Here is a 57,671-nt window from a genome sequence, read left to right on the forward strand (position 1 = left end):
GATTAGTTACATTTCTCAGAGAAATTTAGAATAGTGAGAACACACAACAAATTCAGAGGAAAAGACAATGGCAGTGAATAAAATTTAATTTCAAGTTGGCATGTCGTTGCATGAATTTCTGCGTCAATAAGGCACTGAGGAGCAATGTGAGGCAGTATTATTTGCATCAAAGTGGCTACAACATTGGAAATGTTTGCCGCTGTGCGATGGAGTCCGTTATTCCGTCACCCATAATGGGTGCAGGTTATGGGAATGCCTGGATTGTGTCTATCATTCCTCCCCAATAGTTGGCACCGTATTTGAGAACACCAAACTTACTCTGACGATTATTTGATCACACAAGGCAAGAATGCGATAAGCCCTCTGGGACTTAAACGCCGGTTGGGGATAAGTTACAAAACGGCATCGTTGATCAAGCACAAGCTGTTACAAACTTATACTGTTACGAGAAGAGCAGCGCCGTCTGGAAGGACGAATGGAGATTGATGGTGCCTATTGGGAGGCGAAAACCAGAGGAAACGCGGTCGGGGGCCCGCAAGAAAAGCACCATTTGTGGCAGCGATACAAACAAATCGCGATGGTAAGCCACATTCCATGTATTTTTAACACTGGTGGTGGTTTTTACGCGTGAGGCGCTTAAACAGTGGACGGCTAAAAGTCTGGCTTCTAGTGCGCATGCAGTATCCGATGGTTTATGGTGTTTCGAGGCTGGGATTCACACAGTTGCGCAGCATGGATGCCATGTTGTTGGCAGCGGCAAACTCGCAGTTCAACACCCCGAATTTCGCTGGGTCAACACGCTGCTTGGCAATCGCAAAACTGCACTCAGCAGAACATACCACGCATTCAATCACGCAAAGTACGCGCACCGGTATGTTGCAGAATTTTCTTATCGCTTCAATCGCAGTTTTGATTTAATCGCTTTGATACTGCAATTGCTGCGTACCGCTGTTACTACAAATCAACTTCCGCTCAGCATACTTAAAATTTTTGAGGCAAATAACTATTAAGTTAAATCTTTTAACTGGCCTATCCAGATCTATTGAACCACTTCAATGTGGTAGTAGCACAAAAGTTCTGAACCATACTGGATCTCTTTTTATTTGCACTTGACCAATAGATTGCGGGTGACTGTCGATCCTGACTGCGTTACATATCCGATTGTTGTGGACTGCGAGTTTGGTGCAAACTCACGAACTGCTATGGAGAAGGGTACAATTTCTCCTTGTTGATTTACCAAGTGATATCCACGGGTGCCGCAGATGTCACCGGCCTTCTCCAGACAGTTGCTATAATTCAGACCAGAGCCACCGCAGTAGATGTTATATCCTCTGGCTCCGTCAGCAAGAAATACTTCTTTCCCTCTGGGTACAGCACAACCTTGCAGCATGGCGATACATATTATGACTATAAGAATAAAAAGTAAGCGAAACATGTTTGTTCCTTCTTGCCAGGACTTGACGGTATCGCTGTCAAATTTAAATGGGGTTATTTTCAGTTTCATTCTATACTACATTGCCTGTACGGTGTTAAGTTAGGAATGTTGTGTCAAATCTGGGAAAGACAAGAAAGATTGCTTTGCTTTGAATATGCCCAGTCCAGTCAAGGGAGAGAACTTGCTGGCATCATGTTTTTCCTGTCGATTCAATTGATTCATCAATGGCCCTGAAATGCGGAATTATATACTCTTTGGACATATCTGGAGAAATCCACAAAAGATGCTTTCTTGGTTCGCCGTTTTCAAACAGCACTTGGCCTAGATTGCAGTCTGAAACTATCCTTTGGCTATTTTCACCCGTGTGTTGGAGAAAAGTATGTTCCAGTCTCCATTGACTGGCATAAAATCGCCACCAATTGCCATTTCTGGCGTGATCTTCTTTCCGTTTTTCCAAGTCGTTCAATGCCTTGCTCTGTTTGTCGTTAGGTTTGTTGCGTAAAGCCGAGCTGTTCAATTGCCGACATAGCAAAGTTTTTTGCTCGCAGGAAAAAGGGCTGCTACTGTTGTAACGAGCCGTAGCGGAAAAAGAATAATGCACATCACCGGACAAGAATGTGCATTTCCTGATTTCCATCTTATGCAATAGGGTGTCCATCAAGTCGGTAAAACCGTCCAAATTTGATGTCCACGCTTCAGCATCAAGAAAATCGACGCCAGTTCCTGTCAAATAGCCTGGAACACCAAACAGTTTCTCTAGGAAACGTATGGCTGGCAAATCTTCTAGATAACCTATCCCCCACAATGCAAGCTGGACAACGTTTTCCACCGGCGAGTATCCTATCACCGGTGTAGTGGCGATGAAAAAAGGGCATGTGTCTTGAGTAATGGGAAAATTACTATCACTGCTCTGAAAATCCTTTGATGCCTTGAGTTTCGTCCATTCCACCCGCAGCCAGTCCAATGCATATCGATCCAGCAGGCGAGGTGGATAGAAGGCGTTATCGGGTTGTCGCTGTGTTCGTGAATCAATAGCGATGATCGGCGGGTTGGTGGGAATGGAAAATCCCCAACAGCGGTGCTTCCAGGTGGACAAGTCGTAACGCTCGCCAATATTAGGATCATGGTCGTGTTTATTCAATTGCAGAGTGATGGAGTCGATCATGTCTGCATCAAAATTATCAGGGTCATTCCCCCAGCCTTGAAATGCCCAATAAGCGGCCAGAGCATTTGAGACGATGCGCCGACCCAAAGGGGAGGAATGTACCTTATCATACCAGTGACCAGTGATATTCCAGTCATCGGTGATATCGTGGTCATCGAGAATCATATAGGTGGGAATATTAGCCAATAGCCTGCGGACTTTGCTCAAAGTCTTATTGAATATTTCGACAGCCTCGGAGCGATCTATGATTGCATCTTGTTTCTTTTTTTTGGGTACGGGAACATGACTGTCTGGTATTTCCGTCCATTTTGGTGTGTTCCATTTTTTTGCATTGCCGAATACAAATAGATACATGGCAGCAAATTCACCGAAGCTCATCAGATGATTATGCGCTTGAGTCGAGGTGAAACCGGCTTCACACATACGTAAAACACTCTGTCGACCACCCAGAGGAATCTTGGCCGGATTCAACAAAGGACCTTCGGGAGGAATTGGTGTTTTCTGGCCAAGTAGAGTCATCGCACCATTAAGAAATTTCCTGACTCCAGTGCGCAGTTTTATGTGTAAGCATTTTTGTGTTTTAACAGTATCATTGAATTCTTGCAACGGCAGGTAATCCTCCGTGCCAATCAGATCTCCGGCCTGTTTCTGTAAAACTTCTAACAAAGAAGCGGCGACGTCATCCGCGTAAATTTGGTCTCCTGTCATAAGCAGTACATCCGGGCGATTCCCGAGCTTTTTTTGATAGTATTTCTCCAGCAGATCATCGCCTAAACTTAGGGTGTCAATATCCTTGCTGCCATGTGGTTTGCGACAACTTCCATGCAATACTGACACCAAAGTATCGGGGATGTGGAAGATCGGGTGTTTGTGATCTTCATAAGTCAAGCCAACCGCTTGTAGGTCAATCGGATGGGATTGTTCGTTCAGCAAGCGGTAATACAGTGGAGTGCCTGTGATAAAAGGGATTTGTTCGATCGGGTAGGCGCACAGTAGGTAGATGTATAAGTTCGCGCCGAGTTGGACGCGACTTGCAGGGAGTTCTTCCTGCTTGCTTGCGCCAACGAGATGCTCATTGACGTCAAGAATTTCCAGGGACAAGTCGAATGGTTTATCAAGTGCTAACCAGACACAAATACGGTTCCGCGTTGTGCGACGCAAAATCGGTCCGCCTAAAAAATGATCCAGCATAACGAAACCCTCTTGATTGTTACTTCTAAATCTACTTTATTAGATTAATGACTCCAAAGCTAATTGTGTTTATTTTGCATGAAGTTAATCAAATCCATCTTCGACTCATTGTTCGGGTGTTCTTGTGTCTTGGTTCTGTATGTCTCTAGAACTGGAATATCATTAAGAGCGCGTGTCCATCGTGTCATTCTTATTCTTGATTATCTACTGTATGGGTCAAATAATCTTGATTTGGTTTGTTTGCATTATCGATTTAACAGTATGAAGTATAGAATAAAAAGGAACTTCATACAATTTTAATGCAGCATCTCAGTTGGGATAGGCCTCATAACAGCAGAAACCCTAAAAGATCGTTGAAAAACTATCTGCGTTGCTGCTACGGTGTTAAAAACAGGTTCAAAATGCTCATTTATTAAGCATAAATTGCGATTTTTCGTCTGTTTTTGCCTTGTGTCAGTTGCCTCGGAAACGTTTTTCAACGGCGTGCTAAAGGACATTAATCCGTTCTAACAGGTCTTCTATAAATCAACCATCACATGATCGTTTTACAGATTGATTGTTTCTGGTCAGGGTATCCAGTTTCGGAAAAGCACGGGCTTCTTGAAAATAATTTATTTTCTTATTTTTATATCTTTTATACGTATTGCTTCCAAAGCATCAAATTTTTTCGGATCCATCATTTCTTCCAATAATTTTTTTACATCTTCAATACTGGTTTTAAATAGATTGATGTCTAGTTCAACGGTCACTTCAACTTTCATTAGTAACTCCTGTTAGTAATATCTTTCTGCAACGCGATTTTAAAATAATTGCCACATGAATAGACTGGCATGGTCGGTGCATTCTTTTATCTTCATCCTCCAAAGCTAAATTATAAGCCCCATGAAAAATACCTGTTGGAAATAGCACTGTAACGGATTGTTTAATTTTCAGGTTACTACCTAAAGGTGATTTTCGCACTACACTACAGAATCATCTTCTGAGTCCTTGTTCGGTATTTTTTTGTTAAGGAAACTCTTATTTTTGAATTCACTTGACTTTTAATTATAATCAGAGTACAACGCAATAAGGTATTTGTTTCAAAGCTTTTGCAGTACTGGTATTCCATGTGCAATCTTCGATTCAAGTAGTTTTACGGAAATTTTTCCGTTATTTTTAAAAAGGAAATAATCACATGGCAACAGGTACAGTTAAATGGTTTAACGATGCAAAGGGTTTTGGATTTGTTACGCCCGACGATGGCGGAGATGATTTGTTCGCGCACTTTTCCGCAATTAATATGAATGGCTTCAAGACACTAACAGAAGGTCAAAAAGTTACTTTTGACGTAACGCAAGGTCAAAAGGGTAAGCAGGCATCTAATATACAGACTCCTTGATTAATCCCTGATTTGATAAAAAGCCCAGCTCTTTTGAGCTGGGCTTTTTGTTTGTTAGAAGAGTTCAAGCGGATCATCAGATTCATGTATGCAGTCTTTCTCGTACCAAAACTCTCACGTCGTTATCAACAAACAGCCTCTCAGGCACTTGATTGCCTTCAACTTTGATTATCGTGTTCCAGTTCAAATCCATATTACAATAATAAAATGCCTATCTCAGTCGTGAGAAGAAATATTTTCCATAAAGATGCCAAATAGGTTTTGGAGAATCACTCGAATTGAGCTGTTTGTTTTAAATTGATTCTGACGAGTGAAACAAATAGCTAACAGCGGCGAACGTTGTGTATGTCGTTGTTTTGCTAAAAGCACAGATTTAATGATTGCGTCTCATAATTCCTTGGCTACTGATTCAGCTCCAGCCAAAATCAACAATAAGTAAAGCGCTTTTTATTTTAGTTTCTTGTGTAACCACAGCGTGAGAAATCAATGGCAAACGCTATCTATTATCAATAAATACTGTCTTAGAATTTTGCTGTAATCTATAATCTTAGTCCTCGGCTTGATATAGGATGTCTGCTTGAAAACTTTCCAGTGCCGGTGCGGAAATAATCTGCATTTTGAAAATAATCAGTGTTTTTCCTGCAATCGGATGGTCGGTTATTTGCCTGATGAAAGTCAACTCAGTGCGTTGGAACCGTCTGTGGATGGTAGTTGGTTGGCTTTGCTTAATAACCAAAACTATCGTTTGTGTAAGAATAATGTGGATTATAGTGTTTGTAATTGGATGGTGCCAGTTCGTGATGAGCACGTCTTATGCGTTTCATGTCGCCTTAACCACGTTATTCCAAATCTCAATGAAGCACAGAATCTTACATTATGGTATCGCGTTGAAATTGCCAAACGGCGCCTCCTTTATACCTTGTATAACCTGAATTTGCCGGTAGTGAGTCGAGAAGAAGATCCGTTTAAAGGAATGGGTTTCGAGTTCCTGCAGGATAAGACTGCACAAGGGGAATTCAGCAATGAACTAACCATAGGGCATAGCATTGCAACAGGCCATAACTCTGGCATGATCACTATTAACCTGCTAGAAGCAGAGCACGGTTCCCGTATAGAGATGCGTGACAAAATGAATGAACGTTATCGTACTTTGCTGGGGCATTTCAGACATGAATCCGGACATTATTATTGGGATTTATTGATTAATGAAACAGACAGAGTCAATAGTTTTCGTGGACTGTTTGGTGATGAGAGATTAGATTACCAGCAATCATTAAGAACCTACTATGATCAGGGCCCGCCAGCATTCTGGCGGGATATTTGGATTAGTGCCTATGCCAGCACGCATGCCTGGGAAGACTGGGCAGAGACATGGGCGCATTATTTGCATATGGTGGATACTGTCGAAACGGCGCATGACTTTGGATTTAGAATCCATGGTCATGATGTTTCTCCACCCCTAATAAACGATATGCAAATGAGTAGTGGTTATTTTACTCCCGCTTCGTTTGACGAGCTGTTCGATGATTGGTGTCGTTTATCCGTTGCATTGAATGCACTTAACCGAAGTATGGGTATGGACGATGCCTATCCATTCATAATTTCCGATACTTCGTTAAACAAACTTCGATATATTCACCAAATCATATCCGAAATGAGCTAGTACTCACTCTTGGCTTGTGCTTTCCCACTCGAAGCGAGGTAAACGATCGCAGGCTTTGCGCAGACCCTCATTCCATTGTTTCTGCATTGACTTGTACATGGGTGAGTTGAGTGTTAGCTTTAAATGATAGGGTTCTTGAATAGTATCACTGGTGTACATTGCCAGTTCGATGGGTGGGCCTACAGAGATATTGCTGCGAATAGTGGATTCCACAGATACTAACGCACAACGTGCAGCATCTTCGATTGAAGTGGTGGGGGTAATGATGCGATCCAGAATCGGTTTGCCGTACTTGTTCTCACCAATTTGCAGATAAGGTGTTTCAGGTGAAGCGCTAATGTAATTACCCTGCGGGTAAATCAAAAAAATCTCTGAAGGTTGCCCAGCAATTTGCCCACCTAAAATAAAACTTGCCTCAGACCCACCATTAGTACTTTTTTCCATTGCATCTGCATGCTGGCGTTGTTCTTTTTGGCTGAGCTGGCCAATATAGTGTGCCACTTCATATAGATGTTGGCCCTTACGAATGTTCATTTTAGCATTTGGTTTTTCCAAATCAGTTCGAATATTGTTTAGCACTGCTTGCGATGTGGCTAAGTTGCCGGCTGTCAGCAGTACACAAATGCGTTCATCAGGCCAGACAAATGTGTGCATTTTGCTATAAGTGGTTACATAATCAACTCCAGCATTAGTTCTTGAATCAGAAGCAAATACCAAACCTTTATTAACGCTGATAGCGAGGCAATAAGTCATAGTTTTTATATAAAAATAAATAAATCAGAGCGGTTATCTCACAATTTGTGTTACCTGAAACCGGACATTATCCATGTGAAAAAATTGTTACGGTGCTGCAGTAGAGAAAGCATTTTAACAGGCCGTTGAAAAAACTATCTGCGTTGTTGCTACGGTGTTAAAAACAGGCTCAAAATGCTCATTTATTAAGCATAAACTGCGCTTTTTCACCTGTTTTTGCCTTGTAGCAGTTGCCTAGAAAACGTTTTCCAATGGCCTGTTAATTCCTTAGAGCTCGATTATTTTTACTTCCGTTTCCAATCGTGAACTGACATTGCCTCGATAAGAGCCATACACGGGTAAAGTTTTCTTTGGGTCTTTATTGGCAGCAACGGGTATATATGCTTCATTGGTAAAAATACCGGCACTTGGATCTGCGCCTATCCATCCTGCTCCAGGTGCTATGAATTCCACCCAGGCATGCAGTTCGTGACCCTCTCCCAATTCCGGATTGAAGGCGTATCCACTCACAAAGCGGGCTGGAATTCCCAGATATCTAAGCATTGTGATCATCATCCATGATAAATCGCGACATGATCCGTTTTTTCTTTGAAAGCAGTCGGAAGGTTCATGTATGTTTTCAGCATATCTTACCGTATGACTCCATTGCTGGTTGATCAATTGCAGAATTTCATTTACTGATGTCAGTAATTCAGTAAATGGCAGCGCCTTATAGGGTAGTAACATTACTTGCATTTCAGATGATATGGGCTGATTGATACTCAAGTAGCCAAAGTGTTCCTGATTGTTCATTTCCATAACATTCATGTCTAAAAAGAAACCAAAAGGGTTAAATTGAGTAGAATGCACCTTAATGGATGCATTAATCTCCAGACACTTCACGGTTTTGTTGAACCAGCATTGATATTGTAATGAATTTTCAATATTCAATAAGGGAAAGAGTCCGTCTGGGATGGGGTCTACCTTGAGATCAAAGGCTTCAACTTGCAAGTAAGATCGATGTTGAGGGTAAAAATTAAGATAATGAGGTTCAAGAAAAACGGAATCATCATAGTGGTAACGAGTTATGTGGTGTATATGTAACCGCATCAAGTAACCTTTAACTCAGGGTTATGTAAGTTGCAAAAGCTTTGTTCAAAGCTTCTGTGGTATGGCATCTGATTTGTGAGTCGTGAGAGCCGAAAATTAATCGATAAGCCAGAATTAATGGTCAGAATTCTCATTTTCTCGTGGTAATTCAAGGCAATAATAAGCTTTAACTGCAGAGCCATACTCGCGATATTTTATTGAGTTCGTGTATCTCAGTGTGGCCTGCTGCCGTGTGTATCAAACAGTCTACATCATTAGCAAAAATTCAAGTGCATCAAATGCTAAGGATAAGATTGAGAACGAATTTAAGATACTATAATGTAATGATTAATCTTCATGCACTTATGTTCCCTCTTAGTCAATTTGATCCAATACATATTAAAATATGTTTAATGATTTGATTTTATACTGTTGTGCAGGTATTAATAATTTTTTAATACGTGTAAATAGGTTTGACAACCAATTCTATTTACAGTAATTTAGAATTAAAGTATTTGTTTTTTAATCTAAAAAATTTCAGATGCTTCTCTGGTAAAAAACCCTAATACATGCTTTTTGCACTTATATCCAATTTCTGTTGTGGCAGCTTGTTCGGACATCAAATCCTTGTTTAGACATAATGAACTTTATTTCCTGCAGAAATAATAATTTACTTAGGTTATATCAGAGTAGAGAAGATATTTTTCCCCAGCGTTAAGGATAAGAATCGGCAATTTATGAGTAAATCTAAATTAGAGTACATTTGGTTAGATGGATATGAGCCAACGGCTAACTTAAGAAGCAAGACAAAAGTGGTAGATAATTTCAGCGGTAAATTAGAAGATTGCCAAGTCTGGTCTTTTGATGGCGGCTCGACTAAACAAGCGGTTGCAGGATCTTCGGATTGTTTGCTGAAACCAGTTTCAATCTTTCCGGATCCAGACAGAATTAATGGTTTCTTGGTCATGACTGAAGTTTTGAACCCTGATGGAACACCACACGAATCTAATTCCAGAGCACGAATTGATGATGATGCCGAAAATGATTTCTGGTTTGGATTTGAACAAGAATATTTCATTATGGATAAACATACACAATTGCCATTAGGCTTCCCTGTTGGCGGTTATCCTGGCCCTCAAGGCATGTATTATTGTTCTGTTGGTGGAAAGAATACACATGGAAGAAAGTTTGTTGAAGAGCACGCGGATTTATGTATTGCCGCCGGACTTAATTTCGAAGGTATTAATCAAGAAGTGGCCAGTGGACAATGGGAATTTCAACTATTCGCTCAAGGAGCTAAGAAAGCAGGAGATGAGATATGGATAGCCCGATATTTATTGGATCGTTTAACTGAAAAATATGGCTACTATATTGAATATCACCCAAAACCCATAAAAGGGGATTGGAACGGCTCTGGCATGCATGCCAATTTTTCTAACACGACTTTAAGAACCTGTGGTTCTCAAGAAACTTATGAAAAAATTTGCGAAGCGTTCCGGTCAGTTACCGAAGAACATCTGGCTGTTTATGGAGAGTTCAATGAGCAACGCTTAACGGGTAAACATGAAACCGCGTCGATCCATGTTTTTAGTTTTGGTGTTTCTGATAGGAAAGCATCCATCAGGATACCCATTATTACAGTACAGAACGGCTGGAAAGGTTGGCTAGAAGACAGAAGGCCTGCTTCCAACGGCGACCCCTACAAAATAGCAGCAAGGATTATTAAAACGGTTAAATCTGTCAAGCTGTAAGAACAAAGATATAAAGAGCAAAGAAATAATCGTTGATGGTTTTTATTGATTGCTCCCTGCTTATGAAGGACTTTCTTGATGAGTCGTGTGCGCTTTGCAGCGTACTATTACATATTTAACCACAACGTTTGCTTTTGGATTGGTAGTGAGCGACGACATCTTAATAAGAAATTAATAAATCATGGTTCCCAATAGAACAGACGCTGCGAATAATCATATTTAATATATTCACGACTTTATCGGCTATCGTTTAACTATTAATGAATTGCGATCTGTGCTGAGCGCTAAGAAATATGGAATATGGAAGAATGAAAGAATAAATAATACACAGCACATTTGTATTTTGCTTTAAATGCGTGCTATTTTGAAATTATACATATGAAAGAAAAGTATATTTCATTTATTGGATTTTATATGATGAGAACATAATGGCTATTCGCTGGGGAAGTTACAAGGTAAAAAATCTGTATGATGAAATGCTGCGGGCTAGTGGGAGGCCACGCCCGGCTGCAAAGGCTTTGTGCAGTTATTTGCGTACTTTGAAAGACGAAGATATTGAGGAGTATAAGCTGGCAGCAGAATCCGCCATCCATGTTATGGGCGTCACATTCACTGTTTATACTGAAGAAGAAGGCTCTATTGATCGTGCCTGGCCGTTTGATATTATTCCACGTATTATCGATAAAAAAGAATGGCAACAAGTAGAGTCAGGCCTCAAGCAGCGTGTTCAGGCTTTAAATCTTTTTATTGATGATCTGTATCATAATCAGCACATTGTCAAGGATAAGATTTTCCCAGATGAACTGCTCAAAGATTCTAAAAACTTTCGCCCGGAATGCGTCGGTATAAATCCGCCACTGAGTATCTGGGCCCATATTTGTGGTTCAGATTTGGTACGAGACAAAGATGGCACATTTTATGTGCTGGAAGACAACTTGCGTGTTCCATCAGGCGTTTCGTACATGTTGGAGAATCGCCTGGTAATGAAGCGTTTGTTTCCAGAAATGTTTGATCAATACAATATCCTGCCTGTTGATGATTATCCTTCGCAGTTATATGACACATTGGCAGCGTTATCACCACGATCCGGAGAGCAGCCTGAAATTGCTGTTCTGACACCGGGTATTTTCAACTCTGCCTATTTTGAACATGCCTATTTGGCGCAGCAAATGGGAGCGGAGTTGGTCGAGGGTAGTGATCTGATTGTAGACAAGAATGACATTGTGTACATGCGTACTATCGAAGGCCTTGCGCGGGTAGATGTAATCTATCGTCGCATTGATGACTTGTTTCTTGATCCGGAAGCATTTCAACCTGATTCCTTATTGGGTGTGCCGGGAATCATGCGTGCCTGGAAAGCTGGGAAAGTTGCTCTAGCCAATGCACCCGGGGCCGGTGTGGCCGACGATAAGGTAGTCTATGCTTTTGTGCCAGAAATGATTAAATATTATTTGGATCAAGACGCCATTTTACCGAATGTCCCTACCTATAAATGCATCGATAAGCAGGAACGCGAACATGTTATTGAGCATATTCATCAGATGGTGGTTAAGCCAGCCAATGAATCGGGCGGCTATGGCATGCTCATCGGTCCACAAGCCGGCAAGGAAGAGCGCGATAAGTTTGTAAATCTGATCCGTCGTGACCCGCGTAATTATGTTGCACAACCGATGTTAACGCTTTCTACCGCACCCACCTTGGTAGGCAATCGCGTGGAGCCGCGTCACTTGGACTTGCGTCCTTTTATTTTGAGTGGAAAGCAGACCGTTGTTACAACCGGTGGCCTGACACGTGTGGCATTGCGTAAGGGTTCAACAGTTGTTAACTCCTCACAAGGCGGGGGTAGTAAAGATACCTGGGTGGTTGATATGGAGACAGTTTAATCATGCTTTCTCGAGTTGCCAACAAAATCTACTGGATGGCACGCTACTTGGAGCGTGCCGAAAATACTGCACGTTTGATCAATGTCAATACACACTTGTTGCTTGATTTGCCAAAACGGGTGAAATTGGGATGGGAGCCCATCGTCGATATTACAAGCCGTCATGACTATTTTTACAGCTTATATGAAGAAGCAGATGAACGCAGTGTGATACGTTTCATGGTTACTGATCTTCGCAATCCTGACTCTATCCTTTGTGCACTTAACATGGCGCGTGAGAATACTCGGACCATTCGTGACATTATTCCGCGTGAGGTATGGGAGCAGGTTAATGCACTTCATTTGAACGCAAAAACTAATGCGAGAAGTGTACAGACACAGCGACATCGCTATGATTATTTACGTTCTATCATTCTCGGTGTACAAACCATTAGCGGTATGCTGGCTGGGATTATGACCCACGATGAAGGCTATGATTTTCTGCGCATGGGGCGTAACCTGGAACGTGCTGATATGACAACACGTATTATTGATGTTCGCTCCGCCACACTACTGCCGGACATGTCGGAAGCTTTATCCCCATTTGAGAATTTACAATGGGTCAGTGTGCTCAAGTCACTCAGCGCTTACCAAATGTACCGTCGTGAAATGCGTCTGCGCATAAGCCGTCCGGATGTTCTGAAATTCTTGTTGCAAGAAGAGCGCTTTCCACGTGCTTTTTATCACGCCATATGTCAGGTGCATAATTGTTTGGTGAATTTGCCACGTAACGAAAAAACATTACCGTTAATCACCAAGCTTCAACAGAAACTGCAAAACTCCAAACTCCAGACATTTAATCAGGGGAAACTACATGAATTTATTGACGAGCTACAACTCGGGATAATCAAGATTCATAACGGTATTAATAAAACCTATTTTTAATCTATAAGTTGCAATTTAATCTGACAATCATTGCGTCATTGTCAGATCAGACTGTGAAGTACTGACACACGGCTCCAATGACTAAGCTCTCACTCCCTGCAGAAACTTTTGGGGTAACGGCTGCTTTTTTTCCTGCAGGTGATATAACGCTTAACTCAGTTATTTCGACAAATACGCATCCAAAAAATACTGCCATGCTGCTCGATTGCTCCTGGAGGCCAGTTTGACCAGAGAGGTTTGAGAATGTTTGATAGCTCAGGATCTACCGAAGCAAAAACGCTTGGCAAGATGACCTCCAGCCAAGGACAATCACCTAGCAGATAACAAGCAAGTAAGTATTGCTCCGACCAGAACCAATCCACAGTGCTTTCTGGATAGTCAAAAGGCAAGCAGATATCATGGATACCAACCCAAACATCGTGTGGCAGTTTCGGTAAAATATCGAGAAAAAAAACAGTAGTGTCGGTATGCATGAAACATCGGTGCGAGCCATCCATAAAGATGATATCGCCTGCTTTAATCTGATCAAATATAGATAAATCTATTTCTTCCAAAGGTCTGCGATGGATTTCATGGCATAGGCTATCGCACAAGGCTCGTGGAGCTGGGTCGATTGAAATCAATCTTGTCGCTGGGCTATGTTCCCGTATGGCTTTAGCGATGAAGCGTGTAGAGTTGCCTGATCCAATTTCCAGAAAAGTCCTCGGCTTACGGTTCGCGGTCATGCTGTATAGGGTTGTGCCGTCCATCCCCGGAATGAAACCATTGACCCAGTAAGGTTTCGTACCTTCCGGATCATCACTGCATTCAATCGTTTTTAAATTCTGTGCATAACCCAAACATACCTGGAGTGTGTCTTTATAGACATGGCGATGCCTATCTAGCTTGGCTGCCAATAAGGGATGAGGCTTGTCCATTAGAGCATATCTTGGAGGCCTTCCTACCGGGTAGTCAATGGTCAATTTATTGGTTAGCATAGATCAGTTGATTCAACGACATGAGAGCTAATAGGATCAGTGTGAGCTGGATTGCATCTTACCGTTTACAGGTCTAAACAACAAGTAAATCATACCATCCCATCACCATTTCTAAAGTTCAATCACAAATTCCGCCAGCTCCATAGCTGTGGGCTCGATTATTTTATATGTTATGTGAGCTCTGTCCCGAAGATATATGCATCTGAATGAGTATGGTCTTATCCCTGCGTCCTAAATCACCCAATTAATCTTAAACCAGCCGGCGCCATGAAATAGGTCTCTGTTTCGAGAGCAGGGATGTGTACAATAATGAAAGGCTTCCAAATAGCCAATGATGACGCCATAATCTACCTTAATATTCGAGATGTTCTTCCTTTGCTGGAGTACTTATCCGTTAGATTCAGAGCGCAGATGCTTAGGAAATTTTAAATCGTGTGCGTCGCTTATTATTAATATGCCAGACGCTATTGTTTGACAGGATATGGAACTCAAGGAAACTCTCTATGAGCGATAACAACCATAACAGCAATAACAAAAATGAACGATCTACATCTGAATTGCTGGAAAACGTGGTCGTTGTTTATCGCAGCGACACCCTGAAGGTGAGAGAGATCAAGAACACCCTGCACGAACGTGGTTTCGGTGTGTTACTGGCTATTGCTGCCCTGCCGCTTTGTCTTCCCGTACCTGTGCCGCCTGGGTACACAACATTTTTTTCCATCCCACTTTTCATATTTTCAGTACAAATGATGCTAGGCATGCGGGCACCTTGGTTGCCTGAATGGATAGAAAATAAAGAAATCAAGCGGTCCAGCATGGAAAAAATGATCGTTAAGGCTAGTCCCTGGCTCAAAAAAATTGAAAAACGCTTGCAACCTCGATTGACCTATATCAGCGTACATACTTGGGAAAGAATTATTGGTATTTTTGCATTCGTTTTTACTTTATCTATCGCACTTCCTATTCCTCTGACTAATTTTCCACCAGGCTGGGGAATTCTCATCATGTCATTAGGCTTGCTTAGTAAAGATGGCGTCACCATCCTCATCGGGATGATCGTTGGCACTATAGGTGTTGGTATTACCATGATTATCCTTGCGCTGCTCTGGATGGGTATGTCTTTGCCGACGTTTTACTAGCGTGACTGAATGAATTGGTACATTCTTTGATGTTTGCAAATTACAAAGCAATTGATCTTACTCCCTTGCTTTATTCACAATTCGAGTTCAAATTATCGATTGTTATGTGTTTTCCATGTGCCATCGAACTATTCAGCGATTGCTGGCAAAGTTGGTTTGGTATTTGTACACCACAAACTGGCTCAATCTCATCATAAAAAAACACCCCACTAAGAAATTAGTGAGGCGTCAAGGCTCCGTTACACATCGATACTCTTTTGGTAACGAACGATCAAAACTCGAATCTAAATCAGAGAATTATAAGAATCTGAGCTGTTCTAGTAATTGACTGCTCATACACTGATATAAGCTTACTTTTTGTTCTAGAAACCGATACCGACATAACCGCCGACGGACATGCCGCCAATTTTTGTGCCATCCAGCGACCCCGTTACAAATTGATAACGTGCATCCGCGCCAATGAAAAAATCTTTCCAGATGTTATACTCAACGCCGCCTGCGAACATAATGCTGGGTTCCAGTACGGTGATTGATTCAGTTGGCGGGCTGACAACGTGTATCGCTAAGCCAGCAGGAATTATCCAGGGCCTGATTTTGTAATGCGCAAAATGATTAAATTTAATTTTTGGAGATGCGGTCAAGGTAAATTGATTGACTGTCACTCCCCGAGAATTGTATGCGCCCCCCGCTAGTTGAGTGGGCTCATTCGCCAGCGCATTACCCTGAATCCCATGTCCAAATTGTTTATATTCAAACATTAACTCCGCGTCTATCTCAGTTTTAGGTATGAACCCCCAGGTATCCTTGGTCAGTTGAAAATCAAATCCCGCGCCGGTATACCACGCATGCCGGTCTGCTTGCTCCTGCGCGCCAACCGGTGCGACACGACTTTCGATCGATACGCCATTACGATGTGCATCGCTCCTGGCATAGCCGCCACGGAAAAACAGCATAATTCTTTTCTCGCTCATACTTTCAGAATAGATGCTTTCTTGTGAGGTTCTGATTGACTGAATCTGCTCAACTTTCTGCGTGATTCGGGCCGATTCTGCTTTCACTTTGTTCAATTCGTTTTGAATTTCTTGCGTTCGGATCGACTCAGCTTTCATTCTGTTCAACTCACTCTGAATTTCTTGCAGGGTATTTTCCAGCTGTTTGATGCGCTGAGTTGCGGCATCTTGCGCATTTACTTGCGTCGTAGTTGTAGAAAAAATAATTAATAGCGAAGCGCTTATTACAAAATCAGCCGTTGATTTTCCCTTTTGTAAAAAAAACTTCATATAATCTCTCTTTATAAATTTATTTTTTGGCTGCTGCGATTAATCAATGCTGGCAGCATAAAAGAAAAGAATTACTGCAATCTTGATCTGTATCAAGATAAGAGCAATCAGTTTTTTTAATTTCTTAATATTTAATGTTATGACTCGTTTCTCGTTCCCCCCCGTGGGAGATGCTCTGAGAGAGCCTAATGGGTTACTGGCTGTTGGCGGAGATCTTACTTCGCATCGCTTGCTTGAGGCTTATAGTAAAGGTATCTTTCCCTGGTTTAATGATGATCAACCGATTCTTTGGTGGAGCCCGGATCCTCGCATGGTGCTGTTTCCCCACAAATTGAAAATTTCTCGCTCACTCCGGAAAGCCATTAAAAGCGCTCATTATGAAATTCGCACGGACTGCAGCTTTAATCAGGTCATGCTAGCTTGTGCAGCACCGCGCGCAGGTCAGGCAGGCACCTGGATACATCCACAAATGGTTGCTGCTTATACTGCGCTACATGAAATGGGATTAGCGCATTGTGTGGAAACCTGGATTGATGGTGAGCTTGCTGGAGGACTCTATGGAGTTGCCCTGGGTAAGGTATTTTTTGGCGAGTCAATGTTTTCGCGCGTACAGGATGCGTCAAAAATTGCCCTGGTACATCTGGTAAAACAGTTACAATTCTGGCAATTTGGTCTGATAGATTGCCAAGTTAGAACCGATCATCTGGCATCCTTGGGTGCACAAGAAATTTCCAGAACAGAATTTAGTCAAATATTGGACGCCTTAATTACAATTGGATCTAAACCTGGTAGCAAATGGAACTTTGAACGTATTTAGATTGAGTATAATTTACCCGTGCTTAAATTTCACACCACCAATCCTTATTCCTGCAGTTATTTGCCTGACAGATTGGCATGTTCGGAAATTGCAACGCCAGAACAGCTGATTGATACACAGACTTACGGAGAATTAATCCAGGCGGGTTTTCGCCGCAGCGGACATTACATCTATCGCCCATGCTGCGAGCATTGCCAGGCTTGTCAATCAGTGCGCATCAATGTGAAAACTTTTACTTCCAAGCGAGCACAACGTCGTGCCTGGAAAAAACATCAGCACGTAGTAGCGATACAACATCCGTTGCATTACCAACCTGAGCACTATGCACTCTATCAACGATATCAGTTCAAGCGACACTTGGGGGGTGGCATGGATAATGATTGCCGTGAGCAATATAACAATTTTTTATTGCAAAGCTATGTGAATTCCAAATTAATAGAATTCCATGAAGCAGGGCAGTTACGCATGATCAGTATTATTGACATTCTGCCCGATGGTATTTCATCGGTATATACTTTTTTTGACGCGGATATCGCTCATGCAAGTTTCGGCACCTACAATATCATATGGCAGATTGAACAATGCCGGCAGCTTGGTCTGGACTATCTTTATCTTGGTTATTGGATCAAAGAAAATCGAAAAATGCAGTACAAAGCCAATTTCAAATCACTCGAAGTTCTGATTAATGGTCGCTGGCAATTACTGGACAGCAGTAATATTTCTTGAAATGCATTCAAATGAGTTATTGGTTCAGGATAAAATTCTGTATGCTTTATACACTACTTCGCCCATTACTTTTTAAGTTAGACCCGGAATTTGCTCACAGATTTACGTTCAGCGCAATTGAACAAGCCAGCAGATTAGGTTTGCTGAAGCATGCTGCTATTTCTTGTCAGCCACGAAACGTGATGGGATTAACTTTTTCCAATCCTGTCGGACTAGCCGCCGGCCTGGATAAAAACGGTGAACATTTGGACGTTCTCGCCTCAATGGGATTTGGTTTCATTGAAATAGGCACCGTAACGCCAAGACCTCAACCGGGTAATCCAACACCTCGTATTTTCCGTGTGCCCGAAGCAAACGCGATCATCAATCGTCTAGGATTCAATAATCATGGAGTCGATCAGTTGGTGGAAAACATCACCCGCTCGAATTATCAAGGCATACTGGGCATTAATATTGGCAAGAATTTTGATACTCCACTAGAAAAAGCAACTGATGATTATTTGATCGGCTTGCAGAGAGTTTATTGTCATGCTCATTATGTGACGGTTAATATTTCATCGCCAAATACAAAAGATTTACGGCAGTTACAATTTGCCGATGCCCTTGATCAGTTATTGGGCGATCTAAAATCTGAACAGACGAAGCTTGCTCAAACTCATGGAAAATATGTACCGATGGTGATAAAAATCGCGCCTGATCTTGATGGCAAGCAAATTGAATCGATTGCTAAATTACTGCTGAAACATTGTATAGATGGTGTGATTGCCACTAATACTACAATCTCACGAGTTGGTGTTGAGCACCTGCCGCTCGCACAGGAAGGCGGGGGACTTAGTGGAGCTCCATTGACTCAGCTTGCTACCAAGGTAATACAGCAGCTGCACCATTTTTTGCAGGATGCTATTCCAATCATCGGTGTCGGTGGCATCCTATCAGCAGAAGATGCGCAGGAAAAATTAAATTCCGGTGCCAGCCTGATTCAGTTATATACCGGTTTGATATACTATGGACCTAGTTTGGTTAAAGATATTGCCAAAGCGGTTTGCGTTGATTCAGAAGACTATCATTTGCAACAATGAATCAACTGCTGATAGAAAAGATAGATGCGATTTTGCCGCAGACTCAATGTAGAAAATGTGGTTTTACTGGGTGCAGACCTTATGCAGAAGCTATCGCAGAAGGTCATGCAGATATCAATCAATGCCCACCCGGAGGGCAGCAAGGTATTCAAAAAATTGCTGAGTTATTGGGTATTCCGACTAAACCACTCAATACGACACATGGTTATCCAAGATCCAATCAATTAGTTGCCTGGATTGATGAGCGTCTGTGCATTGGTTGTACGTTCTGCATCCAATCGTGTCCTGTCGATGCGATTGTTGGTGCTCCCAAACAAATGCATACAGTCATCGCAGACGAGTGCACGGGTTGTGATTTGTGTATTGCACCGTGTCCGATGGATTGCATCCACATGATTTCAATAAATAATAAAGTAACGGATTCGGTGAGCCTGCCCGTGGATATCATTAAAAAACAGGCTGCAGATAGAGCGCGTTCACGTTACCAATACCGCCTGCAACGAATTGCATGTGATAAACAAGCTGATCACAAGTCGCACACCGAAGAATTTGTGCAATCGCCACAAGCTGTCCAAGTAAATTCAGAAGCTCGCAAACAAACTATTGTTGCAGCTGCGCTCAAGCGTGCGGCTGCAATACGCGAACAGACAGCAACCAGACTGAATTCCAGAAAAACCATATGAACTCAGCCAAGCGTCGTGAAATTTTTGCTTGCCTGAAATCAGCCAATCCCAATCCTACCACCGAGCTGGAATATCGGTCACCTTTCGAGTTGCTTATTGCAGTCATACTTTCTGCACAGGCTACAGACAAAAGTGTTAATCTTGCAACACGAAAATTATTCCCACAAGCCAACACGCCCGATAAAATTCTTGCTTTAGGTGAGGCCGGCTTAACGGAATGTATACAAAGTATTGGTTTATATAAAACTAAAGCCAGGAATATCCTGGCCACCTGTCAATTGTTGATGCAGCAGCAACACAGCGAAGTACCGCGAACGCGAGAACTGCTCGAGCAATTACCCGGTGTCGGACGCAAAACCGCCAACGTGATTTTGAATACAGCTTTCGGTGAACCAACTATAGCTGTAGATACTCATATTTTCCGGGTTGCAAATCGTACCGGGCTTGCACCTGGTAAAAATGTTCTCGAGGTGGAGTTGAAATTGCTCAAAGTAGTACCTAAAGAATTTCGTCAGAATGCACATCATTGGCTGATTCTTCATGGTAGGTACGTTTGTAAGGCGAGAAAACCAGAGTGCTCAGCTTGCAAAATAAATCATCTGTGTGAATTTAAGGATAAAAATATTTAATCTTAGCAATCTTATGTTTAAACCATCTAGAGAGCAAGCACGTCAACTATTTTTTGATACGTGGCGGAAATATCGGCAGCAGGAAATCTTATCCGGGATTGAAGCAATTGTGTTGGAAGTGATACTGCAGCACCAGGAATACCACGACATACTTGATGATGTCGATCGCTATTTGGATAAGGATTATTTGCCTGAAATGGGTGATACGAATCCATTTTTGCACATGAGCATGCATGTGGCGATCAAAGAACAGCTGTCGATTAATCAGCCGATAGGCATTTGTGAGCGATTTACTCGATTGCAGGAGAAAACCGGAAACGAACACGACGCCGCTCATCAGGTAATGGGTTGTCTTGCAGAAATGATTTGGCAGGCGCAGCGCAACCAATCTGCACCAGATGCAACTATTTATATTGATTGTCTGGATAAGCAGTTAGGTTCATCAGCTCAATAAAAAACGGGATAAAACCAAACAGTTTGTGGTGTTATCCCGTCCTAAAATTTTAGGTGCAAATAAATTTATAAAATATTTCTGCTTTATTTGTTTGAATTCAAAGTACCCGGCAGGCTTGAGTAATAAAAGGCCAAGTTTTCAATATCTGCTGCACTCAAATTAGCGGCCATTGCAGACATGATAGGATCTTGACGTACACCGGTTTTGTAATCTTTCAACGCTTTTGCCAAATAACTTCTATACTGTCCACCAATCTTAGGGAAATTTGGTGCAGGGCTATTTCCATCCGCACCATGACATGATGCACATACTTCAGCTGCTTTACTTTTACCAGCTTCAATATCAGCAGCCATTGCTTGACTAGATAGCATTAAGGCTGCTGCACTTAATGCGGCAATTACATAATTCTTCATAATTCGTTCCTTGCGTAAATATCTTAATTAATTTTTAGAATAATAAGCAGCCAAATCTGCGAAATCCTGTTGCGATAGCGTTTGAACCAAGCCATTCATGGTCGGATGACTACGTGTGCCGTTTTTGTATCCTTCTAATGCTTTAACGATATATTCTGCGTGCTGTCCACCTAATTTGGGAACATTATAAGCTGTTGGAAAAGCTGTCCTATACCCTGGAATTCCGTGACAACCTTCACACATTGAAAGTTTGTCCTTTGCCGCAGCCGCATCTCCTTCTGCTTGAGATACACCTGTAAATGCCAGGAGCATACTCATGGCAAGTAATAAATTCATAATCAATTTGTGTTTCATCTAATCCTCCTTCTCTCAAAAGTTAAACTTTAAACGATACGCTCGGTTTGGTCAATGAAAAGTGTAAGTATGTCCATGTTGTTTATAGGGAAATGGTTATCTCAGGTACTGAAACTTGTGGCAGATTTTGATTCCAATTCTTCCCATCTTGCTAAGCAATCTGTCAGTTCTTTTTCAATCGTATCAAGACGTGATTGAAATGCCTTCGCTTCGTCCGGATGATCACGATAGATCGTTGATTCATTCAAGCGTAAAATAATATTTGCTTGTTCTTGCTCCAAAACGTCTATTCTAGCAGGTAAAGCTGCAAGCTCTCTTGTTTCCTGATAGCTTAATTTTTTAGTCTGAACAGGTCTGGCTGGTTTGGAAATACTGGCTGGAGGAGTGTCTGATTGTTTGGATAATATTTTTTGTTGATTGATATTATCTTCGAATTGTTGGGCACGAATCCAATCTTCATAACCGCCAACATATTCACACAATTTTCCATTTCCTTCAAATGCAATTACTTGTGTGACCACATTATCAAGAAATTCACGATCATGACTGACCAAAAATAGCGTGCCGGTATAGTCCTGCAGCAAGGCTTCCAGTAATTCCAGTGTTTCAATATCCAGATCATTGGTGGGTTCATCCAGCACTAGAACATTGGCGGGTCGTGTAAATAAACGTGCCAGCAACAAACGATTACGTTCTCCTCCCGACAGTGATTTGACCGGTGAACGAGCACGCTCCGGAGGAAAAAGAAAATCTTCCAGATAACTGATGACGTGCTTGCGCTTACCGTTAATCTCGATAAAGTCAGAGCCTTGACTGATGGTATCGGTCAGAACCATTTCTTCATCAAGCTGTTCACGCATTTGATCGAAATAAGCAACCGCCAGTTTGGTTCCCTGCTGAATTTCGCCGGAATCCGGTGGTAACTCTCCCAAAATTAATTTTAAGAGGGTCGATTTTCCAGCGCCATTGGGACCCAATAATCCCACCCTGTCACCTCGCATGATTCGGCAAGAGAAATCTTTGATAATTATTTTATTACCATAATTTTTGTTGACATGCTCCAGTTCAGCGACCAATTTACCCGAACGCTCGCCGATATCGACACTGATATTGGCTTTGCCGACACTTTCCCGTCTTGCTGTGCGCTCCAAACGCAGCGATTCTAATCTTCTTACTCTACCTTCATTGCGTGTGCGCCGCGCTTCGATACCTTTACGTATCCAGACTTCCTCCTGTGCCAACACTTTATCGAATTTCTGTTGATGTGTCGCTTCAACTTCAAGCTTTTCCATTTTTTTACGCTGATAATCTTTAAATTTTCCAGAAAAATTTTCCAGAATTCCTCGATCCAGTTCGATAATTCTGGTCGCCACATTATCCAGAAAACGGCGATCATGCGTAATAAACAAAACACTACCGGAGAAATCCTGCAATAATCCTTCCAGCCATTCAATCGAAGAAAAATCCAGATGATTGGTGGGTTCATCCAGCAAAAGCACATCCGGTGATATCACCAGTGCACGTGCCAAAGCCACGCGCTTTTTCAAGCCGCCGGAAAGATGTTCAATCAAGGTATCCGCAGGCAAATTCAGTTTGTCGATTACCGTTTCAATTTTTGCTTGCAGGCTCCATCCGTCTTCCACTTCCAAAGTACTTTGTAAATCCTGCAACCGAATCAGCAATGCCTCGGTATCGCCGGTTGTTTCACTCAACGCATGCGAGACAGCATGGTAATCGAGCAATACCTGGCTAATATTGCCCAAACCGGTTGAAACTTCTAAATACACAGTATTGGCGGGATTCAAGAGTGGTTCTTGTGAAACATGAGCCAGCTTTAAATTGGGTGCGCGCCAAAGTTTGCCGTCATCCAACTTGATTTCTCCCGCCAAGGACCGCAGCAAACTCGATTTACCCCCGCCGTTTCTGCCGATTAATCCTACGCGCTCCCCCGGATCCAGTTGCAGATTTGCATGATCCAGCAAGGCATGATGGCCAAAAGCCAAACAGGCGTTATCCAGTGTAATGAGTGGCATCAGTGAGGTTTATTTTTCTGCAGGAAAATTAGAATTTGCTTTTCGATAAGCAACAGGAATACAATTTTGTCATGCTTTAGCCTGCTTGGCAAAATTGTATCGGTAAAAATGGAGCTTATGAGCTCCATTTTTACGATGAGTATTAAAATAAACTGAATTACTCAACTGCCGACACATTAATTTTTTTCGGCAGCACTGCTTCACGTTTCGGAATAATCACTTCCAGTACACCGTGCTTTGACGATGCGGAGATCGCATCGGCATTCGCCGTATCTGGTAAACTAAAACGTCTATAAAAAGAGCCATAAGTACGTTCAACGCGTTTATAACCTTCTTGCTCGGTTTTACTTTCAGATTTCTTTTCGCCCTTGATAGTGAGTACACCACTTTCCATGCTGATGTCAATTTCCTCTGGTTTTACCCCAGGAATATCTGCATGAATGACAAATTTATCAGTTCCTTCCTTAATATCCACCGCAGGTGCCCATTCCGCGGTTGCGGTGGAACCCTCCATACCACCTCGTTCCAATTCTTTTTGCAGTTGACTTAACAAGCCCCAAGGTTCATATCTTGTAATGGCCATAATAAATTTCTCCTTATCAAAAACACATTAAGTAAGTTCAATAGTAGCGCCTCATTCAATCCAGTACTACTTGCTATTTAATGGGGCGTTTTTACAATTACAGAAAGTACACTTCGATGTTGATATAAGGTTTATTTAAAATTTTTCAAGCGGTCAGGAAAGAAACTGTATCCAATTTGCAGCTTTCCTTGTTTCAGATAAAAAATGCATTTACCGTAGGTAGCGCCGCCGTAATCCATACAAGATCGCTACCGTAACTGAGAGCAGTAAAACTACCCAGATTCCATTCCGTTTAACCCATTCTATTGGATTTGCCTGGACGGAAAAGTTTGCCTCGGCGAGATCAAGTATTTTAGCATTTGTCTGTGCACTATTTTGTGCTAATAAGTGCAATCGAAATTTTAATACCTGTTCGCCTGAAGAATTTGCCGTCACCCACCAGCGCCATTTTGCTGTGCTGCCATAGTCTGAATTCGGACCTTGTGGTCCGTTTCGATCAATTTCAAACGTTGCTCCGATAATCTCTGCCTTCATGTTGGGCGATACCGCACCGTTAATTCCCTGTATCGAAGTACCTTCGGAGGCCGTGGCAACAATTTCGCTCAAAAACCGGGCAAGATGCTTCGTTTCCAGATTGAGGGTGATCTCAAAGCCTTCATATTGTTTGACTGTTGGCGGAATCGTAATCGCAGTGCTATCCGTCGGCAATTTCATAATCACCGCATTAAGTGGCCTTTTGGCCGATAACATGTGCATAAGCGCATTGATTGAAAAAGGCACGATTAGTAATACCGCCAATAATGCAATTAGCATGATCAGATTAAAATTCAAGCCGGATTCAGGTTCCGAGTGATGCATGATTTCTCCAACTGTTCGCTTTGTAGTGAAATAATATCATTATTAGCACTATAGTTTTTTCTAAACGTGCCGCGCAAAGTAAATAATGTCGGATTTAGTCGATCATTAGATAAATGAACAAAACCATTGTAAGAAAGGAATCATCAGTCTTTAATGAATCCTTTTGATCGAAAAGGTTTGGATCTTTTTATGTGTTTATTGCCGTGATGGAAAATACTATGCTTGTAATGCACAATAGCATTTTTAGTATTCTTAATCACAAACGTATAGTAGATACATATAATAGTCTGGGATTAATTGCTGAAACTTTATATGGTGATATTACGCCGTCATAGGGAAAATTAATGGGGCAAGTGACTGAAATCGTTGGACGTGGATTGGCGCGATTTTTAACCAAGCCGATACGTCAAAGCATTCAGGTTGCAACAATCAGTCAGGAAAAGCTTGCAGCTAGCTTACAGCCTGGCGATGTGTTATTGGTGGAGGGAAATACCCGCATTAGTGTCGCTATCAAATATCTGACACAATCCAATTGGTCACATGCGGCACTTTACATTGGCAACGTACTTCCTCATGGTGCTCCTTGGGAGTTGCCCCGGGTACTGATTGAAGCTGACCTGAAAGAAGGCGTGCGCGCCATTACACTGGCGCATTATGCACAAATGCATACGCGGATCTGTCGTCCGGTCGGTTTGAGTAATGATGATCGCAAGCGCGTTGTCGATTATGTGATTGCACGTATCGGTCATCAGTATGATCTTAAACATATTTTCGATCTCTTGCGTTATCTACTCCCAACGTTTCCAGTTCCCACACGATTCCGCAGACGTCTGTTGGCATTGGGGAGTGACGATCCTACGCGTGCAATATGTTCTACTTTGATTGCACAAGCCTTCGAATCGGTACGTTATCCAATTCTGCCGGAGATTCAGCGCACGTGGTCTGATGATCCCGCGCACGCAGATTGCTATGCAGATATTTATCATATCCGTCATCACAGTCTTTTTACTCCAAGAGATTTCGATATATCACCTTACTTTGATATTATCAAACCGACAATTGAGAATGGTTTTGACTATCGTTCACTTGCTTGGGGCGATACAATGCACGATCCTAAACGAATTCAATATGAGATCACTTAAAAAATCTAAGTTAATGAATTATTATAAGTACAGTAATCCTATGCACTTATAGATTGTCTGGAGTTATTTTATATGCCACTGAATCGTCTTCAGTTTGATATTATTATTGGATGAGCAGAGGCTTTAAATTACGTTATATCAGATAGATTCTCTTGTTTTTTCTGCGTTCTTTCCAACATACTGAAAATGAAAACTGTATAGAGAAGTAATCATTAATATCTGCTAATCAAGCTGAGGAGGCTGCAAGGTAAGATAAGCATTAACAGAAAATGGGGCGCGGAGACTATAAAACTTATGTATTTCAGCTATATATCAATTCAGCTTTTATTCTGGCAATACGCGCTGAGTGCACACAGGTGTTAATAGCGCTTGGCAATGCAGTTGACCCAGGTAAATTTTTCCTGAGCTCAGCTGCAATTGCACCGGCGTCTACTTTTTTTGCCGCAAGATATGCTTTCCGAAATCGATCGGCTGGCAAATAAGGCCTGGTCGCATAACCTGGACGGCCATGAAAATCGCATGCGCAAGCTTGTAAGAATTCCTCGAATCGGCCTGGTTTACGGTAAGCATCAACCGCTTGCAGCATTTTTGCCATGGTAGACGGTTTGAGCTCTTCTGCGCGATGTACTTCGCCGTGATAACGTGCAACCAGTAACGCGAGATCACGCGATTCTTTAGGGACTTTAATGCGTTCACACAAATTCTTTGTTAATTCGACGCTGCGGTCTTCATGACCAATATGCCGCGGCCATTCTTCGGGTGATGTTGTGCCTTTTCCTAAATCATGCGTTAGCGCGGCAAAACGCACAGGTAACGAATAGTTTTGCGCTGCAGCATAATCGATTACCATCATAATATGCACACCAGTATCAATTTCAGGATGTACATGCGCTGGTTGCGGAACGCCGAACAACACGTTCACTTCTGGAATAATCCGTGCTAAAGCACCGCATTCCTTCAGTATATAAAACATTCTGGATGGATTCTTTTCCATCAATCCGCGTGCGAGTTCCTGCCAGACACGTTCTGGTACCAGTGCATCAACCTCGCCGTTATGTACCATATCGTTCATCAGCATCAATGTTTCCGGTGCTATGCTGAAACCGAAGCGCGCGGCAAAGCGCGCGGCTCTGAGAATCCGTACTGGATCTTCTGAAAATGCAGGACTGATATGGCGTAAAATGCCGGCTTCAAGATCAGCGACACCGTTAAATGGATCGATGATGTTGCCTGCTTCATCTTTGGCAATCGAATTGATGGTAAGGTCCCGGCGTGCCAGATCTTCCTGCAAGGTAACTTGAGGTGAAGTAAACACTTCGAATCCTTTGTATCCGAGTGAAATTTTTCGTTCAGTCCGGGCTAGTGCGTATTGCTCATTTGTCTGAGGGTGTAAGAAAACCGGAAAATCCTTGCCTACCGGACGATAGCCCAACTGCTCCATTTCCTCCGGTGAAGCACCCACTACCACATAATCATGATCCTGGACCGGCAATCCGAGCAGTTCATCGCGCACCGAACCGCCTACTAGATAAGTTTTCAATGACTATTTCGCCCGTACAATCCCCAAGCGCTCCTTAAGTGTTGGTGAATCATGTCCATGCTCGAGGACTTTGGCGTAATACATTGAGTTCTTTAAAACCTTCTTGACGTAATCCCGGGTCTCGTTAAAAGGAATTGTTTCGGCATAAATAGCACCTTCCAATATTCTAGTATCGTCGCGCCAGCGTCTGGCCCTGCCCGGTCCAGCATTATAGGCAGCCGAAGCTAGCAGCGGTTGATTGTCCAATGTGTTCAGCACGTGTTTAAGATAATATGTTCCTAATTGCAAGTTGGTATTTACATCTGACACGAGATTTTGCCGGAAATTTGGTATTCCCAATTGCTTGGCAACCCATTCGGCCGTGGCTGGCATCAATTGCATCAAGCCCGTCGCCCCAGCGTGAGATTTAATATCCGCAATAAAGCGACTTTCCTGCCGAATCAGCCCATACACCCAGGCTTCATCCAGTTCATGTCGCCGCAAAACATTTCTAAGCGCTTCCCGGTGCGGAGATAAAAAACGCAAACTGAAATCATGTTGCGTTATCGTTCTATTCGCAGTATTGATCGCGCGGTCATACATGCCCTGACGGCGCGCTACCTCGGATGCTGCCAGTAATTCCGCATCTGAGAATTGTCGAATGGTCCAACTCCACTCGCGGAATGCTTCGGTACGCAAATTCATGCGCGCAAAAGCCATTGTTCGTTGTATACCGGGCTTGCGTTCCATAGCAGATACCTCGCTATTGTTCGCGCGGTAGATTTTGTCAGTGATGCTGAGCATACTACCCAGTTCTTCTCGTGCCAATTGGCCATAAAAACTGTGCTCACTGCTGAGAGGAATTAAGATATTATTTGCATCCTGAGTCTTCCCCTTCGCTATAAACGCACGTGCTTTCCAGTAGCGCCAAGTATCGATTTGTTGCTCGGTGGATGACATCTTGTCGATAGTTCTTAGTACCTCATCCCAGTGTGCAGCCCGCAAAGCCGCGCGTGCCTGCCAGGCAAGCACGGTATCTGAGGGTGGATAGGTTTGCGGTGTATTTTGCGCTTCCCGGAACCAATCTAGGGCGCGGGAGTCATGCCGCATCGCTGCTCGGTACCCCAGTCTTCCCAGAAAATAGGAACGATCAAATGGAGTAAGCTGACTTTTGATTTTTGACCACTGGACATAGGCTTGATTGGTATCATTGCGCAGCAGACGCAATAGCGCAAATAAAGCAATTTCTCGGTCACTGCGTGATTTGATTCTGGTATTTAAGGTGTCCAGATAACGCAACGGATTCTTGGCTGCGTTATTCAAGTCGGTGTTGTTTAACGACTCGTTACTTGGTAAATAACGGTTAATATGCGTAGCCACACCGGTTTGACCTTCTTCCAAAGCTAGTCGAATTCGGGTCCAGATATCTTCCAGCGTAATTTGACCGCCGTGAATTAACGTACGAAAAACCGGCGTGCAGCTATCGGGCTGACTAGTCGGTGTAAGCCATAAGGATCGCACTTCTCTCAACACTGAAATGTCTCTGGCATTCAGGCGATTCTGATAGTAATAGCACAAGAGCTCAGTATCCTTGTTCACTGACAATGGATATTCGGTTTCAAAAAGCGACCATTGTTGATTCTTGCCCAACAACTTGAGCCAATCTCCGCGTAATCGATCCGCGACCAGATCACCATCATAACGCGTGAGAAAGTATCGAATGCTGGCAATGTCGGTGCTTTGCAGTCTCATGCGCAGTTTGAAATATTCCACATAGGGCCACAGCACGTGGTGTTGCAGCTTTGCGGCATGTTCATCTAAACGTTTGGCGTTGCCAGCCTGGAAGGCTTCTCGAGCAGCAATATAATCAAGGTCCTGACTTGCGGATAATGTTCCGAAATAGACTAAAAGGATTAGTCCCAGAAGGTAATTTCTCATAGCTATTTCCTGCGCAGGCTCAATAGAAGGTTCTTACAATCAAGAAATAGAACGAATGCTTCAATGGCTTGTATTTCACAGTATGGCTGTAAAATACAAGAGTCATACTTCAAGTTCTGGCAAATTTCTGCAGCCAGCCAATATACTGGTAATGAATATCAAACAATGCCTTGGCCCAGCATGGCATCAGCCACTTTAACAAAACCGGCAATGTTGGCACCATCCACATAATTAATGCTGCCATCAGGCTTGGTGCCGTACTTAAGGCAGGATTTGTGAATAGCCTGCATGATTGCTTGCAGGCGTGCATCAACCTCCTCATGAGTCCAGGTCAAGCGCATTGCGTTCTGGCTCATTTCCAGACCTGAAGTAGCGACACCGCCGGCATTGCTTGCTTTGCCCGGTGCGTAGAGCACCTTGTTATGGAGAAAACATTCGACTGCTTCAGCGTTCGATGGCATGTTTGCGCCTTCGGCAACGCAGATAACGCCGTTGTTAACTAGAGTCTGTGCGTCAGTTCCGGTGATTTCATTTTGTGTTGCGCACGGCAATGCCACTTGTACGGGTACATGCCAAGGTTTTTCATTAGGCAGAAAAGTGACATCGGCGACGCGTTTAGCATATTCATCCAGACGCGCATATAGGTGATTTTTTACTTCGCCCAATATCGCCAGTTTTTCCGGGGTAAAACCATTTTCATCCACGATTGTGCCACTGGAATCAGATACGGTAATCACTTTGGCACCCTGTGCCATGGCTTTCTCTACGGCAAATTGTGCTACATTACCTGAGCCAGAAACAGAAACACGCATGCCTTCCATATAACGTCCCGCATGCCGTAATACTTCCTGAGCAAAATAGACCGTGCCGTAACCGGTTGCTTCAGGACGAATCAACGATCCGCCAAAACTCAATCCTTTGCCGGTAAATACACAATCAGATCGATTGGACAGCTTTTTCGTCATGCCTGCCATGAATCCGACTTCACGTCCCCCGACACCGATATCACCGGCGGGTACATCGGTATCCGAGCCAATATGGCGAAACAACTCACTGATAAAAGCCTGGCAAAAACGCATGACTTCACCAGGACTTCTACCTTTCGGATCAAAATCGGATCCGCCCTTGCCACCGCCCATCGGCAACGTCGTCAATGCATTCTTGAAAGTTTGCTCGAATGCCAGGAATTTAAGAATAGACAGATTCACTGAAGGATGAAATCGAACCCCGCCTTTGTAGGGGCCAATGGAAGAGCTGTGTTGAACCCGATAACCCCGATTAACCTTGACTTCGCCATGATCATCGACCCAGGATACGCGAAATATAATCACTCGTTCCGGTTCGACCAGGCGATCCAGCAAGCCATGTTCGGCATACCGTGGGTGTTCCATAATAAAGGGCCACAAGCTCTCAACGACTTCAGTAACTGCTTGCATGTATTCTGGTTGATTAGGATTACGCTCAGTTACATATGCGCTGAACTCCTGAAGGCTCTTATATTTCATTTTTAATTCCCCGGTAAATGAAAGGTTATTTGCAAATAACCCAATTTTGCCAAATAAATTCACAAGCTGCACTGTTTTTTGTTAAAAATGGGGTTTTTTGCAGTTGTTTTTTTCTAAGCAGTTACATTGCAATATCATTGATTGGAGGTTAAGTTGCAGGAATACTATCATTCTATTAGAAGGTGGTCATTACATCTCTACTGAATTGGTTTTAGACGCAAATTGAAGGACTCTAGTTGTCGTATCTGTTATCTTAGGGGATAATATACACTTTTATTTATTTTATTTATCTGAAAAATTAGGGAGCTTGTATCGATGGGGACATTCAAGGATTTTGACGCACCGGTATTTAAAGATTTGACCAGTGCGGTTCGCGCATTGGCGATGGATGCCGTGCAAAAAGCCAATTCCGGTCACCCCGGTATGCCGATGGGTATGGCTGAAATTGCTGAGGTGCTGTGGATTCATCACTTGCGTCATAATCCTGGCAATCCGGGTTGGGTTGATCGTGACCGGTTTGTTTTATCCAATGGTCATGGATCAATGTTGATTTATGCTTTGTTACATTTAACCGGCTATGATTTGCCGATGGAAGAACTTAAAAAGTTTCGTCAATTCCATTCGAAAACACCTGGACATCCAGAGTATGGTTACACACCGGGAGTGGAAACCACCACTGGCCCGCTGGGTCAGGGCATTACGAATGCAGTAGGCATGGCTTTGGCAGAGAAAGTGCTGGCTGCAGAATTTAATCGTCCTGGCTACAATATCGTAGATCATCACACTTACGTTTTCTTGGGTGATGGCTGTTTAATGGAAGGCATTTCGCATGAAGCTTGTTCACTAGCCGGTACATTGGGTTTAGGCAAGCTAATCTGTTTTTATGATGATAATGGTATTTCCATAGATGGCCATGTTGAAGGTTGGTTTACTGATGATACGCCGAAGCGCTTCGAATCCTATGGCTGGCATGTAGTGCCTAACGTCAACGGCCATGATCCAGTTGCAATTGAAGCGGCTATTGAAGCCGCGAAGCAAGTAAACAATAAGCCATCGATGATTTGTTGCAAAACGGTTATCGGATTGGGTTCGCCGAATATGGCCGATACTCATTCAGTTCATGGCGCCGCGCTAGGTGATGCGGAAATCGCTGCTACTCGGCCGCATATTGGCTGGCATCATCCGCCTTTTGAAATCCCCCAAGATGTTTATAGTGCTTGGGACGCAAGAGCGAAAGGCCAGAAGCTTGAAACGGAGTGGAATCAGAAGCTTGCAGAGTATGCAGAAAAATATCCTGCCGAAGCTGCGGAATTTGATCGTCGAATGGCCGGAGAATTGCCTGCAAATTGGAGTAGTCATGTTGAAGATGTTATTAATCAAGTTAATGCGAAAGCGGAATCCATCGCAAGCCGCAAAGCTTCGCAAAACTCGATAGAAGCCTTGGCACCTATTCTGCCGGAATTGATTGGAGGGTCTGCCGATTTAGCGGGTTCCAACCTGACTCTATGGTCAGGCTCCAAAGGAGTCGGTAATAATGGCGGGGGCAATTATGTTTATTACGGTGTGCGTGAGTTTGGTATGAGTGCGATGATGAATGGCTTGTCGTTGCATGGTGGCCTGATTCCTTACGGTGCAACCTTTTTGATGTTTTCAGAATATGCTCGTAATGCGTTGCGCATGGCTGCTTTGATGAAAATACGTAACATTTTTGTCTTTACACATGATTCAATTGGTTTGGGTGAAGATGGTCCAACGCATCAACCGGTAGAGCAAACAGCAACATTGCGTTATATCCCCAATATGGATGTATGGCGGCCTTGCGATACCGTTGAATCAACTGTTTCATGGGTGCGTGCCATCGAACGTAAAGATGGACCTTCAGCTTTGATTTTCAGTCGCCAGAATTTGCCGTTCCAGAAACGAGACGCAGCAAGCATCAAACTAATCGAAAAAGGTGGTTATATATTGGCCGAATCAAGTAACGGCAAACCGCAGGTTGTTCTCATCGCTACCGGCTCGGAAGTCGGTCTGGCCATGAATGCGCAGAAAGTATTGGCAGATGAGGGTATTCATGCACGTGTTGTCTCCATGCCTTGTACGAATGTTTTTGATCGCCAGGAACCATCCTACAAGGACAATGTCTTGCCAAGGGGTGTCAAACGGATCGCTATCGAGGCAGGTGTGACAGATTTTTGGCGTAAATATGTCGGGCTGGACGGTGCGGTAGTGGGTATTGATACCTTTGGTGAGTCAGCGCCTGCAGATGTGCTATTCAAGCATTTCGGTTTTACCGTCGAGAACGTAGTCAAAACTGTAAAAGGCATTCTCTAATTCAATTTAAAAATATGGTTATCGTGTGATCAACTGTATTCATCCGAAAACAGAAAGTTTTTTATTCGAGGAGTTTTAGCATGACAATTAAGGTTGGTATTAATGGATTTGGTCGTATTGGGCGTATGGTTTTTCGCTCAGCTGTACAGAATTTTCCGGATATTGAAATCGTCGCGATCAATGATTTGTTAGAGCCAGATTATCTGGCTTATATGTTGAAACACGATTCAGTGCATGGCCGTTTCAAAGGTGATGTATCAATAGATGGGAACACATTGGTGGTTAATGACAAAAGGATTCGCCTGACTGCGATTAAAGATCCTTCTGAATTGAAATGGAACGAAGTGGGAGCTGAGGTTGTTATCGAATCTACTGGATTGTTCCTGACCAAAGAGACTTGCGAAAAACATCTTGTAGCGGGAGCTAAAAAGGTCATTATGTCTGCTCCTTCGAAGGATGATACGCCAATGTTTGTGTATGGTGTAAATGATAAATCCTACAAGGGTGAGAGCATCATTTCCAATGCCTCGTGCACTACCAACTGTTTGGCGCCAATGGCCAAAGTGTTGAATGACAAATGGGGAATTAAGCGTGGATTGATGACCACGGTGCATGCAGCTACAGCGACGCAAAAAACTGTGGATGGCCCTTCCAACAAAGATTGGCGTGGTGGTCGCGGTATTCTGGAAAATATTATTCCATCATCAACGGGAGCTGCTAAAGCAGTAGGCGTTGTGATTCCTGAACTGAACAAGAAACTAACCGGTATGGCTTTTCGTGTTCCAACTTCAGACGTCTCAGTGGTTGATTTAACGGTTGAGTTAGAAAAAGAAGCTAGCTACGATGAGATTTGTAAGGCAATGAAGGAAGCTTCTGAAGATTCAATGAAGGGAGTGTTAGGTTATACCGATCAGAAAGTGGTGTCTACAGATTTCCGCGGAGAAAGCTGTACGTCCATTTTCGATGCCGAAGCTGGTATGGCTTTGGATAAAAATTTTGTTAAAGTGGTGGCATGGTATGACAATGAGTGGGGTTACTCCACCAAGATATTGGAAATGGCTCGTACCGTTGCCAAGTAATTTGTATTGATCGATACGTAATTGGGAATAATTAAGATCTTGATTGCTATGTAAATCAATATTCAGTTCGTCAAGATATAAAGGGTAGCGTTAGCTATCCTTTATATTTTCTTAAAGACAATTCTGGAGCTTATCGTGCCTGTTATTAAACTTGTAGACCTTGACCTTAAAGGTAAGCGCGTATTTATACGCGCTGATCTGAATGTGCCCGTGAAGGATGGTAAAGTGACCTCGGACGCACGCATTACCGCCTCTATGGCGACGATTAATCATTGCCTCAAAGCAGGCGCCAAAGTGATGGTCACTTCTCACTTGGGGCGTCCTGATGAAGGAATATGGACCGAAGAAAACTCACTGAAACCCGTTGTCGATAATATTGCCAACCGATTAGGAAAGCCAGTTCGATTAATAAAAGATTGGGTGGATGGTGGATTTGATGTTGATTCTGGAGAGCTGGTAGTACTTGAAAATTGCCGTATCAACAGAGGCGAAAAGAAAAATGTCGAGGAAACCGCACAGAAGTATGCAAAATTATGCGATGTGTTTGTGATGGATGCCTTCGGCACCGCACATCGCGCAGAGGCTTCAACCCATGGTATCGCTAAATATGCTCCGATAGCTTGTGCGGGAATTTTACTGACTGAAGAGTTGGAAGCCTTAACTAAAGCGTTGTTGAGGCCAGCTCGTCCTATGGTTGCCATTGTGGGCGGTTCGAAAGTTTCCACTAAGCTGACCGTACTTGAATCATTATCTGAAAAAGTGGATCAATTGGTTGTTGGTGGTGGTATCGCTAATACTTTTCTTAAGGCAACCGGTAAGAATGTCGGCAAGTCATTGTGCGAAGATGACTTGGTTCCAACGGCTAAAACTTTGATGGATAAAATGGCTAAACGCAATGCATCGATCCCGATTGCGGTCGACGTTGTGGTTGGCAAGAAATTTGATGCTAATGAACCGGCAGTATTGAAAGACGCTGGTAGTGTGGCAGATGATGAAATGATTTTTGACATCGGCCCAAAGAGTGCACAGGAATTAACGGATATCATCATGAAAGCCGGGACAGTGGTGTGGAATGGTCCCGTGGGTGTATTTGAATTTGATCAATTTGGTGCTGGAACGGAAAAGATAGCGCGAGCAATTGCAGAAACCAAAGCGTTCACTCTGGCGGGCGGTGGTGATACCATTGCAGCTATTCAAAAATATGATATTTATAACAAAATTTCCTATATCTCTACGGCAGGCGGTGCATTTCTCGAATTTTTAGAAGGGAAGAAACTACCTGCGGTAGAAATTCTGGAAATGCGTGGTAACTAATCGACAAGAAGATTATGATTCGAAGAACAAAAATTGTAGCCACACTGGGCCCTGCCAGCGGTAATCCAAAAACTCTGGAACGTATGATCCGAGCCGGTGTCGATGTTGTTCGGATCAATTTCTCGCATGGGACGCGTGATCAGCATATTGAATTGGTGGAGCTGACGCGTTCATTGGCGCGTGCGGCAGGATTTACTGTGGGTGTTTTAGCTGATCTGCAAGGTCCTAAAATCCGTGTCGGCAAGTTTGAGCATGGCAAAATTAGGCTTGAAGTGGGTGATCAGTTTATTCTCGATGCTACATGTGAGCTGGGTAATCAGGAAAGAGTCGGGCTGGATTATAAAGAACTGCCGAACGATCTGGAAACCGGAGCTACACTGATGCTGGATGATGGCCGTATCGTGCTGGGGGTGTCGCAGGTGAAAGGACATCAGGTATTCTGTGTGGTCGAGCAAGGTGGAATACTGTCGAATAATAAAGGCATTAACCGTAAAGGCGGAGGATTGGGAGCTCCCGCTCTGACTAGTAAGGATCTGGAGGATATCAGAACGGCTGCCGAGTTTGGCGCGGATTATTTGGCGGTATCGTTTGTCCGATCGGGTGATGATATCCGACAAGCTCGCGCATTGCTGCAAGAAGCAGGAGGAAAGGGCATGATCATGGCCAAAATTGAACGCTCGGAAGCTATTCTTGCGCTGGATGATATACTCGAAGCTTCGGACGCGATCATGGTGGCGCGTGGCGATTTGGCGGTTGAAGTTGGTGATGCCGCTGTTCCTGCGTTACAGAAGAGAATGATTCGTTCTGCACGGGCAAACAATAAAATTGTTGTGACCGCAACACAAATGATGGAATCAATGATTACCGCCCCAATTCCGACGCGCGCTGAGGTATCGGATGTAGCTAATGCCGTACTTGATGGTACTGATGCAGTTATGCTGTCGGCGGAATCCGCTGCCGGTGAATATCCGGTTGAAGCCGTAGAAGCCATGGCCAGGGTTTGTCTCGAAGCAGAAAAGGAATATCTGGTCAGTATAGATCGACGGATGCAAAATATTCATCCTGCGACCATTGAAGAAGCGATCGCACGTGCCACGATGTATACCGCCGGTGGTCTGCAGATTCGTGCAATTGCCGCGTTGACGCAAAGCGGTGTGACAGCATTGTTAATGTCGCGCAGGAGTTCAAAGGTACCAATTTTTGCGTTAACTCCTAACGAAGAAACGCGCAGGAGAGTTACCTTGTTCAGAGGTGTTTACCCGCTGGAATTTGGTGAAGGGTTGAACGATCCGGAAGTGATTCTAAATCTGGCTGAGCAGGAGTTACTCGATCGCGGTGTGGTGCGAAGTGGTGACATTATGGTGATGACGATTGGTGAGCCTGTAGGTAAGTCGGGCGGTACTAATACGATGAAAATTATTAGGGTCGGCGAGTGGAAAACAAGGCATGGTATTGATATAACTTGAAGTCATGTGGCGGGTGCGCGCAGCGCAAAAAAATATACTACCATAGGAAAATGAATCAACATATTCATGCAGAATAATCGCTTATACTGATATTTGCAGAATTTATTCAGATAATTTAATAAGGAGATCTAAATGGCACTTGTATCATTAAGACAATTACTCGATCATGCAGCAGAAAACGGTTATGGTTTGCCAGCGTTTAACGTCAATAATCTGGAGCAAATCCAGGCGATCATGCAAGCAGCGGATGAATGCAACAGCCCGGTAATCATGCAAGGTTCCGCTGGTGCAAGAAAATATGCCGGTGAAGCATTCTTGCGTCATTTAATTGCTGCTGCAGTAGAAACCTATCCTCATATTCCTATTGTAATGCACCAGGATCATGGTGCTTCTCCATCGGTTTGTGTCAACGCGATACGTAGCGGTTTTTCGAGTGTTATGATGGACGGTTCTTTACAAGCTGACGCTAAAACGCCATCTACTTATGAATATAATGTCGATGTCACGGCGAATGTTGTTAATATAGCGCACTCAGTCGGTGTTTCCGTAGAAGGTGAGCTGGGGTGTCTAGGCTCATTGGAGTCCGGTATGGGTGAAGCGGAAGACGGTCACGGCGCGGAAGGAGTGCTATCGCACGATCAATTGCTGACTGATCCCGAAGAAGCAGCCGATTTTGTGCGTAAAACCGGTGTGGATGCATTGGCTATCGCGATTGGCACTTCTCACGGCGCTTATAAGTTTACTCGTAAGCCTACTGGCGATATTCTGGCGATTCAACGTATCAAGGAAATCCATGCGCGCATTCCGAATACTCATCTGGTGATGCACGGTTCCAGTTCAGTACCGCAAGAATGGCTGGATATCATCCGTCAATATGGTGGTGACATTAAAGAAACTTATGGTGTGCCAGTAGAAGAAATCCAGGAAGGTATCAAATATGGAGTACGAAAAATAAATATCGATACCGATATACGCTTAGCAATGACCGGTGCGATCCGACGCAGCCTGGAAAAAGACAAAAGTAATTTTGATCCGCGCAAATTTCTGAAAGAAGCTACTGCAGCGGCCAAAGACATTTGTAAAGCACGCTTCGAAGCATTTGGATGTGCCGGACAGGCAGGAAAAATAAAGCCGATTTCTTTAGAAGATATGGCTAATCGTTATACTAAAGGCGAGTTAAACGCTATTATTAAGTAATCAGTCGCATTTTTAAAACCAATGATCGGTTGTGCAATCATGTATGATCGATCATAGGATTCAGATAAGAATTTTTTATTGCTTCGGCACAAGAAAGATTGCTTCCGGTAGCGCCTCTGGAGTATCTCAGAAAGAAAGACCGTTTGAGGGTTACTAAAGCGGCGCTACATCACCAGTTTCAACCAACTACTACATTTTCGTCCTGGGAATGTTGCAAATTTTATTTTCTAAGCAATAGAAGCATTGTTTAAATGAGCAGATAACGCTATCCTGATAACGATATTATTTTTTCTAAGAGACAGAATGACACAAGACGAGCAAAAACGCGCAGCAGCTGCTGCTGCAATTCAACATATTCCGGTTGATTGTATTGTTGGTGTGGGCACCGGTTCCACTGCTAATTATTTCATTGAAGAGCTGGCTAAAATCAAGCATAAAATCGAAGGTGCAGTGGCGAGTTCGGATATAACGGCACAAAGACTTAAGGAGCATGGGATTGAAGTGCATGATCTAAATAACGTTATCGATGTTCCTGTTTATGTTGATGGCGCGGATGAAATCACAGAAAATTTGCATATGATCAAAGGTGGTGGCGGTGCATTGACGCGAGAAAAGATCGTTGCTGCGGTAGCACGGAAATTTATCTGTATTACCGATCAAAGCAAGTTGGTAGATATTCTTGGCAACTTTCCTTTACCCGTAGAGGTCATACCGATGGCGCGCAGCTATGTTGCACGTGAGATTGTTCATTTGGGAGGACATCCGGCCTTGCGACAAGGTTTCACCACGGATAATGGCAATGTCATTCTGGATGTGCATGGCTTGCAAATTATGAATCCAATTGAACTGGAAGCAACACTTAATCAAATTGTCGGCGTTGTAACGAATGGTCTTTTTGCTCGGCGTGCGGCGAATACATTATTGCTGGGAACAGATAACGGTGTGCGTACAATTTCTATTTGATTTTTAATATTTAGTAGCTTACTACTACATTCTTCGTTACCAACCAAAGGCGGGATATGACAAACAAAGAACATATTTCTAAGCAGTTTGATGCTGATCTTGAGGGAGTTCGTACCCGTGTTTTGCAGATGGGTGGTTTTGTTGAAGAACAAATAGAATATGCCATTGAAGCATTGACAAGTGGTAATGAAGAGTTGATAGACCAGGTCATCACACGCGATCATCGCGTCAATGCTATGGAAGTCTCAATCGATGAAATCTGTAATCAGATTATTGCACGACGACAACCTACCGCAAGTGACTTGCGTATGATCATGATGGTAATTAAAACTATTACTGATCTTGAGCGCATTGGTGATGAAGCGGAAAAAATTGCTCGAATGGCGAAGTTGATCTACTCATCAGACCGTATGCACATTCCACGTTTTAATGAAATCAAACATGTCGCCAGCATCGCCATGGATATGTTGCATAAGGCCCTTGATTCCTTTGCCCGCCTGGATTTAAATGCAGCCGCACAAATTGTCAGGCAGGACGAATTCGTGGATGAAGAATTCCGTTCTATCTTACGTCAATTAATTACATTCATGATGGAAGATCCAAGAAAAATCTCTACTTGTCTAGAGATAGTATTTATAGCCAAAGCAATCGAGCGGATCGGTGATCATGCAAAAAACATGTCTGAGTACGTCGTGTACATGGTAAAAGGTAAAGATGTGCGTCATGTAACAGCGGACCAGATCGAACAAGAAATCAGAGAATAATCAGAATATTCTCTGATTATTTTATTCAAGATAAATGGCGACATACAGTACAACCAGTCAATGCCTTAATAAAACACTTGTATCTTATAAAAACCTTGAAGCTGATGTGTAGAATTAACGGTTCCAACAATTCGCAACATTACCGCCAGAGCCTTGGACACCTGTATTACTCAGCGTAAGGGTGCCGCAGACATCTTCCGCCATTGAACCGGTTGGTATCGCCTGGAGTACGAAAGTATTATTGGCTACTGATTGTAATGAAATATCATACTGCTTCGTTCCAGTTCTCGGTGATTGGAGAATGGGTGGTACTACAGGGATATCGTCACCGGTATTGATAATGCCATCGGCGCCTACAGTCGCATCATACTGGTTATTCTGTGAATAGAATCGTTCCATAAACTGAGCATTTTCAAACAGTATCGACTTTGCAACCGTTCGATTAGTTTGCCTTACATAATCTTGATAGGATGGAAGAGCAATGGTTGCGATAATGCCGAGAATTGCCACTGTTATCATTAGCTCAATTAAAGTAAATCCCATTGCTTTAATTGAATAACAAGATAGTTTCATAACCTTTTAGTCTCCGAGGATCTTAATGCCACTAGGCATTTTAGAAATAATTTCGATGCTCTGTTGTTACAAATTCATAGACTGCGCTTTGACTCCTTCAAACAGGGATTAAAGGATCAATTGTAACGGATGATGATCAAAGTCATTAATTTGCTAAAATTATTTTAGTGCAATAGCTCTCGCCACGTAATTCTGCCACGTAATCCTGCTGCACCTTTCGTTGTGGTTGTCTGTTCGAGTGTACCGTCAGCTTTTGAGTACACAAGCGTGTCAGAATCAGTATGACCTCTAATCCGTGTAACACCACCCACAGAAAATCCGATTTCCACCCCTGCTGATAATCCATCATCAAGCGCAAGAACCCGATTTCTATTGGTGTCAAATGCTGGAAAAGGAAGCATTCCCCCTGTCAAGAAATCGATTGCGTTAACGAATCCACGACCACCAAAATCGCATGGTGCTGCAGATGGCACAATAGTCGAAAATACAAAAATTCCATCTTCCAAACTTGGCACACCTGTGATCCTTTCACCACTTACAGGCAAATTTACATACCAGCCTTTAATCGTGGTTGAATAGGGCACTAAATTTCCCGTCGCTGTCCTGATTGTTCCGTCAGTTATCACTTGCTGAACAAGCGCTCCTGCCGCAACTGTTGTTACAGCAGTATCATCCCATACGCCGTAGATAGTCTGAGGATTTATGCTTGTGGTATCAGCAGTCTCCAAGTATTTTCCCGTACCAAATAATACCAGCTGACCACCTTTTGGATGAAAGCTTACAGAAGGCGGAGAAATGATAGGCTTTGATGTGCCGGATACAAATAATGGGGCTCCGCTAATGCCTACCTTCCAATTTGAAGGCGCAGCAGAGCTTACATCGAATTTCCACAAGTTTCCCTTGATATCTCCCGCATATATTACATCAACTTTGCCATTACCATTTGAATCGAACGGGGTTGGCGTCGAAAGACCGTTTCCTGTGCCAGAATTGGCAATCAATTTAATGTAATCCGTTCCAATCGTCCATGTGCCATCTTCGCCTCCTGTAATAAACAGGATATAAAGGACCGCTTTGCCACCTGTGCTGTTATATCCATTACCAACTATCACGGCCCACTGATTGTTCTCCATTTTGACGATTTGCATGGCTTGACCCGTAAACGAATTAATTTGCGGATAATTATGGCTATAACCCATGTCGGCATCATCAGCATTGGTAAACTCCCACAGTAATATATTTGCTGCATTTGCTGCATTAAAGGTCGGTGCTGATTTTGTTGCGTCAGTTGGATTTGTAATGTTTAGCGCATAGTAGCCTTGGCCGCCGCCATTGAGACCACCAACAAGGATGGTCCTCCAGCTTGAGGTCAAACCAGAATAAACATCAGCGATCATTGGAGATCCATTGACGAAATAGCGATGATTGGAAGTATAATCCTTGTCTGTCAATCTGCTCAGATTTTCATATGCTGTGCTCGGAATGTAAGCCAACATTTCTTTGCCGGCATCTGTTGTAGTGCATCCTGCGGTTACCCCAGCGATGCAGGCATTAAACCCATGTAACATTCCATCATTGGCACCAACGTATATCATCGGCATTCGATCCTTATAGCTATTTTTAAAGGATTTATAGCCTGGATGATCCACATCTGAGTAGCCTGCACTAGGCTTTTCTACATAGAACGGACCGGAATGCACGATATCACCAAGCTTGCTGGTAGGGCGAGTACGAAAATTATTGATTGAAGTAGAACTGGAGCATGTAAACGTTCCTGTTGCGTTTTCACGTGCTGAGTCTCCTCGTAGAAACGTCACTCTCTCTGGGCCGCAATTATCGGTAGTACCCGAAGCATTTTTGTTGAGGAAAGCTTTTTGTGCTGTCGTTAAATTCCCATATTCAAATGCCACTCCATTACTACTTCCTTTCGTGATAATAACTCGTGTAGCCGGAGTAATCTTTCCAGAGGCAAGCGAGACGTCTGCGGCATTCCATTCTGGTGTTCCTATTACCCCGGTACTGTTTATTGGAATCGATAATAACTGTCCACTCCAGTCACCACTACTAAATTTTGCTTGATAAATGCGACCATTTGTTTTCAACGAATTTGAATTGGCTGCCACGACAGAGGCTGATCCTGTTCGAGACACGATAGTTTTTAGCGAATTGGTTAATGCATCGGCAAAAGCAGCGGGATCAGCGGCGCTAAAGAATTCTCCCCGGCTATTAACAGCAGCGTGCCAAAGATCATCTATTTTAGCTGCGTCACTTGACGTTGGATTAGGCCAGGTTTGCGCTCCGGAAGGTAATTCAGTCAATGTGCCTGTTACGCCCAGACCTACGGTAAAAGTCACCATATGCTGCCAGAATGCCGGATCGTTAAGGTTGGTTGGCACCTTATTGGGCAAATCTGTACGCAAATCATTTTTCCAGTATTGCATTGCTGCATCTGCTAACGTAGCACTATATGCATCCGAATAAGGAAGGGTTGGAGTATACTTATAAGTTGGCGGAATCGCAGAAGATGAATGATTTGTAATAGTGGAACCAGACAGATTGTCTGAATTATCCAAACCAGATATAGAGCCTTCAGTCCAGTAGCCATCTGTCATCAATATATTATAATTTTGTCGACATTCGTGCTGGGTGCCTCCTGTCGAACCCGGCGTTAGGCCCCAAGGACCTTTATCATCCGTTCTTTTGAAATATTCCCCTACTGCGAGAACGGCTTCTCGTAGCGGTGTACCTGCTGCAGGAATATCATGACCATAGAGATTGGTAAAGAAATTTGTTCTGTCCGTACCAGTAAATTGCCTTACACCAGTTTTTACTACGGTTGTTGCTACGCCATCAATCGTTGAAGAGCCCTTATTGATAGTTGCAAACCCAACCCGCATGTTATTTCCTTGTGCTGCGAATGCCCGACCCACTCCTGCACGAGCCAGTAAAATGCGCGAACGATAATACGTATACCAATTGGCAAAGTTCTGAATTTCTTCATTATAAGTACATGTAGGCGCTGCAGCACAATCTATGCGATTGGGTCCTCCCGGATAGGTGGCAGTAGAGGATTTGATTTCTACTTGTGTATAGCTATTTTTACTATTCATATTGCCGCCGTTATATTGATAGTATACGGCCGGGTAGAAAGTCTTTGGCAGAAGTGCAGACAAAGTGCCGTTACTTAGGAGCCAATTTCCTGATTGTGTATTGTTAACCGTCAGGTTACGGCAGCCAACAGAAGTGTTGACTGGATTGTAGAAGGCGCATGTCGGGTTGGCATTGCTCATCAACGATCCATCAGCGTTACTCCAGGGTAGATACCTTACCTTTGGGTTATAATAGATTTTGTTGAAATCACTGGAGCGGAAACGATAGGTTTGAGAATTATTTATATCAAAATCGATGCTAAAATTGCTGTAATCACTAGACCCATAAACGCCTGAGACCCGAGGAAATGTATAACGAGAGTTCTGTGTAATCAAATCATCCGGCATGATCTCGAAATGCATCGAGCCAGAATCATCAAGCGTGAACATAACATTGGGAGAAATCATTCCTCCAAGAAAGAGTGGGGTATTCGACAATGGCGGAAGAGCATGTACAGTGCCAGTCAAAAGAATTAGTGAAAAGCCCATCACATTCTTTAATCGTAAAAAGCCGTATAAGATATTTTTCTTCATCATCTTTACATCCCTGAAGTGTTTTTATATGACTATGGTCTAAAAACCTCTTGCACCCATACTACGGTACCTTGCTTGGCTCCCTGCGCCCGAACAGTAATTCGATAGTAATACCTTAAGGTATTACCGGGCGGTGTCTTCTGTATTCCTTCAATCAGATATGTAGGCGCAGGTATATTGGCTGGTAAGTTAGGTGCTGTGTAAGGAACACCATCAAATCTAAAAACGTTGCCTGCAACATAATTAATAGGACAAGTTGGGTTACAGTAATTAATCCATGATTTATCCGGAGCATCAACACCGGCTCCGTAATAACAGAATCCGTCCGTACAGCTTGTGTCAAACTCACTCATACCTTCAATCGACTTGGGTGAATTTGTAGATGGATCATTATCGCGGATATGATTTTCGGCATAACGCAATGCCATTTCTGCTGCCTGCATTGCGAGCATACGATCTCGCATATTGGCCGACATTCTTTCTTCTATTGTTGCCATTTTCGCAGCTGTTATTCCGAGGAGAGATAAAGCCAGCAAAAAAATCAAACCCGTCACGAAAACAGCCCCATTTTGCCGCTGATAAAAATAAGAATTCCTATTCATGGCGTACCATTAATACGATTACGTAAATTTACTGTTGCTGTGAAAGCGCGCCTCAGCCGTCTATCTGCCGGAATGACAATCGATGCACCATTACAATCCAGATAATTACCTGCCGAAACCACATTTGGCTTTTCCGAACGAATCAAGACACAAACACGCGCCGTGATAACTTGATTCCAATCGGCTGGTAAATCCGTATATTGATCCACGGATTGATCGCCTGTGGCATCGATTCCGTAGAGAATTTGTAAATCCTCAACATTGCTTAATAATACTTGACCGATTGGGGGTGCGCCGGGTGCCAGCGGAGTATTGGAAATTTGTCCCTGACACTGTAATTCTGCATTGGCAACATCAATGTTAAAATGATTTTGAATAATTATCCCGGTAACTCCTACGCCTGTACCTTCGCAATCAGTGTCTCCAATTGCTCCTTCAAATTGCACCGTTAAGGTATCGGCCACGCCGACTCCACCATTAGTGCCGCTTATGGCAGTGCCTGAAAACTCGACTTTAAATCCAGTAAATGGTATTTCTACATGCCCAGCTTGTTTGATACTTTGCCCAATTACCTCCAACGCGAAACGCCCGCTTTCTTGTACTCGGGCATTATCTTCCTGTTCACGAAAGATCTGCTGACTACTGACAAAAACAGTACCGATAACGAGTAGTAATACCAAACCTACTATCATTCCAATCATCAGTTCAACCAGAGTAAAGCCACCCTGAGTATGCGGTTTTCTATTTTTCCGCTCGGACTCGAACTTATTTTGGTGCATTAGTGAAGTTGCTGTCACGGCGCAAACCTCGTTACAAAACACTGAGTGTTTTCTACTCCGCCTGGACAGATGGGTTTAGGGTTAGGGTCATCTGCCATTTCTTTTTCTGTCCACATCAAAGTAATGGAATACCCTGCTGCTTGGTTTCCGTTTACAGTGCCAACACCACCGGGAAGTAATCTAGCGTTGGCTGTGTTCCAAAGCGCATGATCATAAGTTGCGATTTGTGCCGGACTACAGGTAGTTGCTACACAATCCACACTACTTGGAATATTTGCTGAAAGTGCATCATATGCTCCAGCGGATACACCTGCTATATTGGCACGCATACGATCGGCAATATCCTCTGTTTGTTTGCTGGCTACTGAACGATAATATGCGATATTGTTACTGCGTGCTCCGGATACAACCAGTGCCGCCATACCCAATAAACCAAAAGATACGATTAGAAGCGTGATGAGTACTTCAATTAAGCTAAATCCATTGCTCTGAATTTTCCTTTTTATTGAAAACACCCTATTTATCCGCATGTTCCTGTACCTGTTTCAGAGCGAAAGCGTCCCTGGTTATTTAAGATAATGGCTTTGGAGTATGATGCTCCACGACTATCACACAATGTAAAAGTACTGGTAAACCCCATCGAATAGCCATTGGCAGTGAATGTAATTCTATTTCTACCCGAAGAAAATGTGTTTCCTCCCGAGAAAGCTGCCCCCACCTGCAGAATTTCTTCTCCAGCATCAACTACACCAGCATTACTGGTATCGGCAAACACTAACCAACCATTTGACCAAGTTGTTCCGCCTGCGCAACTGGTGCCATTCGTGCTTGGACAAAGTGTGACAGGGCTACTGCGTCGAATGGCTTCACTTTTAGCCAAAGCCAATGCGGAATAGAAACTATTACTTTGCGTCGTCAGCAAATTGTTTTGACTGAACGAGCTAAAACTTGGCACAGCCACAGATAACAAAATACTTGCTACACTCAGCGTGACGAGTAGTTCAATCAACGTAAAACCATGTTGGTGTATCCGCTTAATCAATTGCAGTTTTTTCATTTGCGAAATCCAGCGCCATCTTTGTTTTAACTTCTTAGAATATTCATTAATATCTTTCGGCTAGATTCTAGCGGCCATAATTTAGACAAACTTTAGCTTTTAGAGCACAATCTTATTTCCATCATGGTTTTTTGATCTATTGCTAAGCGAACATATACAGTCTGGATGGGATAAAATTTGCTTTGCCAAGCTTTCCAATTTATATGTATGAGCAAAGAGTCAATCCATTATGAAGCAGGATATAGTTGTAATTGGTGCGGGAATCATAGGGCTTGCAACAGCGGAAAGACTTTTAGCGCGAGGTGCGAATGTTACGATTCTAGAACGCAATAAAGCAGGACAAGAATCATCCTGGGCGGGTGGCGGTATCTTATCGCCACTTTTCCCATGGGAATATTCCGATCATGTCACACAGCTTGCCAACTACAGTGCCAAGCAGTTTCCAGCATGGATTTCAGTTCTTCAGCAAGCATCTGGAATAGACCCAGAATACGAAATATCTGGGATGTTGATATTGCCGCCTAATGATTCAGAAACTGCAATGCGATGGTGTTCGGTTCGAGGTATTGAAATAGAACAATCCACAGTACCCAGTATTTTATCTATCGGAAAAGAGGGTGGCGCTGATAGTGCGCAAATACGCGATCGTTCTTTATTTCTGCCAAATATTGCTCAAGTACGTAACCCAAGATTATTACGTGCATTAATCAGCCGCGTTATGCAGTTAGGTGGAAGAATTATAGAAAATTGTACAGCTTGTCGTCTCAATACTGATCGTCAAAAAATACAATCCATTACCTCATCTTGTGGTGAATTTGTCGCTGATTACTATATTGTTAGCGCAGGCGCATGGAGTACGGAAATATTGGGAACTCAGGCCCTCCAGCTCGATATCAAGCCAATTAAGGGACAAATGTTATTATTTAAATTTAATACACCACCGATACGTAACATTGTGGTGCAAAATGAGTTATATATTATACCTCGCCGGGATGGTCATGTGCTCATCGGCAGCACACTTGAGGATGTGGGGTTTGACAAACGAACTACGATATCAGCATTTAACCAGTTATTAACACAAGCTCGGGACATTTTGCCATCACTTCAAAAGATGTCCATTAAGCGACACTGGTCAGGATTGCGTCCTGCTTCGCCAAGCAATGTTCCTACGATTGGTTGGCATCCGATTATTCGTAATTTGCTGCTCAACAGCGGACACTATCGCTATGGGGTGACAATGGCACCTGCCAGCGCTGAGATACTGGTTAATGAAATGACAGGTGCTTCACAGCCGTTCGATATTTCTCCATACCAAGCAGGATGGGAAATTAACTAAAGTACATTCAGGCCTTGGGTAATGGGAATACAACCGATTCCACAACACCATCCAACTCTTCTATCATCACATCCTCGCCAATTTGATCAGCACCTATTTGTTTGAGTCTGGATATCACTTGCTGTACAAGAATTTCCGGAGCAGAAGCTCCAGCCGTAATGCCAATAATCTTTTTTCCAATAAACCATGACTCTTGCAACTGCTCGGCACGATCTACCATATAGGACTCCACGTTGGCGTTTCTTGCAACTTCACAAAGTCGATTTGAATTCGAGCTGTTGGGAGAGCCAACTACGATAACTAAATCACATTGGTTAACCATTTTTTTAACAGCATCTTGACGATTCTGGGTGGCATAGCAAATATCGTCTTTCTTCGGGCCGGTAATCATCGGGAAGCGCCTCTTCAAGGCATCGACAATGCGTGCGGCATCATCGACAGATAACGTGGTTTGAGTGACATAGGCCAAATTGGTCTCGTCTTTTACTGTTAAAGCTTCAACGTCCGATTCGGTTTCCACCAAATACATTCCCTTATCTTCCCCTTCAATCTGTCCCATGGTGCCTTCAACTTCGGGATGGCCTTGATGGCCAATCATAATGATTTCCTTGCCCTCTTTACGCATCTTGCCTACTTCGACATGTACCTTGGTAACCAGCGGACAGGTGGCATCAAATACCTTCAATTTACGACCAGCTGCTTCCTGACGTACTGCATGTGATACGCCATGTGCGCTGAAAATTAGAATACTATCTTGTGGTACTTCATCCAGATTTTCCACAAAAACCGCACCTTTCTTTTCCAGGTTCTCTACCACAAATCGATTATGTACTACTTCATGACGCACATAAATAGGTGCGCCATGCATGGTAAGAGCCCTTTCTACAATTTCGATCGCACGGTCGACACCGGCGCAAAAACCTCTGGGATTTGACAGTAGTACTTTAATCATTATTTCATTCTCCAACAATGGATATTTTATTTGTAGTCATTATGTAATAGAAAAATTTGCACACAACAATACTTGCCAGTTTTAAATTACATCAGAATTTAATGTTTCTCGATATCGCTCAGCTAATAGGGTGCGTTTTTCATAAGCTTCTCGTGCAATTTGGATATCCTCCAGAAATTGCGGTAGTTCTTTGATCAGTAGAGCTTGTGGACCATCCACTAACGCGTTACTCGGTGCCGGATGAAAATCCACCAGCACCATATTGGCACCTGCAATGATACCTTGTGCAGTTACATGCATAATTTCTAATATGCCATCGGGCGAGCTTGCACGTGTGCCCACCGAATGTGAGGGATCTATACAGACTGGCATACGCGTTAAGCGCCTAACAACCGGCACATGCGAGAAATCGACAAAATTACGATGCGGATCGCCCATGTTGGTTTTCATGCCGCGCAAACCGAAAATCACTTTCCGATTTCCTTCCGAAGCCAGATACTCTGCAGCATTTAAAGATTCATCCAGAGTAATGCCAAAGCCTCGCTTGATCAATACTGGAAAATTCTGTTGGCGACCAACAATTTTCAATAACTCAAAATTTTGTGTATTCCTTGTTCCGATCTGCAGCATAACACCGGTTGCATTGCCTGTCTGATAGAGTGCATTACGTATCTCTTCTAGATGAGATTCATGCGTAATCTCCATGGCGATCACTTTTATGCCATACTTTCCTGCTATATCAAAAACGTATGGCAAGCAGGTTTTGCCGTGCCCCTGAAATGAATATGGGCTAGTACGTGGCTTATAAGCTCCCATGCGCGTGCAAACCTGACCATGCTCACGCAAAGACTTCATCATCATTTCAACGTGTTCAATAGTATCGACCGCACACAATCCTGCAAACACGTTCAGCGTGTCTTGCCCAAAGCGGACACCGTTATATTCAAAATAAGTTGGGCGGTCGTCGTTTTTGTGCCGGCCTAAGATACGATATTCTTCAGATACGCGCACAACTCGATCAACACAAGGCAAGCAACTAACATCTTCAATGGGCAATACTTTGGTATTACCAATTAAGTATATTTCTGTCAGCGATTGCTCGGCACCGACTTCGGTATGGACTCGAGTTGATATTCCCGGGAAATTGGCGAGATGCGCCATCAACTGTTTATACTCCGGACTTTCAGGTCGTGTATTGGGAACAAGAATAAGAATCATAAACTAATTTCAAAAAATAACGCTATTTTTTAGGCACACAATAAACTATACGATCAAAGATTTTAACCGAAAAAACCATCAGTTACCATAATTTCAGCATAGGCTGGAATAACTGGAATTTTTTTAGAATCCGGGCTATTATTTTGATGAGCTGATTCTGGTTTGAAATCACTCTTACAGATCAGGTTGCTGTCTAAATTACCCTGAGGCAATTTGTCACATGGCTATTTTAGAAAATTTCGGCTAATGTTCTATTATTCAAGTCAAAAGCTCATCAGAAACAAGCATCATGTTCAGTGATCTCAGTCAATCGCCACTTAGCAAAAACTTACATCGATTATTCTTACTCCGGAATATCGCTATATTTGCTCAATGCCTCACATTTGCTATTGTGTACTGGGCCATTGATATTGTAATTCCCTGGACGCCAATGATCTTCGTAGTGGTATTGCTCGCATTGATAAACCTGCTTACATGGATACGGTTACACCGTAAATGGCCGGTATCCCATTCAGAATTCTTTTTTCAATTGCTGATTGATGTCCTGGCACTCAGCACCTTGCTGTATTTCAGTGGCGGATCAACTAATCCATTTATTTCACTATTCTTGTTACCCCTAACTATCGCAGCCGCTACTCTGCCATGGCGCTATACATGGATCATGGCTATTATTACGATAGCCTGCTATACGCTGTTATTGTTCATTTACATACCACTCCCGCACGAACATAGCAATCATCTTTTAGAGTTTGCATTGCATGTATCTGGAATGTGGCTAGCATTTGTATTAAGCACTGTAATCATTGCCTGGTTCGTCGTTAGAATGAGTTCCTCCATTCGGGATCGAGATCGCGACCTCGCCAAAGCACGCGAACATGCATTGCGCAATGAACAAATTATCGCTTTGGGCACATTGGCTGCAGGTGCCGCCCATGAGCTAGGCACACCTCTTTCGACGATGGCCGTAGTAACCGGTGAACTACAACAAGAATATACTCAAGATGCTGAATTCCAAAACAACATTCATATTTTGCGGGATCAAATTGCGCATTGCAAGCAGACTTTGACCCATTTGCTGGCAAAAGCTGGTCAAACAAGAGCTGAACATGGCAGCAGACTTGCTGTCGACGTGTTTCTCCGTCAGATTCTGGACAAATGGAAACTGATACGTCCCTCTGTTAAATTTACTTATCAAAGTACAGGCACACAACCTACACCGCGAATTATGGATAATCAATTGTTGAACCAGTCCATACTCAATCTGCTGAATAACGCCGCAGACGCATCTTCAGAATGTATTGATATCAGCAGTCATTGGGACAATCAAGTGTTGCACCTGGAAATTATTGATGATGGTAAAGGATTATCTGCGGAAGCGTTACAACGTGCTGGCGAAGCTTTCTTTTCCAGCAAAGCTCCAGGACAGGGTTTTGGTATTGGCTTATTTCTGGCTAATGCCAACATAGAACGATTTGGTGGTAGCGTTCGTTTGTTTAATCTTGAAAACGGCGGAGCCTGTACACAAGTTGTTTTGCCGCTGATAGGATCAATAGCATGATGGAGTCTCCAATAACAGACAGTACCGAAAACCCGAGTTTATTGATCGTCGATGACGATATCATTTTTTGTGATGTGCTAGCAAAGGCCATGAGAAAGCGTGGTTTTTTCGTGACATGCGCACATACTATTGAAGATGCCTTATATCTGGCTGAACAATCGACACCTGAATATGCCATTATTGATCTAAAACTATCCAGTGAATCTGGGTTGGTATTGGTTGAGAAGTTAAGAGCACTGGATCCCGGCACCCGGATTGTCATGCTAACAGGCTATGCCAGCATCGCCACAGCCGTTGAAGCAATTAAACTCGGCGCTACACATTATCTTGCAAAGCCTGTTGACGCGGATCAAATTATGGCTGCTTTTGAACGTATAGTCGGAGAAACGAAAATAGCCATCAGTGCATATCCCTTATCAGTAGGGCGCTTAGAGTGGGAATATATTCAGCGTATTCTTGCGGAAAATGACAACAATATCTCGGTAACAGCAAGGATACTCAATATGCATCGACGCACACTGCAACGCAAGCTTGCCAAAAGACCCTTGAGAGAATGAATCTACGCTTAGCTGAGATGTGATGATAATCTTGCAATGATCCGGATATCTTGCCCAATCATGCGCACATCCTGAATTTTAAGCTCTTTTTTTTGCTCAAGGCACGTTAATTCAGGTAACTTAATCATTCCTCTCGCATCATCACCGAGCAAATGTGGCGCAAGATAAAAAATCATCTCATCAACCAATCCGGCCTCAATCAATGCGCCATTCAATTCGCGTCCGGCTTCCACCAATACCTCATTGATTTCCAAATCAGCTAAAATTGCCATCATTTTATTCAGATCTACTGAGCCTTCCGTATTTGGTATGGTAAAAACTTGAGCGCCCATACTGCTAAGTGCATTCTTTTTTTTCAAACCCCCATCGCACGCAGAAAAAATTAATAATTCATTGTCACTTTGAAGCAATTTCGCATTTAATGGAATAGTCAAGTGGCTATCTACAATGACTTTTCTAGGTTGCCGCGCAGTTTCAATATGACGAACTGATAATTGTGGGTTATCGGATTTTACTGTGCCAATACCTGTTACGATAGCGCATGAACGCGCACGCCAGCGATGCCCGTCATATCGTGCAGCTTCACCAGTGATCCATTGACTGACGCCATTGTTCAGTGCGGTTTTACCATCAAGGCTGATAGCAGTTTTCAATCTAACCCATGGCCTCCTATGAGTCATGCGGGTAATAAACCCTATATTCAGTGCTTGCGCTTGCGCTTGCAATAAGCCCGTTTGCACAGTTATTCCCGCTTGTTCCAGGAGTGCGCAACCACGCCCACATACGATTGGATTGGGATCTTCCATGGCTATTATGACCTTGGCAATTCCAGCATCAATTAGGGCGTTAACACAGGGCGGTGTCCGCCCATAATGACTGCAAGGCTCTAATGTTATATAGGCGGTTGCGCCGCGCGTCTTTTCGGTAGCTGAGGCTAGTGCATTAATTTCTGCATGCAACTGCCCTGCTTTTTCGTGCCAGCCACTACCAATAATTTGATCATTTTGAGTGAGGACGCACCCAACGTGAGGATTGGGTGCGGTACTGTAGAGTCCTTTCTCTGCCAGACGAAGTGCATGTGCCATGAAAGCATAATCGGTGGAAGTGAACATCTAGGATGCCTTTTTCATAAGCTAAGTTAATCCGATACTGTCAACAACACCATGCTAATAATCATCAGAAGATTCCTTGGTTAAAATTTAGGAAACTTTCTTCGATTATTAACTGCTTCTCCGGCTAGGCTATTGCACTTCCTTGATCGCGTCACGAAAATCATCCACGTCCTGAAAGCTTTTATAGACAGACGCAAATCGGATATATGCTACCTTGTCAAGCTTATAAAGTTCTTCCATCACGCTTTCACCAATACTGCGTGATGAAACCTCACGCTCACCCTTTGCCAGGAATTTTTGCACTATACGGTCTATTGCCGCATCAACATAACTGGTTGGAACTGGGCGTTTGTGAAGCGCCCGTTTAAAGCCCGTTAACAATTTGTTACGATCAAATTCCGCACGAGTGCCGTCATGTTTGACTACCTGAGGTAAACGCAACTCGATCGTCTCATAGGTTGTAAAGCGCTTATCGCAAGCTATACAACGTCGGCGACGACGAATTTTGTGACCATCTTCACTTACACGAGAGTCTATGACATTGGTGTCATCAGTATTACAAAAAGGACACTTCATATTCAGTCATGAGCGGTAGCCATCAACTCAAGTGTTTTGTTGCTATAGTCGTTTATAATTACTTTGAGATTACCCATAAACCGGAAATTTCGCGCATAATTGTTTTGCCTCGGTAGCTACACGTGCGATGACCGCGGAGTCTTCAGGTGCGGCCAGCACGTCTGCTATCAGATTCGCTAGTTGTTCTGCCTCCAGTTCTTTGAAACCTCGAGTGGTTATTGCGGGCGATCCGATCCTGATGCCACTGGTGACAAACGGTTTCTGCGGATCATTGGGGATGGCATTTTTGTTAACAGTGATATGCGCCATTTCAAGCGATTCTTCTGCTTGTTTGCCTGTTAAGTTCATTGCGCGCAAGTCAACTAAAAATAAATGACAATCGGTCTGACCGGACACAATCCGTAAACCGCGATTGATTAATACTTTAGCCATGACTCGAGCATTATCAATCACCTGCTCCTGATAAACCTTAAATTCCTTAGTTGCAGCCTCTTTAAATGAAACCGCTTTGGCTGCAATTACATGCATCAATGGACCGCCTTGAGTTTGCGGGAAGATGGCAGAATTTAATGCTTTCTCATGCTCGGGTTTAGCCATAATGACTCCTCCTCGTGGACCACGTAATGTTTTGTGCGTAGTGCTTGTAACAAAATCAGCGATGCCCACTGGGTTTGGATATAAACCTGCTGCTACCAACCCTGCATAATGCGCCATATCGACTAGCAAATATGCCCCGGCCGCATCGGCGATTTTCCGGAAACGCTTCCAGTCTATTACGCGTGCATAAGCAGAAGCACCAGCCACGATCATTTTTGGTTTATGCTCATGAGCTAATTTCTCAACTTGATCATAATCAAGTAATTCCGTTTCCGGCTCTAATCCATAAGAAATCGAATTGAATATCTTTCCGCTCATGCTAACGCTGGAACCATGCGTTAAGTGACCTCCATGTGCCAGCGACATGCCTAGCAAGGTATCGCCTGGCTTTAGCACTGAAAGGTAAACTGCTGCATTGGCTTGGGAGCCCGAGTGCGGTTGTACATTCACATACTCAGCGCCAAACAGCGCTTTTAATCGGTCAATCGCGAGCTGTTCCACCTGATCTGCATACATGCAGCCGCCATAATAGCGTTTGCCCGGATAGCCTTCAGCATATTTGTTGGTCAAAACGGTGCCCTGGGCCTGCATCACAGCAGGGCTGGCATAATTTTCCGATGCAATTAATTCGATGTACTCTTCTTGACGTTGCACCTCGCCTTTAATAGCTTGCCATACTTCTGGGTCGACATTTTCTATTGTGTGTTTCTGCGAAAACATGTTAATACCAATCCTTCGAAAAATTTAAAAACCATTAAAACCTGTATAGTAACATTACCTGCTGAAACGCAGATAGTTGATCAAAGAAACGGTAGAGAAATAAACAGAATATTTTTGCTATAAGTGGTACTTTTATCATATTTTTGAACTGCTGATATCATGACTATCTACGTCAGGCGCTATGCGCGCACGAATTACACGAATTATAACAACTTGGGTTTCTGCAACGACGGCCCTGAGCAGGATGTTTATTAGTTTGGAATCGGCATCATTATTCGGTGCTGATTGAAGTGCATCCGGATTTGGTCGGCATTCATTCCGGGTTTGAGGTTATGTTGGTAAGGGAATATTTTGCAGCGGTGAGCCATGATTCGCTCCAGGTGCGCGTGAATGACGGTGAAGATTGCTAAATCACAAATCGCGTATATTGCGCTTTATCGTTTGGTTGGAAGTGCAAATGGATAGGACCATATTGGTAATCGCTCATGAAGAAACAGAAACGATGCAGGTATTTGTCGTTTATTTTGAAAGAGATATTGAAGATGATCGGTTGAGAAATCTTCATGTGAAGAACTGTGAATACAAATATTATTTTTTAACTCACTAATTTCAGATTTCTCTTTTTAATGTCCAACCAGTCCGGTTTATGGATGCAGATTATGGTTTGCTGAGCGATAGCACGCAAATATTGCCAGAAGCTACTTCGTGCAGAGTGACAAACGAAAAGATAAATTGGTGTTTGCACCATAATTGTTTTGTTGAGATGATCTGATGACAAAAGAGCTAAACGAGTTATTTCAGATGGACAATCCATTTTTGATACAATCTTTCGGCTACCATGTTTAACGCCGACACTCGCTCGGATAAATCTTTCTCAATCTCTTCCAACGATTGCGCTGATGGTTGGTTGAGGCTGGCAAGTTCTTCTGCAGCCACGCTGCACCAGTCGCGTACCAAACGTTCGGTCATTTCGACATGACACTGCATTCCTAAATGAATGTCGATTGCAAAAGCCTGATTTTCGCAATATTGGCTGGAAAGGATGCAGGTGGCGCCTTGAGGCAGGCTGAAAGATTCGCCGTGCCAATGGAAGGAATTAAAGGTGGTCAGATCACCAAACCATTCTTGCGCGATCGGATGATTCGGCACGGTGACTTTCCCCCAACCCATTTCTTTGACTGGACTGGGGCTGACGACACCCCCTAGCGCCTTGGCCATTAATTGTCCACCTAAACAATGGCCCAATATTGGCATATCCACAGCAACCGCTTGCCGGATCAACGACAGTGATAATTCAATCCAAGGTAAATCGTCGTTGACGCTCATGGGTCCACCCATAAACACTAAACCACTGAATTCATCGATACTGGTTGGTGGATTCTCGCCAGCGTCAATTTTAATCAGACGCCAAGGAATATGATTGTTATCGAGAAATGTGGCAAAATATCCAGGTCCCTCGATGGGTAAGTGTCTAAAAATTGCAACCGGCTTCATAAAAATTTTCCTGCCATTATTTTGAATGATGTAATGATCAATTTTAGCTTGTTTTGCAGCAAATTTTCTGCTGAAAATTTAGGTTAATCTTTCTTTGATACTTGTGAAGTGCTCATTCATCATCAACCGTAACCCTTTGATTATTATTCGTTAAAAATGGATCGCGCAATGTCAGTAAAAAAATATACGTTTTCTGATTTGGTGCGAATTGAGCAATTACGTAGAATCGAATCAGTTAAAGCGGAGGAATTATCATATACCAGTATCAAGAATATACCGGATTCTCCGCGCAGTGATTTTAGTTATCCTGAATTCATTTATCGGCTAAAGACCCGTGCCAATTATTTGATATACGAGAATGTGCTGGGAGATAAGTTGCGCCAGCCAAATCAACAGTTTATTCG

51 protein-coding genes and 1 pseudogene (1 of these 52 running past the window's edge) are annotated in these 57,671 nt (G+C 43.2%); 25 read left to right on the forward strand and 27 right to left on the reverse strand.

The window, feature by feature from the left end:
• Positions 1–605 precede the first annotated feature (605 nt).
• Positions 606–1,010: pseudogene (locus C7H79_RS18795) on the forward strand (transposase); the annotation flags it as partial.
• Between the two features lie 89 nt (positions 1,011–1,099).
• Here the strand turns inward: C7H79_RS18795 and C7H79_RS05935 are convergent.
• The 3 genes from C7H79_RS05935 to C7H79_RS17880 all read right to left on the reverse strand — a co-directional run bounded on the left by C7H79_RS05935 (position 1,100) and on the right by C7H79_RS17880 (position 4,552).
• Positions 1,100–1,504, reverse strand: coding sequence for a hypothetical protein (locus tag C7H79_RS05935; protein WP_242447167.1), 405 nt, complete (start codon positions 1,502–1,504; stop codon positions 1,100–1,102).
• 121 nt (positions 1,505–1,625) lie between these two features.
• Positions 1,626–3,791, reverse strand: coding sequence for a metallophosphoesterase family protein (locus tag C7H79_RS05940; protein WP_106706376.1), 2,166 nt, complete (start codon positions 3,789–3,791; stop codon positions 1,626–1,628).
• Positions 3,792–4,402: 611 nt separating this feature from the next.
• Positions 4,403–4,552 carry a hypothetical protein gene (locus C7H79_RS17880; protein ID WP_172592369.1) on the reverse strand — a complete coding sequence of 50 codons (150 nt, stop codon included), beginning with the start codon at positions 4,550–4,552 and terminating at the stop codon, positions 4,403–4,405.
• 413 nt (positions 4,553–4,965) lie between these two features.
• Here C7H79_RS17880 and C7H79_RS05945 point away from each other — a divergent pair, with 413 nt between their 5' ends.
• Together C7H79_RS05945 and C7H79_RS05950 are read left to right on the forward strand one after the other, a co-directional pair.
• Positions 4,966–5,169 (forward strand): cold-shock protein, encoded by a 204-nt coding sequence (locus C7H79_RS05945; protein ID WP_106706377.1) that lies wholly within the window; start codon positions 4,966–4,968, stop codon positions 5,167–5,169.
• A 577-nt stretch (positions 5,170–5,746) separates the two neighbouring features.
• The gene (locus C7H79_RS05950; RefSeq protein WP_106706378.1) at positions 5,747–6,832 is read left to right on the forward strand and encodes a zinc-binding metallopeptidase family protein; all 1,086 of its coding nucleotides are present in this window, start codon (positions 5,747–5,749) and stop codon (positions 6,830–6,832) included.
• A gap of 3 nt (positions 6,833–6,835) precedes the next feature.
• On the opposite strand, the gene C7H79_RS05955 is transcribed toward C7H79_RS05950, so the two are convergent.
• Positions 6,836–7,585, reverse strand: coding sequence for a proteasome-type protease (locus C7H79_RS05955; protein WP_106706379.1), 750 nt, complete (start codon positions 7,583–7,585; stop codon positions 6,836–6,838).
• A 267-nt stretch (positions 7,586–7,852) separates the two neighbouring features.
• On the reverse strand, positions 7,853–8,674 hold the full coding sequence (locus C7H79_RS05960) for a transglutaminase family protein (protein ID WP_106706380.1): 822 nt from the start codon (positions 8,672–8,674) through the stop codon (positions 7,853–7,855).
• A gap of 716 nt (positions 8,675–9,390) precedes the next feature.
• Here C7H79_RS05960 and C7H79_RS05965 point away from each other — a divergent pair.
• The 3 genes from C7H79_RS05965 (at position 9,391) to C7H79_RS05975 (ending at position 13,210) form a co-directional block, all read left to right on the forward strand.
• Entirely contained in the window at positions 9,391–10,404 is a 1,014-nt protein-coding gene (locus C7H79_RS05965; RefSeq protein WP_106706381.1) for a glutamine synthetase beta-grasp domain-containing protein, read from the forward strand.
• 428 nt (positions 10,405–10,832) lie between these two features.
• On the forward strand, positions 10,833–12,287 hold the full coding sequence (locus C7H79_RS05970; RefSeq protein WP_106706382.1) for a circularly permuted type 2 ATP-grasp protein: 1,455 nt from the start codon (positions 10,833–10,835) through the stop codon (positions 12,285–12,287).
• A gap of 2 nt (positions 12,288–12,289) precedes the next feature.
• A complete protein-coding gene (locus tag C7H79_RS05975; protein WP_106706383.1) occupies positions 12,290–13,210 on the forward strand; it encodes an alpha-E domain-containing protein in 921 nt (306 codons plus the stop codon).
• 155 nt (positions 13,211–13,365) lie between these two features.
• On the opposite strand, the gene C7H79_RS05980 is transcribed toward C7H79_RS05975, so the two are convergent.
• Positions 13,366–14,187, reverse strand: coding sequence for a class I SAM-dependent methyltransferase (locus C7H79_RS05980; protein WP_106706384.1), 822 nt, complete (start codon positions 14,185–14,187; stop codon positions 13,366–13,368).
• Between the two features lie 503 nt (positions 14,188–14,690).
• Between C7H79_RS05980 and C7H79_RS05985 the strand changes: the two genes are divergently transcribed.
• On the forward strand, positions 14,691–15,326 hold the full coding sequence (locus C7H79_RS05985; RefSeq protein ID WP_106706385.1) for an exopolysaccharide biosynthesis protein: 636 nt from the start codon (positions 14,691–14,693) through the stop codon (positions 15,324–15,326).
• 362 nt (positions 15,327–15,688) lie between these two features.
• Here the strand turns inward: C7H79_RS05985 and C7H79_RS05990 are convergent, their stop codons facing one another.
• On the reverse strand, positions 15,689–16,606 hold the full coding sequence (locus C7H79_RS05990; RefSeq protein ID WP_106706386.1) for a hypothetical protein: 918 nt from the start codon (positions 16,604–16,606) through the stop codon (positions 15,689–15,691).
• A 139-nt stretch (positions 16,607–16,745) separates the two neighbouring features.
• On the opposite strand from C7H79_RS05990, the gene aat reads away from it, so the two are divergent.
• The 6 genes from aat to C7H79_RS06020 are packed head-to-tail and all read left to right on the forward strand — an operon-like array spanning position 16,746 to position 20,994.
• Positions 16,746–17,423 carry a leucyl/phenylalanyl-tRNA--protein transferase gene (aat, locus tag C7H79_RS05995; RefSeq protein ID WP_106706387.1) on the forward strand — a complete coding sequence of 226 codons (678 nt, stop codon included), beginning with the start codon at positions 16,746–16,748 and terminating at the stop codon, positions 17,421–17,423.
• An 18-nt stretch (positions 17,424–17,441) separates the two neighbouring features.
• Positions 17,442–18,149, forward strand: coding sequence for an arginyltransferase (locus tag C7H79_RS06000; RefSeq protein ID WP_106706388.1), 708 nt, complete (start codon positions 17,442–17,444; stop codon positions 18,147–18,149).
• Between the two features lie 41 nt (positions 18,150–18,190).
• Entirely contained in the window at positions 18,191–19,228 is a 1,038-nt protein-coding gene (locus tag C7H79_RS06005; RefSeq protein ID WP_106706389.1) for a quinone-dependent dihydroorotate dehydrogenase, read from the forward strand.
• Complete coding sequence (rsxB, locus tag C7H79_RS06010) at positions 19,225–19,911, forward strand: electron transport complex subunit RsxB (protein ID WP_106706390.1); 687 nt, start codon at positions 19,225–19,227, stop codon at positions 19,909–19,911. The genes C7H79_RS06005 and rsxB overlap by 4 nt, the downstream gene beginning before the upstream one ends.
• A complete protein-coding gene (gene nth / locus C7H79_RS06015; protein WP_106706391.1) occupies positions 19,908–20,540 on the forward strand; it encodes an endonuclease III in 633 nt (210 codons plus the stop codon). Before rsxB ends, nth begins: the two co-directional genes overlap by 4 nt.
• Positions 20,541–20,553: 13 nt before the next feature.
• Entirely contained in the window at positions 20,554–20,994 is a 441-nt protein-coding gene (locus C7H79_RS06020; RefSeq protein WP_106706392.1) for a DUF1841 family protein, read from the forward strand.
• Positions 20,995–21,077: 83 nt separating this feature from the next.
• Here the strand turns inward: C7H79_RS06020 and C7H79_RS06025 are convergent, their stop codons facing one another.
• The 5 genes from C7H79_RS06025 to C7H79_RS06045 all read right to left on the reverse strand — a co-directional run bounded on the left by C7H79_RS06025 (position 21,078) and on the right by C7H79_RS06045 (position 25,235).
• Positions 21,078–21,407 (reverse strand): c-type cytochrome, encoded by a 330-nt coding sequence (locus tag C7H79_RS06025; protein ID WP_106706393.1) that lies wholly within the window; start codon positions 21,405–21,407, stop codon positions 21,078–21,080.
• 27 nt (positions 21,408–21,434) lie between these two features.
• Positions 21,435–21,761 (reverse strand): c-type cytochrome, encoded by a 327-nt coding sequence (locus C7H79_RS06030; RefSeq protein ID WP_242447168.1) that lies wholly within the window; start codon positions 21,759–21,761, stop codon positions 21,435–21,437.
• A 101-nt stretch (positions 21,762–21,862) separates the two neighbouring features.
• A complete protein-coding gene (locus C7H79_RS06035) occupies positions 21,863–23,794 on the reverse strand; it encodes an ATP-binding cassette domain-containing protein (protein WP_106706394.1) in 1,932 nt (643 codons plus the stop codon).
• Positions 23,795–23,951: 157 nt separating this feature from the next.
• Complete coding sequence (locus C7H79_RS06040) at positions 23,952–24,377, reverse strand: Hsp20/alpha crystallin family protein (protein WP_106706395.1); 426 nt, start codon at positions 24,375–24,377, stop codon at positions 23,952–23,954.
• A 210-nt stretch (positions 24,378–24,587) separates the two neighbouring features.
• Positions 24,588–25,235, reverse strand: a complete 648-nt coding sequence (locus C7H79_RS06045) for a hypothetical protein (protein ID WP_106706396.1) — start codon at positions 25,233–25,235, stop codon at positions 24,588–24,590.
• A gap of 344 nt (positions 25,236–25,579) precedes the next feature.
• Between C7H79_RS06045 and C7H79_RS06050 the strand changes: the two genes are divergently transcribed.
• On the forward strand, positions 25,580–26,377 hold the full coding sequence (locus tag C7H79_RS06050) for a YiiX/YebB-like N1pC/P60 family cysteine hydrolase (protein ID WP_106706397.1): 798 nt from the start codon (positions 25,580–25,582) through the stop codon (positions 26,375–26,377).
• Positions 26,378–26,678: 301 nt separating this feature from the next.
• Here the strand turns inward: C7H79_RS06050 and C7H79_RS06055 are convergent, their stop codons facing one another.
• The 3 genes from C7H79_RS06055 to gdhA all read right to left on the reverse strand — a co-directional run bounded on the left by C7H79_RS06055 (position 26,679) and on the right by gdhA (position 31,339).
• The gene (locus C7H79_RS06055) at positions 26,679–27,917 is read right to left on the reverse strand and encodes a multifunctional CCA addition/repair protein (protein WP_106706398.1); all 1,239 of its coding nucleotides are present in this window, start codon (positions 27,915–27,917) and stop codon (positions 26,679–26,681) included.
• A gap of 3 nt (positions 27,918–27,920) precedes the next feature.
• On the reverse strand, positions 27,921–29,834 hold the full coding sequence (locus C7H79_RS06060) for a lytic transglycosylase domain-containing protein (RefSeq protein WP_106706399.1): 1,914 nt from the start codon (positions 29,832–29,834) through the stop codon (positions 27,921–27,923).
• A 158-nt stretch (positions 29,835–29,992) separates the two neighbouring features.
• On the reverse strand, positions 29,993–31,339 hold the full coding sequence (gene gdhA / locus C7H79_RS06065) for an NADP-specific glutamate dehydrogenase (protein ID WP_106706437.1): 1,347 nt from the start codon (positions 31,337–31,339) through the stop codon (positions 29,993–29,995).
• A 315-nt stretch (positions 31,340–31,654) separates the two neighbouring features.
• Between gdhA and tkt the strand changes: the two genes are divergently transcribed.
• From tkt to phoU, 7 genes are all read left to right on the forward strand, one after another.
• Complete coding sequence (gene tkt / locus C7H79_RS06070; protein ID WP_106706400.1) at positions 31,655–33,670, forward strand: transketolase; 2,016 nt, start codon at positions 31,655–31,657, stop codon at positions 33,668–33,670.
• Positions 33,671–33,750: 80 nt separating this feature from the next.
• On the forward strand, positions 33,751–34,749 hold the full coding sequence (gene gap, locus C7H79_RS06075) for a type I glyceraldehyde-3-phosphate dehydrogenase (RefSeq protein ID WP_106706401.1): 999 nt from the start codon (positions 33,751–33,753) through the stop codon (positions 34,747–34,749).
• A gap of 135 nt (positions 34,750–34,884) precedes the next feature.
• The gene (locus tag C7H79_RS06080) at positions 34,885–36,063 is read left to right on the forward strand and encodes a phosphoglycerate kinase (protein ID WP_106706402.1); all 1,179 of its coding nucleotides are present in this window, start codon (positions 34,885–34,887) and stop codon (positions 36,061–36,063) included.
• Between the two features lie 14 nt (positions 36,064–36,077).
• Positions 36,078–37,529, forward strand: coding sequence for a pyruvate kinase (pyk, locus tag C7H79_RS06085; RefSeq protein ID WP_106706403.1), 1,452 nt, complete (start codon positions 36,078–36,080; stop codon positions 37,527–37,529).
• Between the two features lie 132 nt (positions 37,530–37,661).
• Positions 37,662–38,726 (forward strand): class II fructose-bisphosphate aldolase, encoded by a 1,065-nt coding sequence (gene fba, locus C7H79_RS06090; protein WP_106706404.1) that lies wholly within the window; start codon positions 37,662–37,664, stop codon positions 38,724–38,726.
• Positions 38,727–39,029: 303 nt separating this feature from the next.
• Complete coding sequence (gene rpiA / locus C7H79_RS06095) at positions 39,030–39,689, forward strand: ribose-5-phosphate isomerase RpiA (RefSeq protein WP_106706405.1); 660 nt, start codon at positions 39,030–39,032, stop codon at positions 39,687–39,689.
• 56 nt (positions 39,690–39,745) lie between these two features.
• Positions 39,746–40,453: a phosphate signaling complex protein PhoU gene (gene phoU, locus C7H79_RS06100; protein ID WP_106706406.1), complete on the forward strand. Its 708-nt coding sequence runs from the start codon at positions 39,746–39,748 to the stop codon at positions 40,451–40,453.
• 114 nt (positions 40,454–40,567) lie between these two features.
• Here the strand turns inward: phoU and C7H79_RS06105 are convergent, their stop codons facing one another.
• The 6 genes from C7H79_RS06105 to C7H79_RS06130 all read right to left on the reverse strand — a co-directional run bounded on the left by C7H79_RS06105 (position 40,568) and on the right by C7H79_RS06130 (position 47,147).
• Positions 40,568–41,026: a type IV pilin protein gene (locus C7H79_RS06105; RefSeq protein WP_106706407.1), complete on the reverse strand. Its 459-nt coding sequence runs from the start codon at positions 41,024–41,026 to the stop codon at positions 40,568–40,570.
• A gap of 164 nt (positions 41,027–41,190) precedes the next feature.
• On the reverse strand, positions 41,191–44,712 hold the full coding sequence (locus C7H79_RS06110) for a pilus assembly protein (RefSeq protein WP_242447169.1): 3,522 nt from the start codon (positions 44,710–44,712) through the stop codon (positions 41,191–41,193).
• Positions 44,713–44,741: 29 nt separating this feature from the next.
• Entirely contained in the window at positions 44,742–45,311 is a 570-nt protein-coding gene (locus C7H79_RS06115) for a pilus assembly PilX family protein (RefSeq protein ID WP_106706408.1), read from the reverse strand.
• Entirely contained in the window at positions 45,308–46,090 is a 783-nt protein-coding gene (locus C7H79_RS06120; RefSeq protein WP_106706409.1) for a PilW family protein, read from the reverse strand. The genes C7H79_RS06115 and C7H79_RS06120 overlap by 4 nt, the downstream gene beginning before the upstream one ends.
• A gap of 14 nt (positions 46,091–46,104) precedes the next feature.
• Positions 46,105–46,605, reverse strand: coding sequence for a type IV pilus modification protein PilV (gene pilV / locus C7H79_RS06125; RefSeq protein ID WP_242447170.1), 501 nt, complete (start codon positions 46,603–46,605; stop codon positions 46,105–46,107).
• A gap of 5 nt (positions 46,606–46,610) precedes the next feature.
• Positions 46,611–47,147 (reverse strand): GspH/FimT family pseudopilin, encoded by a 537-nt coding sequence (locus C7H79_RS06130; RefSeq protein ID WP_106706411.1) that lies wholly within the window; start codon positions 47,145–47,147, stop codon positions 46,611–46,613.
• A 229-nt stretch (positions 47,148–47,376) separates the two neighbouring features.
• Between C7H79_RS06130 and thiO the strand changes: the two genes are divergently transcribed.
• Positions 47,377–48,483, forward strand: a complete 1,107-nt coding sequence (gene thiO / locus C7H79_RS06135; protein ID WP_106706412.1) for a glycine oxidase ThiO — start codon at positions 47,377–47,379, stop codon at positions 48,481–48,483.
• Positions 48,484–48,490: 7 nt separating this feature from the next.
• On the opposite strand, the gene ispH is transcribed toward thiO, so the two are convergent.
• Together ispH and C7H79_RS06145 are read right to left on the reverse strand one after the other, a co-directional pair.
• Positions 48,491–49,435 (reverse strand): 4-hydroxy-3-methylbut-2-enyl diphosphate reductase, encoded by a 945-nt coding sequence (ispH, locus tag C7H79_RS06140; protein WP_106706413.1) that lies wholly within the window; start codon positions 49,433–49,435, stop codon positions 48,491–48,493.
• Positions 49,436–49,516: 81 nt separating this feature from the next.
• Positions 49,517–50,653 carry a 3-deoxy-7-phosphoheptulonate synthase gene (locus tag C7H79_RS06145; RefSeq protein WP_106706414.1) on the reverse strand — a complete coding sequence of 379 codons (1,137 nt, stop codon included), beginning with the start codon at positions 50,651–50,653 and terminating at the stop codon, positions 49,517–49,519.
• 289 nt (positions 50,654–50,942) lie between these two features.
• On the opposite strand from C7H79_RS06145, the gene C7H79_RS06150 reads away from it, so the two are divergent.
• Positions 50,943–52,211: an ATP-binding protein gene (locus C7H79_RS06150; protein ID WP_106706415.1), complete on the forward strand. Its 1,269-nt coding sequence runs from the start codon at positions 50,943–50,945 to the stop codon at positions 52,209–52,211.
• On the forward strand, positions 52,208–52,768 hold the full coding sequence (locus tag C7H79_RS06155) for a response regulator transcription factor (RefSeq protein ID WP_106706416.1): 561 nt from the start codon (positions 52,208–52,210) through the stop codon (positions 52,766–52,768). Before C7H79_RS06150 ends, C7H79_RS06155 begins: the two co-directional genes overlap by 4 nt.
• Positions 52,769–52,776: 8 nt before the next feature.
• On the opposite strand, the gene ribD is transcribed toward C7H79_RS06155, so the two are convergent.
• The 4 genes from ribD to C7H79_RS06175 all read right to left on the reverse strand — a co-directional run bounded on the left by ribD (position 52,777) and on the right by C7H79_RS06175 (position 57,267).
• Positions 52,777–53,880: a bifunctional diaminohydroxyphosphoribosylaminopyrimidine deaminase/5-amino-6-(5-phosphoribosylamino)uracil reductase RibD gene (gene ribD, locus C7H79_RS06160; RefSeq protein WP_106706417.1), complete on the reverse strand. Its 1,104-nt coding sequence runs from the start codon at positions 53,878–53,880 to the stop codon at positions 52,777–52,779.
• A gap of 129 nt (positions 53,881–54,009) precedes the next feature.
• On the reverse strand, positions 54,010–54,456 hold the full coding sequence (gene nrdR / locus C7H79_RS06165; protein WP_106706418.1) for a transcriptional regulator NrdR: 447 nt from the start codon (positions 54,454–54,456) through the stop codon (positions 54,010–54,012).
• A 69-nt stretch (positions 54,457–54,525) separates the two neighbouring features.
• A complete protein-coding gene (glyA, locus tag C7H79_RS06170) occupies positions 54,526–55,773 on the reverse strand; it encodes a serine hydroxymethyltransferase (protein ID WP_106706419.1) in 1,248 nt (415 codons plus the stop codon).
• 792 nt (positions 55,774–56,565) lie between these two features.
• Positions 56,566–57,267, reverse strand: coding sequence for a type 1 glutamine amidotransferase (locus C7H79_RS06175; protein WP_106706420.1), 702 nt, complete (start codon positions 57,265–57,267; stop codon positions 56,566–56,568).
• 168 nt (positions 57,268–57,435) lie between these two features.
• Here C7H79_RS06175 and C7H79_RS06180 point away from each other — a divergent pair, with 168 nt between their 5' ends.
• A protein-coding gene (locus tag C7H79_RS06180) for a DUF2868 domain-containing protein (protein ID WP_106706421.1) crosses the window boundary here: on the forward strand, positions 57,436–57,671 show its start. 1,147 nt of this gene lie beyond the right edge of the window; 236 of the gene's 1,383 nt are visible here — the first part of the coding sequence; its start codon is at positions 57,436–57,438; its stop codon lies beyond the right edge, outside the window.

This window comes from Nitrosomonas supralitoralis, assembly GCF_003011925.2.
GTDB classification, from domain to species: domain Bacteria; phylum Pseudomonadota; class Gammaproteobacteria; order Burkholderiales; family Nitrosomonadaceae; genus Nitrosomonas; species Nitrosomonas supralitoralis.

Excerpts from the sequence above, each read along its gene's own strand:
- C7H79_RS05935 (WP_242447167.1), bottom strand. The coding sequence starts at position 1,504 with ATGAAACTGAAAATAACCCCATTTAAATTTGACAGCGATACCGTCAAG.
- C7H79_RS05940 (WP_106706376.1), bottom strand. The coding sequence starts at position 3,791 with ATGCTGGATCATTTTTTAGGCGGACCGATTTTGCGTCGCACAACGCGG.
- C7H79_RS17880 (WP_172592369.1), bottom strand. The coding sequence starts at position 4,552 with ATGAAAGTTGAAGTGACCGTTGAACTAGACATCAATCTATTTAAAACC.
- C7H79_RS05945 (WP_106706377.1), top strand. The coding sequence starts at position 4,966 with ATGGCAACAGGTACAGTTAAATGGTTTAACGATGCAAAGGGTTTTGGA.
- C7H79_RS05955 (WP_106706379.1), bottom strand. The coding sequence starts at position 7,585 with ATGACTTATTGCCTCGCTATCAGCGTTAATAAAGGTTTGGTATTTGCT.
- C7H79_RS05960 (WP_106706380.1), bottom strand. The coding sequence starts at position 8,674 with ATGCGGTTACATATACACCACATAACTCGTTACCACTATGATGATTCC.
- C7H79_RS05965 (WP_106706381.1), top strand. The coding sequence starts at position 9,391 with ATGAGTAAATCTAAATTAGAGTACATTTGGTTAGATGGATATGAGCCA.
- C7H79_RS05970 (WP_106706382.1), top strand. The coding sequence starts at position 10,833 with ATGGCTATTCGCTGGGGAAGTTACAAGGTAAAAAATCTGTATGATGAA.
- C7H79_RS05975 (WP_106706383.1), top strand. The coding sequence starts at position 12,290 with ATGCTTTCTCGAGTTGCCAACAAAATCTACTGGATGGCACGCTACTTG.
- C7H79_RS05980 (WP_106706384.1), bottom strand. The coding sequence starts at position 14,187 with ATGCTAACCAATAAATTGACCATTGACTACCCGGTAGGAAGGCCTCCA.
- C7H79_RS05985 (WP_106706385.1), top strand. The coding sequence starts at position 14,691 with ATGAGCGATAACAACCATAACAGCAATAACAAAAATGAACGATCTACA.
- C7H79_RS05990 (WP_106706386.1), bottom strand. The coding sequence starts at position 16,606 with ATGAAGTTTTTTTTACAAAAGGGAAAATCAACGGCTGATTTTGTAATA.
- aat (WP_106706387.1), top strand. The coding sequence starts at position 16,746 with ATGACTCGTTTCTCGTTCCCCCCCGTGGGAGATGCTCTGAGAGAGCCT.
- C7H79_RS06005 (WP_106706389.1), top strand. The coding sequence starts at position 18,191 with ATGCTTTATACACTACTTCGCCCATTACTTTTTAAGTTAGACCCGGAA.
- rsxB (WP_106706390.1), top strand. The coding sequence starts at position 19,225 with ATGAATCAACTGCTGATAGAAAAGATAGATGCGATTTTGCCGCAGACT.
- nth (WP_106706391.1), top strand. The coding sequence starts at position 19,908 with ATGAACTCAGCCAAGCGTCGTGAAATTTTTGCTTGCCTGAAATCAGCC.
- C7H79_RS06020 (WP_106706392.1), top strand. The coding sequence starts at position 20,554 with ATGTTTAAACCATCTAGAGAGCAAGCACGTCAACTATTTTTTGATACG.
- C7H79_RS06025 (WP_106706393.1), bottom strand. The coding sequence starts at position 21,407 with ATGAAGAATTATGTAATTGCCGCATTAAGTGCAGCAGCCTTAATGCTA.
- C7H79_RS06030 (WP_242447168.1), bottom strand. The coding sequence starts at position 21,761 with ATGAAACACAAATTGATTATGAATTTATTACTTGCCATGAGTATGCTC.
- C7H79_RS06035 (WP_106706394.1), bottom strand. The coding sequence starts at position 23,794 with ATGCCACTCATTACACTGGATAACGCCTGTTTGGCTTTTGGCCATCAT.
- C7H79_RS06040 (WP_106706395.1), bottom strand. The coding sequence starts at position 24,377 with ATGGCCATTACAAGATATGAACCTTGGGGCTTGTTAAGTCAACTGCAA.
- C7H79_RS06045 (WP_106706396.1), bottom strand. The coding sequence starts at position 25,235 with ATGCATCACTCGGAACCTGAATCCGGCTTGAATTTTAATCTGATCATG.
- C7H79_RS06050 (WP_106706397.1), top strand. The coding sequence starts at position 25,580 with ATGGGGCAAGTGACTGAAATCGTTGGACGTGGATTGGCGCGATTTTTA.
- C7H79_RS06060 (WP_106706399.1), bottom strand. The coding sequence starts at position 29,834 with ATGAGAAATTACCTTCTGGGACTAATCCTTTTAGTCTATTTCGGAACA.
- gdhA (WP_106706437.1), bottom strand. The coding sequence starts at position 31,339 with ATGAAATATAAGAGCCTTCAGGAGTTCAGCGCATATGTAACTGAGCGT.
- tkt (WP_106706400.1), top strand. The coding sequence starts at position 31,655 with ATGGGGACATTCAAGGATTTTGACGCACCGGTATTTAAAGATTTGACC.
- gap (WP_106706401.1), top strand. The coding sequence starts at position 33,751 with ATGACAATTAAGGTTGGTATTAATGGATTTGGTCGTATTGGGCGTATG.
- pyk (WP_106706403.1), top strand. The coding sequence starts at position 36,078 with ATGATTCGAAGAACAAAAATTGTAGCCACACTGGGCCCTGCCAGCGGT.
- fba (WP_106706404.1), top strand. The coding sequence starts at position 37,662 with ATGGCACTTGTATCATTAAGACAATTACTCGATCATGCAGCAGAAAAC.
- rpiA (WP_106706405.1), top strand. The coding sequence starts at position 39,030 with ATGACACAAGACGAGCAAAAACGCGCAGCAGCTGCTGCTGCAATTCAA.
- phoU (WP_106706406.1), top strand. The coding sequence starts at position 39,746 with ATGACAAACAAAGAACATATTTCTAAGCAGTTTGATGCTGATCTTGAG.
- C7H79_RS06105 (WP_106706407.1), bottom strand. The coding sequence starts at position 41,026 with ATGAAACTATCTTGTTATTCAATTAAAGCAATGGGATTTACTTTAATT.
- C7H79_RS06110 (WP_242447169.1), bottom strand. The coding sequence starts at position 44,712 with ATGATGAAGAAAAATATCTTATACGGCTTTTTACGATTAAAGAATGTG.
- C7H79_RS06115 (WP_106706408.1), bottom strand. The coding sequence starts at position 45,311 with ATGAATAGGAATTCTTATTTTTATCAGCGGCAAAATGGGGCTGTTTTC.
- C7H79_RS06120 (WP_106706409.1), bottom strand. The coding sequence starts at position 46,090 with ATGCACCAAAATAAGTTCGAGTCCGAGCGGAAAAATAGAAAACCGCAT.
- C7H79_RS06130 (WP_106706411.1), bottom strand. The coding sequence starts at position 47,147 with ATGAAAAAACTGCAATTGATTAAGCGGATACACCAACATGGTTTTACG.
- thiO (WP_106706412.1), top strand. The coding sequence starts at position 47,377 with ATGAAGCAGGATATAGTTGTAATTGGTGCGGGAATCATAGGGCTTGCA.
- ispH (WP_106706413.1), bottom strand. The coding sequence starts at position 49,435 with ATGATTAAAGTACTACTGTCAAATCCCAGAGGTTTTTGCGCCGGTGTC.
- C7H79_RS06145 (WP_106706414.1), bottom strand. The coding sequence starts at position 50,653 with ATGATTCTTATTCTTGTTCCCAATACACGACCTGAAAGTCCGGAGTAT.
- C7H79_RS06150 (WP_106706415.1), top strand. The coding sequence starts at position 50,943 with ATGTTCAGTGATCTCAGTCAATCGCCACTTAGCAAAAACTTACATCGA.
- C7H79_RS06155 (WP_106706416.1), top strand. The coding sequence starts at position 52,208 with ATGATGGAGTCTCCAATAACAGACAGTACCGAAAACCCGAGTTTATTG.
- ribD (WP_106706417.1), bottom strand. The coding sequence starts at position 53,880 with ATGTTCACTTCCACCGATTATGCTTTCATGGCACATGCACTTCGTCTG.
- nrdR (WP_106706418.1), bottom strand. The coding sequence starts at position 54,456 with ATGAAGTGTCCTTTTTGTAATACTGATGACACCAATGTCATAGACTCT.
- glyA (WP_106706419.1), bottom strand. The coding sequence starts at position 55,773 with ATGTTTTCGCAGAAACACACAATAGAAAATGTCGACCCAGAAGTATGG.
- C7H79_RS06175 (WP_106706420.1), bottom strand. The coding sequence starts at position 57,267 with ATGAAGCCGGTTGCAATTTTTAGACACTTACCCATCGAGGGACCTGGA.